Origin of the sequence: Pseudomonas sp. MWU16-30317, from assembly GCF_020515695.1 — a bacterium.
GTDB lineage: Bacteria > Pseudomonadota > Gammaproteobacteria > Pseudomonadales > Pseudomonadaceae > Aquipseudomonas.
On record NZ_JAIWJA010000002.1, the window covers coordinates 510235 to 563537 of the forward strand.

Annotated in this window: 58 protein-coding genes, 1 tRNA gene and 1 pseudogene (2 of these 60 only partly in view); 27 read left to right on the plus strand and 33 right to left on the minus strand. The window is 61.8% G+C overall.

From position 1 onward, the window contains the following. The 3 genes in view from LIX93_RS07075 to LIX93_RS07085 are tightly spaced (each overlapping or abutting the next) and all read left to right on the plus strand, a layout consistent with a single transcriptional unit that may run on beyond the window. Window positions 1-1232, plus strand: partial view of an ABC transporter ATP-binding protein gene (locus LIX93_RS07075; protein WP_226503297.1) — the 3' portion only. Its footprint begins 283 nt before the window's first position; the window shows 1232 of its 1515 coding nt (coding positions 284-1515); its start codon lies off the left edge, out of view; it ends in the stop codon at window positions 1230-1232. Next, window positions 1225-2376, plus strand: coding sequence for an ABC transporter permease (locus LIX93_RS07080; RefSeq protein WP_226503298.1), 1152 nt, complete (start codon window positions 1225-1227; stop codon window positions 2374-2376). The genes LIX93_RS07075 and LIX93_RS07080 overlap by 8 nt, the downstream gene beginning before the upstream one ends. Further along, complete coding sequence (locus LIX93_RS07085; RefSeq protein ID WP_226503299.1) at window positions 2376-3302, plus strand: ABC transporter permease; 927 nt, start codon at window positions 2376-2378, stop codon at window positions 3300-3302. The genes LIX93_RS07080 and LIX93_RS07085 overlap by 1 nt, the downstream gene beginning before the upstream one ends. 119 nt (window positions 3303-3421) lie before the next feature. Here LIX93_RS07085 and LIX93_RS07090 read toward each other — a convergent pair whose 3' ends face one another. Further along, entirely contained in the window at window positions 3422-3679 is a 258-nt protein-coding gene (locus LIX93_RS07090; RefSeq protein ID WP_226503300.1) for a DUF465 domain-containing protein, read from the minus strand. A gap of 162 nt (window positions 3680-3841) precedes the next feature. Between LIX93_RS07090 and LIX93_RS07095 the strand changes: the two genes are divergently transcribed. From LIX93_RS07095 to LIX93_RS07115, 5 genes are all read left to right on the plus strand, one after another. Continuing rightward, entirely contained in the window at window positions 3842-4207 is a 366-nt protein-coding gene (locus tag LIX93_RS07095) for a 5-carboxymethyl-2-hydroxymuconate Delta-isomerase (protein ID WP_226503301.1), read from the plus strand. Between the two features lie 143 nt (window positions 4208-4350). Continuing rightward, on the plus strand, window positions 4351-4971 hold the full coding sequence (locus LIX93_RS07100) for a hypothetical protein (RefSeq protein ID WP_226503302.1): 621 nt from the start codon (window positions 4351-4353) through the stop codon (window positions 4969-4971). A gap of 71 nt (window positions 4972-5042) precedes the next feature. After that, a complete protein-coding gene (gene rnd, locus LIX93_RS07105) occupies window positions 5043-6176 on the plus strand; it encodes a ribonuclease D (protein WP_226503303.1) in 1134 nt (377 codons plus the stop codon). Next, window positions 6173-6466 (plus strand): YcgL domain-containing protein, encoded by a 294-nt coding sequence (locus LIX93_RS07110; protein WP_226503304.1) that lies wholly within the window; start codon window positions 6173-6175, stop codon window positions 6464-6466. Before rnd ends, LIX93_RS07110 begins: the two co-directional genes overlap by 4 nt. A gap of 200 nt (window positions 6467-6666) precedes the next feature. Continuing rightward, window positions 6667-7599: a D-2-hydroxyacid dehydrogenase gene (locus tag LIX93_RS07115; protein ID WP_226503305.1), complete on the plus strand. Its 933-nt coding sequence runs from the start codon at window positions 6667-6669 to the stop codon at window positions 7597-7599. Window positions 7600-7719: 120 nt separating this feature from the next. Here LIX93_RS07115 and LIX93_RS07120 read toward each other — a convergent pair whose 3' ends face one another. Then, window positions 7720-8313: a nitroreductase family protein gene (locus tag LIX93_RS07120; protein ID WP_226503306.1), complete on the minus strand. Its 594-nt coding sequence runs from the start codon at window positions 8311-8313 to the stop codon at window positions 7720-7722. Between the two features lie 306 nt (window positions 8314-8619). Between LIX93_RS07120 and LIX93_RS07125 the strand changes: the two genes are divergently transcribed. Beyond that, a complete protein-coding gene (locus LIX93_RS07125) occupies window positions 8620-9069 on the plus strand; it encodes a YcgN family cysteine cluster protein (protein ID WP_226503307.1) in 450 nt (149 codons plus the stop codon). 81 nt (window positions 9070-9150) lie between these two features. On the opposite strand, the gene LIX93_RS07130 is transcribed toward LIX93_RS07125, so the two are convergent. The 3 genes from LIX93_RS07130 to LIX93_RS07140 form a co-directional block, all read right to left on the minus strand. Then, on the minus strand, window positions 9151-9522 hold the full coding sequence (locus tag LIX93_RS07130) for a DUF2892 domain-containing protein (RefSeq protein ID WP_226503308.1): 372 nt from the start codon (window positions 9520-9522) through the stop codon (window positions 9151-9153). 76 nt (window positions 9523-9598) lie between these two features. Then, complete coding sequence (locus LIX93_RS07135) at window positions 9599-10069, minus strand: RNA methyltransferase (protein ID WP_226503309.1); 471 nt, start codon at window positions 10067-10069, stop codon at window positions 9599-9601. Between the two features lie 89 nt (window positions 10070-10158). Beyond that, on the minus strand, window positions 10159-10524 hold the full coding sequence (locus LIX93_RS07140; protein ID WP_226503310.1) for a YajD family HNH nuclease: 366 nt from the start codon (window positions 10522-10524) through the stop codon (window positions 10159-10161). A gap of 263 nt (window positions 10525-10787) precedes the next feature. Here LIX93_RS07140 and LIX93_RS07145 point away from each other — a divergent pair, with 263 nt between their 5' ends. Continuing rightward, on the plus strand, window positions 10788-11381 hold the full coding sequence (locus tag LIX93_RS07145; RefSeq protein WP_226503311.1) for a DTW domain-containing protein: 594 nt from the start codon (window positions 10788-10790) through the stop codon (window positions 11379-11381). Between the two features lie 87 nt (window positions 11382-11468). Here the strand turns inward: LIX93_RS07145 and LIX93_RS07150 are convergent, their stop codons facing one another. From LIX93_RS07150 to LIX93_RS07175, 6 genes are all read right to left on the minus strand, one after another. Further along, window positions 11469-12122, minus strand: coding sequence for an HAD family hydrolase (locus tag LIX93_RS07150; protein WP_226503312.1), 654 nt, complete (start codon window positions 12120-12122; stop codon window positions 11469-11471). Between the two features lie 102 nt (window positions 12123-12224). Further along, the gene (locus LIX93_RS07155) at window positions 12225-13214 is read right to left on the minus strand and encodes an ABC transporter ATP-binding protein (RefSeq protein WP_226503313.1); all 990 of its coding nucleotides are present in this window, start codon (window positions 13212-13214) and stop codon (window positions 12225-12227) included. Continuing rightward, window positions 13211-14011, minus strand: a complete 801-nt coding sequence (locus LIX93_RS07160) for an ABC transporter permease (protein ID WP_226503314.1) — start codon at window positions 14009-14011, stop codon at window positions 13211-13213. The genes LIX93_RS07155 and LIX93_RS07160 overlap by 4 nt, the downstream gene beginning before the upstream one ends. Further along, window positions 13998-14837, minus strand: coding sequence for an ABC transporter permease subunit (locus LIX93_RS07165; RefSeq protein WP_226503315.1), 840 nt, complete (start codon window positions 14835-14837; stop codon window positions 13998-14000). Before LIX93_RS07165 ends, LIX93_RS07160 begins: the two co-directional genes overlap by 14 nt. After that, window positions 14834-15640, minus strand: coding sequence for an alkaline phosphatase family protein (locus LIX93_RS07170; RefSeq protein ID WP_226503316.1), 807 nt, complete (start codon window positions 15638-15640; stop codon window positions 14834-14836). Before LIX93_RS07170 ends, LIX93_RS07165 begins: the two co-directional genes overlap by 4 nt. Window positions 15641-15765: 125 nt before the next feature. Then, window positions 15766-16833 (minus strand): ABC transporter substrate-binding protein, encoded by a 1068-nt coding sequence (locus tag LIX93_RS07175; protein WP_226503317.1) that lies wholly within the window; start codon window positions 16831-16833, stop codon window positions 15766-15768. A 318-nt stretch (window positions 16834-17151) separates the two neighbouring features. Here LIX93_RS07175 and LIX93_RS07180 point away from each other — a divergent pair, with 318 nt between their 5' ends. Continuing rightward, a complete protein-coding gene (locus tag LIX93_RS07180; protein ID WP_226503318.1) occupies window positions 17152-17865 on the plus strand; it encodes a UTRA domain-containing protein in 714 nt (237 codons plus the stop codon). Window positions 17866-17993: 128 nt separating this feature from the next. Here the strand turns inward: LIX93_RS07180 and LIX93_RS07185 are convergent, their stop codons facing one another. The 6 genes from LIX93_RS07185 to minC all read right to left on the minus strand — a co-directional run bounded on the left by LIX93_RS07185 (window position 17994) and on the right by minC (window position 24422). Beyond that, window positions 17994-20168: a mechanosensitive ion channel domain-containing protein gene (locus LIX93_RS07185; RefSeq protein WP_226503319.1), complete on the minus strand. Its 2175-nt coding sequence runs from the start codon at window positions 20166-20168 to the stop codon at window positions 17994-17996. A gap of 128 nt (window positions 20169-20296) precedes the next feature. Continuing rightward, window positions 20297-21586, minus strand: coding sequence for a M18 family aminopeptidase (locus LIX93_RS07190; protein ID WP_226503320.1), 1290 nt, complete (start codon window positions 21584-21586; stop codon window positions 20297-20299). A 161-nt stretch (window positions 21587-21747) separates the two neighbouring features. After that, entirely contained in the window at window positions 21748-22383 is a 636-nt protein-coding gene (locus tag LIX93_RS07195; protein ID WP_226503321.1) for an RluA family pseudouridine synthase, read from the minus strand. A 101-nt stretch (window positions 22384-22484) separates the two neighbouring features. Then, window positions 22485-22739 (minus strand): cell division topological specificity factor MinE, encoded by a 255-nt coding sequence (gene minE / locus LIX93_RS07200; protein ID WP_226503322.1) that lies wholly within the window; start codon window positions 22737-22739, stop codon window positions 22485-22487. After that, entirely contained in the window at window positions 22736-23551 is an 816-nt protein-coding gene (gene minD, locus LIX93_RS07205) for a septum site-determining protein MinD (RefSeq protein WP_226503323.1), read from the minus strand. Before minD ends, minE begins: the two co-directional genes overlap by 4 nt. Before the next feature lie 148 nt (window positions 23552-23699). Next, window positions 23700-24422, minus strand: coding sequence for a septum site-determining protein MinC (minC, locus tag LIX93_RS07210; RefSeq protein ID WP_226503324.1), 723 nt, complete (start codon window positions 24420-24422; stop codon window positions 23700-23702). A gap of 123 nt (window positions 24423-24545) precedes the next feature. On the opposite strand from minC, the gene LIX93_RS07215 reads away from it, so the two are divergent. Beyond that, window positions 24546-25481 (plus strand): lipid A biosynthesis lauroyl acyltransferase, encoded by a 936-nt coding sequence (locus tag LIX93_RS07215; protein ID WP_226503325.1) that lies wholly within the window; start codon window positions 24546-24548, stop codon window positions 25479-25481. A gap of 158 nt (window positions 25482-25639) precedes the next feature. Here the strand turns inward: LIX93_RS07215 and LIX93_RS07220 are convergent, their stop codons facing one another. Together LIX93_RS07220 and LIX93_RS07225 are read right to left on the minus strand one after the other, a co-directional pair. Continuing rightward, the gene (locus LIX93_RS07220) at window positions 25640-26416 is read right to left on the minus strand and encodes a VacJ family lipoprotein (protein WP_226503326.1); all 777 of its coding nucleotides are present in this window, start codon (window positions 26414-26416) and stop codon (window positions 25640-25642) included. Further along, on the minus strand, window positions 26409-27707 hold the full coding sequence (locus LIX93_RS07225; RefSeq protein ID WP_226503327.1) for a serine/threonine protein kinase: 1299 nt from the start codon (window positions 27705-27707) through the stop codon (window positions 26409-26411). Before LIX93_RS07225 ends, LIX93_RS07220 begins: the two co-directional genes overlap by 8 nt. Before the next feature lie 241 nt (window positions 27708-27948). On the opposite strand from LIX93_RS07225, the gene LIX93_RS07230 reads away from it, so the two are divergent. Then, on the plus strand, window positions 27949-28305 hold the full coding sequence (locus tag LIX93_RS07230; RefSeq protein ID WP_226503328.1) for a hypothetical protein: 357 nt from the start codon (window positions 27949-27951) through the stop codon (window positions 28303-28305). A 110-nt stretch (window positions 28306-28415) separates the two neighbouring features. On the opposite strand, the gene LIX93_RS07235 is transcribed toward LIX93_RS07230, so the two are convergent. Together LIX93_RS07235 and LIX93_RS07240 are read right to left on the minus strand one after the other, a co-directional pair. Further along, window positions 28416-29987 carry a glycosyl hydrolase family 17 protein gene (locus LIX93_RS07235; RefSeq protein WP_226503329.1) on the minus strand — a complete coding sequence of 524 codons (1572 nt, stop codon included), beginning with the start codon at window positions 29985-29987 and terminating at the stop codon, window positions 28416-28418. Between the two features lie 31 nt (window positions 29988-30018). Next, on the minus strand, window positions 30019-30186 hold the full coding sequence (locus tag LIX93_RS07240; protein WP_226503330.1) for a hypothetical protein: 168 nt from the start codon (window positions 30184-30186) through the stop codon (window positions 30019-30021). Window positions 30187-30302: 116 nt separating this feature from the next. Here LIX93_RS07240 and LIX93_RS07245 point away from each other — a divergent pair, with 116 nt between their 5' ends. The 3 genes from LIX93_RS07245 to LIX93_RS07255 all read left to right on the plus strand — a co-directional run bounded on the left by LIX93_RS07245 (window position 30303) and on the right by LIX93_RS07255 (window position 33293). Further along, on the plus strand, window positions 30303-31160 hold the full coding sequence (locus LIX93_RS07245) for a glycine betaine ABC transporter substrate-binding protein (protein ID WP_226503331.1): 858 nt from the start codon (window positions 30303-30305) through the stop codon (window positions 31158-31160). 154 nt (window positions 31161-31314) lie between these two features. Further along, window positions 31315-31626: a DUF485 domain-containing protein gene (locus tag LIX93_RS07250; protein WP_226503332.1), complete on the plus strand. Its 312-nt coding sequence runs from the start codon at window positions 31315-31317 to the stop codon at window positions 31624-31626. Beyond that, window positions 31623-33293: a cation acetate symporter gene (locus tag LIX93_RS07255; protein WP_226503333.1), complete on the plus strand. Its 1671-nt coding sequence runs from the start codon at window positions 31623-31625 to the stop codon at window positions 33291-33293. Before LIX93_RS07250 ends, LIX93_RS07255 begins: the two co-directional genes overlap by 4 nt. A gap of 59 nt (window positions 33294-33352) precedes the next feature. Here LIX93_RS07255 and LIX93_RS07260 read toward each other — a convergent pair whose 3' ends face one another. Beyond that, on the minus strand, window positions 33353-33505 hold the full coding sequence (locus LIX93_RS07260; protein WP_226503334.1) for a DUF3309 family protein: 153 nt from the start codon (window positions 33503-33505) through the stop codon (window positions 33353-33355). A 280-nt stretch (window positions 33506-33785) separates the two neighbouring features. Here LIX93_RS07260 and LIX93_RS07265 point away from each other — a divergent pair, with 280 nt between their 5' ends. Next, entirely contained in the window at window positions 33786-34607 is an 822-nt protein-coding gene (locus tag LIX93_RS07265) for an SDR family oxidoreductase (RefSeq protein WP_226503690.1), read from the plus strand. On the opposite strand, the gene LIX93_RS07270 is transcribed toward LIX93_RS07265, so the two are convergent. Further along, window positions 34576-35265, minus strand: coding sequence for a crotonase/enoyl-CoA hydratase family protein (locus LIX93_RS07270; RefSeq protein WP_226503335.1), 690 nt, complete (start codon window positions 35263-35265; stop codon window positions 34576-34578). The genes LIX93_RS07265 and LIX93_RS07270 overlap by 32 nt on opposite strands. 234 nt (window positions 35266-35499) lie before the next feature. Between LIX93_RS07270 and LIX93_RS07275 the strand changes: the two genes are divergently transcribed. Beyond that, window positions 35500-35589: transfer RNA gene (locus LIX93_RS07275), tRNA-Ser, on the plus strand. A gap of 92 nt (window positions 35590-35681) precedes the next feature. Here LIX93_RS07275 and LIX93_RS07280 read toward each other — a convergent pair. Then, window positions 35682-36422, minus strand: coding sequence for a 3-oxoacyl-ACP reductase family protein (locus LIX93_RS07280; protein WP_226503336.1), 741 nt, complete (start codon window positions 36420-36422; stop codon window positions 35682-35684). 160 nt (window positions 36423-36582) lie between these two features. On the opposite strand from LIX93_RS07280, the gene LIX93_RS07285 reads away from it, so the two are divergent. Then, complete coding sequence (locus LIX93_RS07285; protein WP_226503337.1) at window positions 36583-37506, plus strand: LysR family transcriptional regulator; 924 nt, start codon at window positions 36583-36585, stop codon at window positions 37504-37506. Between the two features lie 5 nt (window positions 37507-37511). Here the strand turns inward: LIX93_RS07285 and LIX93_RS07290 are convergent, their stop codons facing one another. Together LIX93_RS07290 and LIX93_RS07295 are read right to left on the minus strand one after the other, a co-directional pair. Next, the gene (locus tag LIX93_RS07290) at window positions 37512-37994 is read right to left on the minus strand and encodes a GreA/GreB family elongation factor (protein WP_226503338.1); all 483 of its coding nucleotides are present in this window, start codon (window positions 37992-37994) and stop codon (window positions 37512-37514) included. Window positions 37995-37996: 2 nt separating this feature from the next. Then, on the minus strand, window positions 37997-38431 hold the full coding sequence (locus LIX93_RS07295) for a hypothetical protein (protein ID WP_226503339.1): 435 nt from the start codon (window positions 38429-38431) through the stop codon (window positions 37997-37999). A gap of 264 nt (window positions 38432-38695) precedes the next feature. Between LIX93_RS07295 and earP the strand changes: the two genes are divergently transcribed. Continuing rightward, window positions 38696-39829, plus strand: coding sequence for an elongation factor P maturation arginine rhamnosyltransferase EarP (gene earP / locus LIX93_RS07300; protein ID WP_226503340.1), 1134 nt, complete (start codon window positions 38696-38698; stop codon window positions 39827-39829). 47 nt (window positions 39830-39876) lie between these two features. Continuing rightward, window positions 39877-40446 carry an elongation factor P gene (locus LIX93_RS07305; protein WP_226503341.1) on the plus strand — a complete coding sequence of 190 codons (570 nt, stop codon included), beginning with the start codon at window positions 39877-39879 and terminating at the stop codon, window positions 40444-40446. A gap of 95 nt (window positions 40447-40541) precedes the next feature. Here the strand turns inward: LIX93_RS07305 and LIX93_RS07310 are convergent, their stop codons facing one another. From LIX93_RS07310 to LIX93_RS07320, 3 genes are all read right to left on the minus strand, one after another. After that, window positions 40542-40961 carry an organic hydroperoxide resistance protein gene (locus tag LIX93_RS07310; RefSeq protein ID WP_226503342.1) on the minus strand — a complete coding sequence of 140 codons (420 nt, stop codon included), beginning with the start codon at window positions 40959-40961 and terminating at the stop codon, window positions 40542-40544. 137 nt (window positions 40962-41098) lie between these two features. Next, window positions 41099-41572 (minus strand): MarR family transcriptional regulator, encoded by a 474-nt coding sequence (locus tag LIX93_RS07315; protein WP_226503343.1) that lies wholly within the window; start codon window positions 41570-41572, stop codon window positions 41099-41101. A 189-nt stretch (window positions 41573-41761) separates the two neighbouring features. Next, window positions 41762-42616 (minus strand): LysR substrate-binding domain-containing protein, encoded by an 855-nt coding sequence (locus LIX93_RS07320; RefSeq protein WP_226503344.1) that lies wholly within the window; start codon window positions 42614-42616, stop codon window positions 41762-41764. A gap of 93 nt (window positions 42617-42709) precedes the next feature. On the opposite strand from LIX93_RS07320, the gene LIX93_RS07325 reads away from it, so the two are divergent. The 3 genes and pseudogenes from LIX93_RS07325 (at window position 42710) to LIX93_RS07335 (ending at window position 45852) form a co-directional block, all read left to right on the plus strand. Further along, complete coding sequence (locus tag LIX93_RS07325; protein ID WP_311969146.1) at window positions 42710-42946, plus strand: DUF1127 domain-containing protein; 237 nt, start codon at window positions 42710-42712, stop codon at window positions 42944-42946. Window positions 42947-43073: 127 nt separating this feature from the next. Further along, window positions 43074-43775 (plus strand): spermidine synthase, encoded by a 702-nt coding sequence (locus LIX93_RS07330; RefSeq protein WP_226503691.1) that lies wholly within the window; start codon window positions 43074-43076, stop codon window positions 43773-43775. A gap of 378 nt (window positions 43776-44153) precedes the next feature. Then, a pseudogene (locus LIX93_RS07335) lies at window positions 44154-45852 on the plus strand (DEAD/DEAH box helicase). A 93-nt stretch (window positions 45853-45945) separates the two neighbouring features. Here the strand turns inward: LIX93_RS07335 and LIX93_RS07340 are convergent. The 3 genes from LIX93_RS07340 to LIX93_RS07350 all read right to left on the minus strand — a co-directional run bounded on the left by LIX93_RS07340 (window position 45946) and on the right by LIX93_RS07350 (window position 49185). Then, window positions 45946-46713 (minus strand): class III extradiol ring-cleavage dioxygenase, encoded by a 768-nt coding sequence (locus tag LIX93_RS07340; RefSeq protein WP_226503346.1) that lies wholly within the window; start codon window positions 46711-46713, stop codon window positions 45946-45948. 200 nt (window positions 46714-46913) lie between these two features. Continuing rightward, the gene (htpX, locus tag LIX93_RS07345) at window positions 46914-47801 is read right to left on the minus strand and encodes a protease HtpX (protein WP_226503347.1); all 888 of its coding nucleotides are present in this window, start codon (window positions 47799-47801) and stop codon (window positions 46914-46916) included. A 172-nt stretch (window positions 47802-47973) separates the two neighbouring features. Next, a complete protein-coding gene (locus LIX93_RS07350; protein ID WP_226503348.1) occupies window positions 47974-49185 on the minus strand; it encodes a pyridoxal phosphate-dependent aminotransferase in 1212 nt (403 codons plus the stop codon). A gap of 167 nt (window positions 49186-49352) precedes the next feature. Here LIX93_RS07350 and msrB point away from each other — a divergent pair, with 167 nt between their 5' ends. Both msrB and LIX93_RS07360 read left to right on the plus strand, forming a co-directional pair. After that, window positions 49353-49751: a peptide-methionine (R)-S-oxide reductase MsrB gene (gene msrB / locus LIX93_RS07355; RefSeq protein ID WP_226503349.1), complete on the plus strand. Its 399-nt coding sequence runs from the start codon at window positions 49353-49355 to the stop codon at window positions 49749-49751. After that, window positions 49751-50236, plus strand: a complete 486-nt coding sequence (locus LIX93_RS07360) for a glutathione peroxidase (RefSeq protein ID WP_226503350.1) — start codon at window positions 49751-49753, stop codon at window positions 50234-50236. The genes msrB and LIX93_RS07360 overlap by 1 nt, the downstream gene beginning before the upstream one ends. Window positions 50237-50248: 12 nt before the next feature. Here LIX93_RS07360 and LIX93_RS07365 read toward each other — a convergent pair whose 3' ends face one another. Further along, on the minus strand, window positions 50249-52564 hold the full coding sequence (locus LIX93_RS07365) for an ATP-binding protein (protein ID WP_226503351.1): 2316 nt from the start codon (window positions 52562-52564) through the stop codon (window positions 50249-50251). A 141-nt stretch (window positions 52565-52705) separates the two neighbouring features. On the opposite strand from LIX93_RS07365, the gene LIX93_RS07370 reads away from it, so the two are divergent. Continuing rightward, window positions 52706-53303: the 5' portion of an ATP-binding protein gene (locus tag LIX93_RS07370; protein WP_226503352.1), read on the plus strand. 290 nt of this gene lie beyond the right edge of the window; only the first 598 of its 888 coding nucleotides appear in the window; it begins with the start codon at window positions 52706-52708; its stop codon lies beyond the right edge, outside the window.

Genomic DNA, 53303 nt, shown 5'->3' on the forward strand with positions numbered 1-53303 from the left:
CCTTTACCGTGGCCCAGAACATCATCCTCGGCTTGCCGGCCGAGCCCGGCGCTGGCAGCTACAGCAAGCGCCTCAAACACCTCGAAGCGCAGATCACCGCCAAGGCGGCGGAGTTGGGCTTCGCCATCGACCCGCGGCAGATCGTCGAGACCTTGTCGGTCGCCGAGCAGCAGCGTGTGGAAATCCTCAAGGTGTTGATGGCCGGGGCGCGCATTCTGATTCTCGACGAGCCCACCGCCGTGCTCACCGATCAGGAGGCCGAACGCCTGCTGGCGACCGTGCAGTCGTTCGCTCGCCAAGGCGCGGCAGTGGTGTTGGTGACGCACAAGATGGCCGACGTCAAACGTTATGCCGACCGCGTTACGGTGATGCGCGGCGGTCGGACGGTGCAGACGCTCGCCCCGCAAGGTGTTTCGATCGAGCAACTGGTGCGCCTGACCGTCGGTGAGTCCGCGCCTACCGCCGAATATCAGGCCGCCAGCCCCGGCGAAGCGCGCCTGGTGGTGCGTGATCTGCGCTCCCCGGCCGGGCAGGGGCCCTTGCGCGGTATCGACATGACCCTGCACGCCGGGCAGATCTACGGCATCGCCGGGGTCGGCGGCAACGGCCAGAGCGAATTGGCCAATGCGTTGATGGGCCTGGCGCAGGCGACCGAGGGCGAAATCCTTTTGCAGGGCTTTGGTGACCTGCGCACCGCCAGCAGCGAGTCGCGCCGGGCTTTGGGCATCGCCTCGATTCCCGCCGACCGCTACGGTGCGGCACTGGCCGGCAGCCTGTCGGTGGCGGAAAACTTCGGCATCGGCCAGATCCACAGCGGGCGCTATGGGCCCTTTGCCTTTCTGCGCGGTAAACGGTTGCAGGAGGACGCTGCGGCCGCGATCGAAGCTTTCGACGTGCAGGGCGTACGCTCGCTCAAGCAAAAGGCCGCGCTGTTGTCGGGCGGCAATGCGCAAAAACTGGTGATCGCCCGCGAGTTCAGCCGCGAGCCGCAGTTGGTGCTGGTGCACAGCCCCAGCCGTGGCCTGGATGTGCGCGCCACGCAAGCGGTGCACGGGCGTTTGCGCGCCGCCCGCGATGCTGGCGCGGCGGTGTTGGTGATCAGCGAAGACCTCGATGAAGTGCTGGCCCTGGCCGACCGCATCGGGGTCATGAACGGCGGCCGTATCGTCGCGCAATTCGAACGCCCTGCCGATCGCCAGGCGATTGGTCGGGCCATGGTGAGTCATGACTGAGACAACGATGGCTGCTTCTCCCGATACGGGCGCCCCGGCCGCTGCAGGTGCGCGTCAGCCCTGGCTGGCGCGGCGCTACACCCTGGAAATTCGCCAGCAACTGGGCTGGGGCTGGCAGGCGCTGATCATCGCCCTGGCGCTGGTGGTCGGCCTGGCGATCTGTGCGGCGATCCTGATCGGCGCTGGCGTGCCGGCCGCGCAGTTGCTCGACGAGTTCGTGGTGCTCACGGTGCTCGATCCGCAGAACTTCAAGGCGGTGCTGTTTCAGGCGGCACCGATGATCATGGTCGGCCTCGCCGGCTGCATGGCGTTTCGCGCGCGCTTCTGGAACCTGGGCCTTGAAGGGCAGATGATCTGGGGCGGGATTGGCGCCACGGCGGTGTCGCTGTTCGACATCGGCCCGGACAGCCTGCGCCTGCCGCTGATGCTGGTGGTGGCGATGCTTTGCGGCATGCTCTGGACGCTAGCGCCGGTGCTGCTGAAGTTGCGCCTGAAGGTCAACGAGATCATCTCGACGCTGATGCTCAACTACATCGCCGCCAACTTCCTCCTGCACCTGCTGTACGGCAGCTGGAAGGACCCGCGCGACAACTTTCCGTATTCGCCGCCCTACCGGGCTTTCGAGCGCCTGCCGGATCTGTTCGATGGCTTCAATGCCGCCATCGTGCTGGCCTTGGTAGTCACGCTGCTGGCGCTTTGGTTCATCGGGATCTCGCGGGCCGGGCTGTACCTGCGCTTCGTCGACGCCAACCCGCGGGTGGCCGGCGCGGTCGGCGTGCCGGTGCGCAAGATGATCGTTGGCACGGTGTTGTTGTCCGGGGCGCTGGCGGGCATCGCCGGGTTCATGGTCACGGCCGGGCAGGAAGGGCGTCTGACTCAGGCGTTCTATCAGGGCTACGGTTTCTCCGGGATTTTGATTGCTTTTCTGGCGCGCAACAACCCGCTGGCGGCGACCCTCGTTGCACTGCTGGTGGCCATGCTGTTCGTCACCGGGCGCAGCCTGCAGGTGTTCTATCAGATTCCGTTTTCGATGGTGCAACTGATCCAGGCGATCCTGGTGATCTGCGTGGCCTCGTCGGACTTTTTCATTCGCCACCGCATGCGGCGTATCCAGGGCAGTGACGCCCCAAGCGGAGAACTGTGATGGACCTGATCGCCAACTGGCTGGGCAACTCGCCGGACTTCGCCGTGCCGTTCGCTTTGGCTGCGCTGGGTTTGATCATCACCGAGCGGGCCGGGGTGCTGGCGTTGGGTGCTGAAGGGCTGATGCTGGTCGGCGCGCTGGCCGGGATCGGTGCGCAGATGAAATTCGGCACGCCGATGATTTCGCTGCTGATGGCCATGCTCGCGGCCAGCGTGGTATCGCTGCTGTTCGCGTTGATGGTGATCGTGTTGCGCATCAACCAGGTGATCGCGGGGCTGGCGCTGGTGTTTTTCTGTCAGGGCCTGACCGGCTTGCTCGGCACCTTGCTGGAGTGGACCAACCACCCGGTCAGTGGCCTGGCGGCGGTGCATCTCTGGCCACTGTCGGAGCTGCCGCTGGTGGGCAAGTTGTTCGTGCAGAACCCGGTGGTGTACCTCACGGGGCTGATCTTTTTGGCAGTGGTGGCGTTTCTGGAGCGCACTCAGGGCGGGCTGCGCTTGCGGGCCGTGGGCGAGAATCCCCAGGCGGCCGACGCGGCGGGGATTTCGGTGTTCAATTACCGGTTGGCGGCGATTCTGGCGGGCGGCGCGCTGATCGGTTTGGCGGGGGGCTATATTTCGGTGCTGAGCACCAAGATGTGGATCGCCGACATGACCGGCGGCCGGGGCTGGATCGCGGTATCGCTGGTGATTTTCGCGCGCTGGTCGCCATGGCGGGCGCTGGCGGGCGCGATTCTGTTCGGCTGCATCGAGGCGTTGATTCCGCAGCTGGCCGCCACTGGCGTGCGCTTGCCGCAGTATTTCGTGCAGATGACGCCCTATGCGGTGACCTTGCTGGTGATGATCTGGGTGGCCATGGGCAAGCGCCAGTCGGGCAGTCAGCCAGGGGCGCTGGGCGAGCCGTTCATTCGCGAAGAACGGCGATGAAGCCGCGGGCCCTTTCGCGGTAAGCCCTGTTCCCACACGTGTACGGCCCTGGAGCTGTTTGCATTGTGGGAGCAAGGCTTGCCCGCGAAGAGGCCGGTAAATCCAACACACATCCGCCGCTAGAGGTTCTTCGCCGCCCCACGAGTACCTGGATTCTCCAGTCGCTGAACGATCCTGTCCTTGATCAGCAAGCGTTTTTCCTTGAGCTTCCTGACCGTGTCGTCCGCTGCAGCGTTGGCCTCGGCCTGCACCACCTCGGCATCGATGCTTTCGTATTCGTCGAGCAGACTATTGAGCAGGGCATCGGTCTGCCTGTGCTTGGCGACCTCTTCCTTGCTGAGTTTCAGGTCTTCGAACAGATTGTGCTTCACTGGCATCTCGTTTACCTCCACGGGATGGTTGAGGGGGATATCGCCACCTGAGAATAGTCACGATTGAGCGTTGGACCCCGTATTTCACTCGGATCGTTCCCTTGGGGTTGTGTATGCTGTGACCAACGTCACCCCAACCATCTCTCACCTTCGAATGCAGGGACCGCCATGCCGCATCTTCACCTCGAATACACCCGCAACCTGCCGCTGCCCGATGTCGACGCCTTGTTGCTGCGCCTCAATCACGCATTGATGGCCACCGGGCAGATCGCCAACGAAGCCGATATCAAGAGCCGCGCCCTGGAACTGCAGACTTTCAGAGTAGGGACTGCGCCGGGCGAGCGCGGCTTTTTGTACGCCAAGCTGGCGTTGCTGGCCGGGCGCTCGCCAGAGACCAAGAAGCACCTGTCCGATGCCCTGATCGCGGTGCTGAAAGAGGCGGCGGTTTGGCCCAAGGGGGTCGACATTCAGTTCGGGGTGGAGATCGTCGATATGCAGCGCGAGAGTTATGGCAAGGAGCGGCTGCAGTCCTGAAGGTGATGTGCACGTTTCAAGGGCGTCTTCGCGAGCAAGCGTCGCTCCCACAGTGCACGGTGCCTGCGCCGTACATTTGTGGGAGCTCGGCTTGCCCGCGAAGAGGCCAGTGGCATCGACAACCTATGCAAGAGGAATAGTCAGTGGATTTCGGCTGGCAGATTGGTCAATACGGTGGCATTACCGTGATGTTTCCCGCAGCCATCGTCGTGGCAGTATGGTTGTGGGTGGCCAGTTGCCGGCGCGTCGGCCTGGAATGGCTGCTGACCCTGGCCATCGCCTATACCTTGGTGGGCGTCAGCAAGATTGCCTTCAAGGGCTGGGGCATCGGTTTCGAGACCCTGGATATCGCTGTGCTCAGCGGCCACGCGATGAACACCTCGCTGGTGGTCATCGTCTCCCTCAGCCTGCTGGCGCGGCAGATCGATCCACGCTGGCGGTGGCCGGTCGCTGTTGGCGCTACGCTGTGGACCTGGTGGTTCGCGGTCAAATGCGTGGCACCGGTCATTCATCCGTTGTCTGAAGCGGTGGCCGGTGCGCTGGTCGGCTCGGTGGGGGCCTGGTTGTTCCTGCGCCGCCTCGAACAGTTCGAGGTGCGCCGACTGGCGACGCCGGCCCTGGCGGCCGGCTTGATGCTGATGATGATCGCCGCGTCGTTGCCCAAGTACACCGCCGAACACCTGCTCAACCACTTCGCCATTTCGCTGTCCGGCGCCGAGCGTCCGCACCTGACGCCGCCCTGGCGTGAACCGCCGGAGTCCTGATTGCCGAGTTAATGCCCCAGCAGGCTCTCGCATCGATATATACTGCGCGCCATTATTCAAGGGAGAGCCTTGTGTCTATCGACATTCACTGGATCCGCGACAACGACAGCCTCGCCCGGCATTGCGCCCTGTGGCAGAGCCTGCCATTCGTAGCCGTCGACACCGAATTCATGCGGGTCGACACGTTTTACCCGATCGCCGGTTTGATCCAGGTCGGCGACGGCCAGAGTGCTTATCTCATCGACCCGTTGACTGTCAGCCAGTGGCAGCCCCTGGCGCAACTGCTGGAAAACCCCGCGGTGATCAAGGTCCTGCACGCGTGCAGCGAAGACCTCGAAGTCCTGCTGCGCCTGACCGGCAGCCTGCCCGCACCCCTGTTCGATACCCAACTGGCCGCCGGCTACCTCAACCTGGGTTTTTCGATGGGCTATTCGCGCTTGGTGCAGGCGGTGCTCGACATCGAACTGCCCAAGGGCGAGACCCGCTCCGACTGGCTGCAGCGCCCGCTGTCCGACACCCAGGTCAGTTACGCCGCCGAAGACGCGGTGCACCTGGCCGAAGTCTTCCGCAGCCTGCGACCGCAACTGTCTGACGAAAAATACGCCTGGGTGCTGGAAGACGGAGCCGAACTGGTTGCGCAATTGCGCCGCGAAATCGACCCGCGCGAGGTGTACCGCGAGGGCAAGCTGGCCTGGAAACTGGCCCCGCAGCAACTGGCGGTCCTGCGCGAACTCTACACCTGGCGCGAGCGCGAGGCCCGTGCCCGCGACGTGCCGCGCAACCGTATTCTGCGTGAAAACTCCTTGTGGCCGCTGGCCAAGACCCAGCCCGACAACCTGTCGGCGCTGGGCAAGATCGAAGACATGCACCCGCGCAGCGTGCGTCATGACGGCGAGTTCATCCTGCGCCTGATCAAGGACGCCGCGCAGCTACCTCCCGAGCAATGGCCTGAACCCTTGCCCGAGCCGCTGCCCATCGAGGCCTCGGCCATCCTCAAGCGACTGCGTGCCATCGGCCAGGCAGAAGGCGAGCGCTTGAACATCGCCCCTGAACTGATGCTGCGCAAGAAAACCCTCGAAGCCCTGCTCAAGAGCGGCTACCCCGCGGGACCTTACCAACTGCCCGATTCGCTGCGCGGCTGGCGCCGTGAACGTATGGGCCAGGCGCTGCTCGACAGCCTGGCCAACGCTGGAGATCAGCCTTGAAACGCATCTGTTCCATCTATAAAAGCCCGCGCAAGAACGAAATGTACCTCTATGTCCTCAAGAGCGACGCTCTGGAGCGCATTCCCGAAGGGCTGCTGACGGTATTCGGCAAACCGGTGCACGCGTTCGACCTGGTGTTGAGCCCCGAGCGCGCTCTGGCCCGCGAGGACATCAACCTGGTGCTCGAACACCTCGACACCCAGGGCTATCACCTGCAGATGCCGCCGGCCGAAGACGAGTACATCGAGCACCTGCCCGAAGAGCTGCTACGCCGCAACGACCCGATGTGAGATCGGCGTTGTTCCCACCTCGTCGGGATGATGCGAATGGCCCCTTCGCGAGCGAGCTCTGCTCCCACAGGGTGGGAGCCGGGCTTGCCCGCGAAGGGGCCTGCATGGCTGGCAAGTTCTCAACAATTTCACTGTAAGCGGCATTGCGCGCGTGTATCCTGCGCGCGCTACCGTTCTGATTCTTCAAGGTTTTAAACATCATGCGCGTTCTGATCGCAGAACAGGAACATGCCCTCTACGCACGGCTGTTGCAAGAGGCTGCCCCGGACCTCGACGTCCTCACCAGCGGTGACTCTGCCGCGCTCTCGCGTCTCGCCAGTGATTGCCCGGTATGGCTGGGGCAACCCGACCTCATGGCTTCGCTGCTGCGTCAGGGCCATAAACCCGCCTGGCTGCAGAGCACCTGGGCGGGGATCACGCCGCTGCTGGCCCATGGCTTGCCGCGACAGTATCGTCTGACGCGCGCGGTCGGTATTTTCGGCCAGGTCATGGCTGAATATGTCCTCACCTATCTGCTGGGCCATGAGCGTGAAGTGCTGGCCCGCTTGGTCAGCCAGGTCGAGCGCAAGTGGGACGGGCGCCTCAATGCCAGCATCCAGGGCCGCAAGGTGCTGATCGTCGGAGTGGGCGACATCGGCGCCAGCGTTGCGCGGTTTTTGCAGCCGTTCGGCGTCGAGCTGTACGGCATCGCCAGTGGTGCCCGGGAGCAGGCGCCGTTCGTCGAGATCGCGCCATTGGCCGAGCTTCCGCGGATGGTGGCTCAGGCCGACTATGTGATCAATCTGCTGCCCAACACCGAGCAGACTCACGACCTGTACAACGCGGCGCTGTTCGCCCAGTTCAATCCGCAGGCGTTGTTCATCAATGTGGGTCGTGGCGTGTCCGTGGTTGATGCGGATCTGGTCGAAGCATTGAAGGTCGGCCATCTGGCCGGCGCGGTGATCGATGTCTGCCGCCAGGAGCCACTGCCGCAACAGCACCCGTTCTGGACTGCGTGGGGGTTGCTGCTGACCGGCCACAGCGCCGCCCCGACCTCGCCACGCGCGATGGTAGGGTTGTTCGTGGAGAATCTGCGCGCGTACCAGGCTGAGCAGCCGTTACGCGGGGAAGTGGACTTCGATCGCGGGTATTGAACCCGCGTGCTGGATCTCTGTGGGAGCGAGCTCTGCTCGAATCAGGCGCTGCGGTGTCTAGTCTGACGCCTTCCCGAGCGGGGCTGATCCCACAGGGATCGGTGCAAGCCAGGCCATTGTTTACAGGCTGAAATCGCCTTCCGCGGCCAGCTTGCTCAGCGGCAGACGCGGGCTTGGCGTTTCACGAGCTTGCAGGTATTCAGCCAGGGTCGACTTGTCGCCCAGCTTGCCGATGGCCACGGCGGCGTGCAGGTCGTAACCTTCTGGCACCTTCAGCTCTTCGCGGGTTTTGTCCTGGTCGAAACCGGCCATGGCGTGGGTGTGCCAGCCGCTGATGCTGGCCTGCAACGCCAGGTGGGCCCAAGCCGCGCCAGTGTCGAAGGTGTGCCACAGCGCTGGCGACTCTTCGGTGGCGCCGGGAGCGGTAAAGGTGGTCTTGGAAACGACGATCACCAGTGCCGAGGCGTGCTGCGCCCAGCCGCGGTTGAATTCGTTGAGCAGGCCCAGGAAGCGCTCCCAGTTCGGCGTATCACGACGCGCGTAGAGAAAACGCCAAGGCTGCGAGTTATAGGCCGATGGCGACCAGCGGGCGGCTTCGAAAAAACTCAGCAGGGTTTTCTCGTCGATGGCCTCGGGGGTGAAGGCGCGTGGCGACCAGCGGTTGATGAAGTGCTCGTGGATTTCGTGTTCGGCGATACGTGGCGTAGAGCTCATCTGGCGTTCCTGATAAAGGATGGAATGAATGAGTACGAAAATATCCGGTCCGCAAAATTACTGCGATAGCGCGTGGCTGACAAGTAACTATCGCTCCTGATCGTGCCGGTCGCAGGGCTCTTTTGCGGGCAAGCGTTGCCCCTACAGTGCAAGCCGAACCCGAGTGGTACATCTGCGGGTGCGAGGCCTGCCCGCGAAGGGGGCCAGTAACCTTGCACACAAGCGCCATCGGTCACTGGCACTTGACCTGCGCCCGCCGCACAATAGACTGGCCGGCGCTTCATACTCTTACTCGAGATCTGCATCATGGCCGCGAAAGTCGAACCCTTCTGGATCCGCAAGACCCTCTATCAGCTCGATACGGCTGAGTGGGAGTCATTGTGCGATGGCTGTGGCCTGTGCTGCCTGCAAAAACTCGAAGACGAGGACGACCACAGCGTCTTCTACACCAGCATCGCCTGCAAACTCCTCGACCTGAAAACCTGCCAGTGCACCAACTACCCGCAGCGCAAGGCTTTCGTGCCTGACTGCATCCAGCTGACGCCAGGCCAGGCCGACGAGTTCAAGTGGTTGCCGCCCACCTGTGGCTATCGTCTGGTCAGCGAGCGCAAGGACTTGCCACTCTGGCATCACCTGGTGTGCGGCGATCGCGAGCAAGTGCACAAGCAGCGGATCTCGCAGTCGGGGCGCATGCAGCCGGAAGGCAGCGTGCCTGAGGACGACTGGGAAGATTATCTGATCTTTCGGGCGGGATGAGGCGGATGGGATAAGCTGGGATAAGCGCTTGGCGGGTGAACCGAGGGGCGCCGCAGGGCCCCTCGTTGCAGCAAGACCCGATCAGGCCTTGGGCGATTTCAGCGAATCGTTGCCAGTAATGGTGGCCGACTCGGTCGCTGCCACGGCATTGTCCTTGAGTTTGGACAGCTGGGCGCCAGCGCGTTCGATCTGCGCACGAACGCCGTCCATGTCTTCACGGCTTTTCTCGATCACGCTTTTGATGCGGCTGTGGCCGGTGAAGCCCCGCGCCAGGGCGACGCCGCCGATGGCCAGCTGGACCAGGCCGAATACGCCGCCGCGGCGCACCCCTTTGACCACCGATGCCACACCCACAAGGATGGAGCCCGCGCGCTCCCAGCCCTGCACGTTATGCTCGGGCGCAGGTTGCAGGGGGGCGCTCTTGACCAGATTCAGGGTTTTACTGTCGCTCATGATCACTCTCCAGATCGAGGCCCCGGAAGGGGCGGATACTAAGCTGACTATCAAACCCGGCGGCTGTTCCATCGGCTTACTTGAATTTTGGCCCTGAACGCGTGTTGAGGCCCTTGGCCAGACGGTCGTATAGCACCACATTCACAGTAGCCGCGAGGTTCATGCAGCCGGTGGTGGGAATGTAGATGGTGTCTTCGCACCAGTCGCGCACGCTCTGGTCGAGGCTGCCGTCTTCAGGGCCGAAAATGTAGATGGCGCGATCCGGATGGGTGTACTCCGGCAGTGGCCGGGCGCCGTCCACGAGCTCGACGGCCACCGGTGTGCAGCCCAGCGGGATGATCTTTTGCAGATCGTCGATGCCGATCAGCGGGATATCGTAGTGCACCCGCTTGGTGTCGGTAACGAAATCCCGGGCGCGCTCGTAGCGTTGGCCGGTGTAGAACACCGAATTGACCCCATAGCAGCCGGCAGCGCGCATCACCGAGCCGACGTTTTCTGGTGATTTGGGGTTGAACAGACCAATGCAGCTGTAACGTTTGTTCGCCACGTGTCTGTGACCTTCTGCCAAAAAACGCGAAGTATAAGCGCTTGCTGCCGGGATGCCGAGCGCCAGCGGTTGGCGCGCGTGGGTGGACGCTAGTCTTTTTTCATCAGGTCGGCGAGGGCGGCGAAGGGGTTGTGGGTGACCTTGGCGGCTTTGGGCGACTGCAGCGAGCCGTCGGCGAAATACTGCTGATCGGTATAACGCGAGTGTTCATTGTCGTGACAGAACAGGCACAACAGCTCCCAGTTGCTACCATCCTGCGGGTTGTTGTCGTGGTTGTGATCGCGGTGGTGAACCGTCAGCTCACTCAGGCGCTTGCCAGCGAATTCCCGTGAGCAGCGGCCACACACGTGGGGGTACATTTTCAGCGCCTTGTCGCGGTAGCCCATCTCTTTGTCGCGTTTGGCGTCGGCGAGGATGCGGTCGAGCTTGGCAGTGTGGGGGGTGGACGAACTCATGGGTTCACCTCAAAGGGATAATGACGGTCAGGTGGGCATTCTAGCGCTTTTTGTGCAGAGGGAAGCGTGGGTCGAGTGGTTTGCAGATATGTCAGCGCGTCAACTTGATGGTGCCGCCACTGGCGCTTCCCCGGGCAAGCCTTGCTCCCACAGGTGCAAGGCTCAGGTCCGGTCAACGCTGTGGGCAAGGCTCGCCCGCGAAAGCGGTGGTGCAGCCGACAGAGCTATAATGCCCATCCGATTACTCGAAAGCACCGCAACCTATGTCCCGAGCCCGCTGCGAGCGCTGCCAGCGCCCGCAAAGCCATTGCCTGTGCGCATTGATCCCCAGCCTGCCTAGTCGCACGAAGGTGTTGATCCTGCAGCATCCGAGCGAAGTCGATCATGCCTTGAATACTGCGCGGCTGGCAGCCTTGGGCTTGCAGCAGGCGCAATTGGTCGTGGGCGAGGTGTTCGATGATCTGGCGGCCTGGTTGAATCAGCCCGGTTATCAGGCGCGGCTGCTGTTCCCCGGCGAAGAGGCCGAGGTAATCAGCCACAATGCCGACGACATTCAGCCTTGGCTGCTGGTGGTGCCGGATGGCACCTGGCGCAAGGCGCGCAAGCTGCTGCATCTCAATCCGCTGCTGGCGAGCTTGCCACGGGTGACGTTGGCCCCGGGTGCCACCTCGCGCTATCGGTTGCGCAAGGCACCTGCCCCTGGGGCGTTATCGACCTTGGAGGCGATCACCCAGGCGCTCGAAACCCTGGAGTCACCGCAGTCGTTCGCGCCGTTGCTGGCGCCGTTCGAACGCTTGATCGAAGGGCAGATCGAAGCCATGGGTGCCGAGACCTTTTCACGTAACCACGAGCGCTGAGGCAACGTGAGCGGCCTCCCGTGGGAGCGTCCGGCGTTGATGACCTTGAGCCTTTGCGAGCAGAACGCGCTCCCACAGAGAGTGTGATCAGCTCCAGCGATGGATCGGCCAGCCCGCCTGTTCGGCATGGGCCAGCAGCGCCGGGTCAGGGTTTATCACATGGGGATAGGCGACTTCCAGCAGCAGTGGCAGGTCGTTGCGCGAGTCGGAATAAAAACTCGCCCCCTCCAACGTTTCGCCTTCGTCGTGGAGCCACTGCTTGAGGCGCGTGACCTTGCCTTCGCGGTAGGTCAGCACGCCTTCAGTCTGGCCGCTGTACACGCCGTGAGTCACTTGCAGTTCGATGCCCAGCACGTCCTCGACACCGATACGTGCGGCGATCGGCCTGACCAGATGGGTGCCCGAGGCCGAAATGATCAGGATCCGGTCGCCCTTGGCCCGGTGCGCGGCGATGGTGCGCGTGCCTTCGCTGAAGATGATCGGCTCGATCACGTCCTCGACCCACGGCTCCACGAGATACTCGACCTCTTCAGGCGTTCGCCCGGCCATGGGCTCCAGGGTGAAGGCCATGAACTCTTCCATGGCCAGTTCGCCACGTGCGTAGGCGTCCATCAGTTCGTCGTTGCGTTGCATGAAGGGCTCGGGATCGACCCAGCCCAGGCGCCCCATCTGCGCGCTCCACAAGGTGGCGCAGTCGCCATGGATGAGGGTTTCGTCCAGGTCGAAAATCGCTAAGGCCATTGCCGCAATGCTCCTTTGTCTCAATTCAGTGAGCCGACACCACAGTGCCGAGTGAGTCCATGTTGCCGCGCACGCGCAGCGCGTCATGCGTCCGCAGGGCCGTCAGGCTACCGCACACAGCGCCTCCGGGGCGATAGTCAGGCTCACACGCTGGCCGTTGGGGTACAGGTCGCTGGCCGAGCGGTTCAGCACGTCAACCAGCAACTCCACGCCACGGGCCTCGACGCGGTAGCGGATGACGTTGCCCAGCAGGCTATGGCCGCAGATCTCGCCTTCCTGAGCGCCGTCGGCGCTCAAGGCGATGGCTTCCGGGCGGATCGCCAGGCGGGTGTGCACCGGGCGCTGCAGCAGGCGGCTGGCGGTGTCGGCATCGAGCAGATTGTAATTACCGATGAAACCCGCCGCGAACGCATCCGCTGGCGCGGTGTAGAGGCTCTGGGCATCACCGCTCTGGACGATGTTGCCTTTGTTCATCAAGAAAATCCGGTCGGACATCACCAGGGCTTCTTCCTGATCGTGGGTGACGAAAATAGTCGTCAGCCCCAGCTCTTGCTGGATGGCGCGGATCTGTTCGCGCAGGTGCTTGCGAATCCTCGCGTCCAGCGCTGACAGCGGCTCGTCGAGCAGCAGCAGGCTGGGACGGGTGACCAGCGATCGAGCCAGGGCAACGCGCTGGTTCTGACCACCAGAGAGCTGGTGGGGGTAGCGGTTGGCGAAGGTGTCGAGCTCGACCAGCTTGAGCACCTCAGCCACACGGCGCGTGCTTTCTTCACCCTTGACCTTCTTCATGCGCAGGCCGAAGGCGACGTTCTGCTGCACGGTCATGTTGGGGAACAGCGCGTAGCTCTGGAACACCATGCCGATATCGCGCTGCTGCGGGCTCAATGGCACCAGATCGCGGCCCTTCAGGAAGATCTTGCCGCTGTCGACAGCAGTCAGGCCGGCGATGCAGCGCAGCAGGGTGGACTTACCGCAGCCCGAGGGGCCCAGCAGGGTGATGAACTCGCCCTGCTCGATGGTGAAGTTGATGTCCTTGAATACCGGGGTATCGGTGAACTGCTTTTGCAGGTTCTCGACCTTGACGAAGCTCATCGGTCTTTGTCCTTGTTCAGAAGGGTGGCCACCCAGGTGAGCACCAGCACGAAGAAGAAATACGAGATCACCAGCGCGCTGTTGAAGTGCCCGCTGCTGTTGCGCATGTTGTTGAGGTACACCTGCAGGGTTTCGTATTGAGTACCCACCAGCAGGTTGGCGAACACGAATTCGCCGAACAGAAACGAGAACGACAGCAGCAGGGCGATCATCAGGCCCTTGCGCAAGTTGGGCAGCACCACGAACAGCGCTGCCTGCCAGGTGCTGGCGCCGAGCAGGTGGGCGGCGTCCATCAGGTCGCGCAGGTTGATGGCCTGCAGGTTGTTGGTGATCGCCCGGTACATGAACGGCAGCGCCACGGTGAAGTAGCAGCCGATCAGGATCCACGGCGTGCCGGTCATCGCCAGCGGGCCCGAGCCGTAGAGCTGCAGCAAGCCCACCGAGGACACCACCGGCGGCACCGCGAACGGCAGCAGGATCAGCACGTTCATCACGCCGTCGAGCTTGGGGAAGTGGTAATGCACCACGAACAGCAGCGGCAGGATCAGCACCGTGGCGAAGATCAGCGCGCCGACGCAGACGATCAGCGAATGGCCGAAGGCATTCAGGAAGCGCGGATCGGCCCACAGCTGGCGGTACCAGTCGAACGTCAGGCCGCTAGGCAGCAAGGTCGCCGACCAACTGGTGGCGATGGAATACAAAAAGGTCCCGGCCAACGGCAGCACCAGGATCAAGAACAGCAGCCACACCACCACCCGGTGATAGAGGCTGGAAGCGGGGGCTTCAGCGCGCGACATGGTAGCTCCTGCGCAATATCCATTGGTGGACCACGGTGACCAGGGTCATCATGCCGACGAGGATGATCGCCAAGGCGCTCGCCAGGTTCGGGTCCAGGGAAATATCGCCGGCCACCATGGCCGCGATACGAATTGGCAGCACGTTGAAATTGCCGGTGGTCAGCGCATACACCGTGGCGTAGGCGCCCAAGGCGTTGGCCAGCAGGATCACGAAGGTGCCGAGCAGCGCCGGGGTTAGCACCGGCAGGCCGATATGGCGCCAGTACTGCCAGTCGCTGGCGCCCAGCAGCGCGGCGGATTCACGCCAGTCTTCGCGCAACGCATCGAAGGCCGGGTACAGCAGCAACACACCCAGCGGAATCTGGAAGTAGGTGTAGGTGATGATCAGCCCGGTCTTGGAATACAGATTGAAATCGCTGATCAGCCCGCTCTGCTTGAGCAGCATCGTGATGGCGCCGTTGAACCCCAGCAGGATAATGAACGCGAACGCCAGGGGCACGCCGGCGAAGTTGCTGGTCATGTTGGCGAACGAATTGACGAAATTGCGCAGCCTCGAATCGACCCGGCCCAGGGAATAGCTGCCGATCAGCGCAATCAGCAGGCCGAACACGCTGGAGTACAGGCTGATCTCCAGGCTGAACTGCATGGCCTGGCGGTAGAAGCGCGAGGTGAAGGCCTTGGTGAAGTTGTCCAGGCTCCAGCCGCTGTCGATCTGCAGGCTGTGGACGCCCACCCAAACCAGAGGCGCGATCTGGAAAATGATGAAAAAGAGGGCGAAGGGCAGCAGGCACAACAGCGCCAGCCATTTACCGCGTAGGGCAGTCACTTGAGCAGCTCCCGGCAATAAGGTTTTTCGTGCGGCACACCCAGCAGCTGGCAGACGGTGCCGCACAGTTCGGTCTGCTGCGGTTGGGCGGCCGGATCCATGCTGAACGCGCTGCCGAGGACGAACAGTGGTACTTCACGCTCCTCGGGCAGCAGGCCGTTATGCGAGCGATCGTTGTTCATGCCGTGGTCAGCGGTGATCAACACCTGATAGCCGCTGTCCAGCCAGGTGCGCAGGTAGTCGGCCAGCAGGATGTCGGCGGTCCGCGCGCTGTTGCGGTACTGCGCGCTGTCGAGGCCGTGCTTATGGCCGGCGTCGTCGATGTTCATGGGGTGGATCAATAGCAAATCTGGATCGTGGCGCACGCGCAGGCTTTCGCCATCGGCAAACAGGTGCGAGTCCGGATAGTGGTCGGCGTAATAGAAGTGGCCATGCTGGATGGGCAGTTCGGGTGCTTCGGTATGGCGATCACGCGCAGCCACGAAGGGCGTGCGGTTGTACAGCTCGCTGACCCAGTGATAGGCCGCCGCCGCAGTGCGCAATCCGCCCGCGCGAGCATAATGAAAGACACGCTGCTCGACCGACAGGCGCGAGACATTGTTGTGCACGATGCCGCTGTCGATGGGCGGCACGCCGGTCAGGATGCATTCGTAAAGCGGTCGCGACAGTGCCGGCAATTCACATTGCAGTTTGTAGAGCGCCGCCTTGGCGCTGCCGACATAGGCCTGCAGATGGCCCATGGCATGCTCGGCCACGCTGTAGTTGAGGCCGTCGAGTACAACCAGAATGACTTTGTGCGGCATGGGGCTGTTCCCGAAAATCGCCCTTGGCAGGCGTTGATCCTGCGCAAGCCCAGGGCACTACCGGCGCGAGCTTCATGCCCGCACCACCAGGACAGAGCCCGCTCGCGCGGGCTCACAGCGGCAGCTTACTGCTGCATCTCGACGATCACTTGCTCGTTCCACTGCTGTGGCAGCGCCTTGGAGCTCTTCTCCCACGCCTCAGGGTTCTTGATCGGCTTGACGTTCTTGTACTGCTCGTTTGGCAGCAACTTGGCCTTCACGTCGTCCGGCAGGGTGATGTGCTCGGCGCGAATCGGCCGCGCATTGCCGCGCGCCAGGTTGATCTGGCCGGCATCGCTGAAGATGTACTCGCGGGCCAGCTTGGCGGCATTGGGGTGCTTGGCGTATTTGTTGATGAGGGTGGTGTAGCCGGAAATCACCGAGCCGTCAGACGGGATCAACACATCGAAGCGCTTGGGGTCGATCTTTTCGCGGTAGCTCAGGCCGTTGAAGTCCCAGACCACACCCACTTCGACCTCGCCTTTTTCCAGCGTCTGAATGGTCGGGTTGGCCAGCGACAGGCGGCCTTGCTTGGCGAGCTCGGTGAACAATTGCAGGCCAGGAGCCAGGTTGGTTTCGTCTCCGCCACGGGCCAGCGCCGCCGAGAGCACGCCGTTGGCGGCTTGGGCTGCCGTGCTGACGTCACCGATGGCGACCTTGTATTTGCCTTTGCTCAGGTCGGCCCAGCTGTGCGGCTCGTCGCCTTCCTTGACCAACTGCTTGTTGATAATGAAGGCGATGGTGCCGGTGTAAGCCAGCGCCCAGTGACCGTCCTTGTCCTTGGCCCAGTCAGGCACTTGCGCCCAGGTGCTCGGCTTGTACGGCTGGGTCACACCCTTGGCGGTGGCGATGGGGCCGAAAGCGGCACCGACGTCGCCAATATCGGCGCTAGCGTTGTCCTTCTCGGCATCGAACTTGGCCACTTCCTGAGCCGAGCTCATGTCGGTGTCGATGTGCTGGAGCCCGAACTTGCTGGCCAGGTCGTCCCAGGTGCCCTTCCAGTTGGCCCAGTTGTCGGGCATGCCGACACTGTTGACAGCGCCTTCGGCCTTGGCGGCGGCTTCGAGGGCTGCCACGTCGGAGTCAGCGGCCATGGCGAGGTTGGATAAAGCGATGGTCGAACCCAGCAGTGAGGCGAGGAACAGCTTTTTCATCCGAAACTCCTTGAAGGACGTCGTTTTGATACGACTGAGACGAAGCGTTTGGTCTAGGTCAGCAATACCCGAGCCAATGTAGGCGCTGGCCATGACATTTTTATGTCGGCCGACGTTTTTGACTGCGCGCGGCCCGCTCCTGGGACTAGCGTAGACCATGATTCACGCCTTGATTTACGTGGTCTGCGTCGAATGTGCAGTGCATGTGTGAGCAGACTTGTCATCTGCCGTTCACGGATTGCGCCTAGTCTTCGCAAACGTTGCCGTTTACAGTGATGGCTATATCGACGCACTGGACTAGACCAGAAAGGAGCAGCCATGAGCGCGAGTGCACCTCGAGCGGTCACCGCCATCTGCCAGGCCTTGCAAGAGCAGATTGAGCACGGCTTGCTCTCATCGGGCTGCAAGCTGCCAGCCGAACGCAAGCTCAGTGAAGTCTTCGACACCACGCGCATCACCCTGCGCGAGGCGCTGGTGCAGCTGGAGGCGCGCGGGATGATCTATCGCGAGGAGCGCCGCGGGTGGTTCATCTCGCCACCGCGGCTCGATTACGATCTGGTCGAGCGCAGCCACTTCCATGCGATGGTCCGGGCTCAGGGGCGCGAGCCCTCTACGCAGCTGTTGTCGGCCCAGCGCGTGCCGGCCCCGGCGATGGTCTGCGACTGCCTGGGCCTTTCGCCGCTATCGAGTGTGGTGCGCATCAGCCGGGCGCGACGCATCGACGGGCGCCTGGTGCTGTATGTCGAACATCATCTGGATGCGCAGTACTTTCCGGATATCCTCGAGCACGACCTGAGCCTGCCGCTGACCGAACTCTATGCCCGGCACTACGACATCGAATACGGCCGCGTGCGTTTCGAGATGGCGCCCACGGCGCTGTATGGCGAGGCTGCGGCCGCACTCAAGGTGTCAGAGGGTAGCCCGGGCTTGCGCATCCTGCGCGTCAACGAAGATCGCCAAGGGCGGGTGATCGATTGCGATGTCGAGTACTGGCGTCACGATGCGATTCGGGTGCAGGTCGAAGTGGGGTGAACTTTGAACCTGCGATGCATTTACCGGCCTCATCGCGAGCAAGCTTTGCTCCCACAGTGTCGGCTGCACCTGAGTGCTACACCTGTGGGCAAGGCTTGCCCGCGAACAGGCCAGTCGGATCGATACACCTATTGCGCCGGCTGATCGTTGTCCTTCAACGCCTCGCCACTCGCCGCCGTCACCACTTGCACACTCAAACGCGGGGTCGCCAGGTCCAGGCCGTCCGCATCCAGTTGGCGCTTGAGCGCCAGGTTGAACGCCCGTGACACTTCCCACTGCTTGATCGGCGCGGTCTTGAAGCGCGCGCGCAAGATCGCCGTGCCGGACTCGAAACTCTCGACGCCCTGAAACTCCAGCGGCGACCAGATATTGCGGCGCTGCAACGGATCGCTGCGCATCTTCTGCGCCACGTCGCGCATGATCTTGATTGCGTCGTCGATGCCCATGCTGTGCGGCACCGCCACGCGAAAGATCGCGTAGCCGAATTCGCGCGAGTAGTTCTTGATGCTTTTGATCTCGCTGAACGGGATGGTGTGCACGATGCCGTCGATGTCGCGCAGGCGCACGGTACGAATGGTCAGGCCTTCGACGGTCCCCAGGTGACCGCCGACGTCGACGTAATCATCGATGGCCAGCGAGTCTTCGATGATGATGAACAGCCCGGTGATCAGGTCCGCCACCAGCGATTGGGCACCGAAGCCGATCGCCAGACCGATGACGCCGGCGCCGGCCAGCAGCGGCGTGACGTTCATGCCCATGTTGGCCAGGGCGACGATGGCGGCAATGATGAAAATCGCCACGAACAGCACGTTGCGGATCAGCGGCATCATGGTCTGCGCGCGGGTGTTGGCCAGGCCCTTGCGCGAGCGGGTGAGGGCGACGTGGATGCCGGTGTCGGCCAGAATCCACACCAGCCAGGCGAGAATCAGGGTGCCGGCCAGGCCGAACAGACGCACGCTGATATCGTGGCCGTCGCCTTCGGAAAAGCGAATGATCGACAAGCCCCACACCCGCAGCCCGAGCTCGATGAACACCAGCCAGATCACCAGATGCGCGAGGGTGTAGCCAAAGCCTTTCAGGCGTTCGGAGTACAGCGCGTGGCGCTTGTGGCCTTTGGCCGGGCGCAAAGAGTGGCGGCGCACCAGGCCGTTGATGACCATGCACAGCACCAGCAGCACCGTGCAGATCAGCGCTTGGCGCAGCGCGGTGCTGGCGTCGCCGGCGGAGAAGAACGTGGCGAACAGCGACACTGCTACCAGCACCAATGCCGGCAGATACCAGTAGGTGCCGAGCACCTCGATGGTGTCGGTCAGCGCGCGGCGACTGATGCGTCGTGCCAGGCTCTGGTTGCAGATCAGGTGGGCGATGGGCCGGCGAAAACGCAGGATGAACAGCCCGCTGGACAGCGCCGCCATGACGTTGGCAAGGGTCGCCGCGCTGTGCGCCAGATGCACCCCCAGGGCGGTGACCAGGCGTGGATCGCTGAAGGCTTCGCCAAAAGCGGCGAAGCTGCCGATCAGCCACAGCGGACGGAAGGCGCGGTGGCGCAGGATGTCCAGCGCGCGATGCCGATGCGGGCCGTCGAGCAGAGAGAAGGCAATGACGCAGATCGCCGAGAAACAGGTGCCGACCACCAGTGCGTAGGCCAGGACCATGGCCAGGCTCTTGCCCAGCGAAGTGGGCAGGGCGTAGCCGACGAAGATGGTGATCAGCAGCGCCACCAGCCACGGCCCCAGCTTTCGCAAGGCGAAGCGCAGCAGGTCGACCGTGCGCGGATGGCGTGGCAGTTCGGCACTGAGCCCGAAGCGTTGGCGGATGCGCTGGCTCAGCCAGATCAGGCTGTAGGCCAGCAGGCTCCAGATGGCGATCACCACCACGAAACCGGCGATGATCGGCGGCCATTCGTTCAGTGGCAGGGCCAGGGCCCGCAGCTCTTCGCCGGCCAGGGTAATTTCGTCACCCCAGCGCGAGAATGGGCTTTCGTCGCCGGAAAACTGCTGTTCGATCTGATGCAGGGTCGTGCCGATCAGGCCCAGCACGCCTTCTTCGGCAGGCGGTTGGGCCTTGAGCGTGCTGTCGCGCAGCTTTTTCAGATCGGCAAGCAATTGCGTGCGTTGCTGATCGTTTTCCAAGCCCTTGATCACTTCGTCCAGGGACTGGGCCAGGGGTTCAGTGGCCTGGGGTTGGGTTTTCTGCGAGCTCCCCAGCAGGCTCGGCAGGCCAGCGGCCTGGGCAGGCGGCAGGCATAGCAGGCAGGACAGCAGGAGGAGGGATAGGGTCAGCAGGCGCCGGCATGCAGCCATGAAGGTGGTTAACCTGTGTGAGGGGTGGGCAGCGGGTATTTTGTGCTGTCTGTCGCGGCCTCTTCGCGGGCAAGCCTTGCTCCTACCGGGTGGGAGCAAGGCTTGCCCGCGAACGGCCCCCGTGAGCCTTATGGCAACTCGCGGCTGGCGTAAAACGCGCCAAGCACCTTGACCAGATGCGCCAGATCCTGGCTCCCGGCCAGTTCGCGGATCGAATGCATGGCGAAGGTCGGCAGGCCGATGTCCACGGTACGTACGCCCAGATGGCTGGCCGTGATCGGGCCGATGGTCGAACCACAGCCCATGTCGCTGCGCACCACGAAGCTCTGCACCGGCACTTCTTCGGCCATGCACAGGTGGCGGAAAAAGCCCGCCGTCTCGCTGTTGGTGGCATAGCGCTGGTTGCTGTTGACCTTGATCACCGGTCCGGCATTGAGTTTCGGGCCGTGGTTGCCATCATGCTTGTCGGCGTAATTGGGGTGTATGCCGTGGGCGTTATCGGCCGACACCAGCAACGAGCGCTGAATGGTGCGCACATAGTCGTCACCGTCGGGCAGCAGGCGACCCAGGGTTTGTTCGAGCATCGGGCCATCGGCGCCACAGGCCGAGGCGGAGCCGACTTCTTCGTGGTCGGTGCAGATCAGCACGCAGGTCTCTTCGCCTTCGGCATTGAGCAGCGCCTGCAGGCCGGCATAGCACGACAGCAGGTTATCCAGGCGGGCGCCGGCGATGAACTCGCCGTGCAGGCCAACGACTGCCGCGGATTGCATGTCGTAGAAGCTCAGCTCGTAGTCCAGCACCACATCGGCGTTGAGGCCGTGTTCGCGCGCCAATTGCTCGGTAAGGATGGCGCGGAAATCGACACGCTCGTCACCGGCCACCTGGGCGAGGATCGGCGGCAATTCGGTCTGCTTGTTGATCGCCCAGCCGTCATTGGCCTCGCGGTTGAGGTGGATGGCCAGGTTGGGAATGATCGCAATGGGTGTCTTGAAGTCGATCAGCTGGCTTTCGACCTTGCCGTCGCGGCGGAAGGTCACTCGGCCGGCCAGCGACAGGTCGCGGTCGAACCAGGGCGTCAGCAAGGCGCCGCCGTAGACTTCGACGCCGAGCTGGAAAAAGCCCTGACGTTGCAGTTCGGGCTGCGGCTTGACCCGCAGGCAGGGGCTGTCGGTGTGCGCGCCGACCAGGCGGATGCCGCTGATCAGAGGCGAGTTGCGGCCCAGGCGGATGGCGATGATCGAGGAATCGTTGCGGGTCACGTAGTAGCGCCCGCCGGGCACGGTCTGCCAGCTGTCACGCTCGTCGAGGTGGTGATAGCCGGCGGCTTCGAGGCGTTGCACCAGGCTGGCGGTGGCATGGAAAGGTGTCGGCGAGGCCTTGAGGAATTCGATCAGGCCTTGGTTCAAAATGTCGTGCATGGTTCGCTCCAGACAGCAATGGCGCGAGTTTAACGTATTGAGGCTGGAGTTGCTTTGTCTGTACCGGCCTCTTCGCGAGCAAGCTCTGCTCCCACAGGTGTACGGCTCAGGTGGGAGCAAGGCTTGCCCGCGAAGAGGCCCTGCCGGCCGACGCAGAACCCCTAGAACGGCGCGGGGCACTCGAAGCGCAAGCGCTCGCCGGTTACCGGATGAGTGAACCCCAGCATCGCCGCGTGCAGGCACAGGCGCGGGTAGGCTGTCAGCGCCTCGCCTTCGGCATAAAGCCCATCGCCCAGCAGCGGATGGCCGATCGACAGCATATGCACCCGCAACTGGTGCGAGCGGCCGGTAATCGGTGTCAGTTCTACCCGGCTGTGAGTGCCCAAGCGCTCGATCACACGCCAGAACGTCAGCGCATGCTTACCGAATTCATGGTCCACCACGTGGCGGGGCTTGGTCGGCGGGTCGTAACGCAGCGGCAGGTCGATGCTGCCGCTGTCCAGCTCGGGTTGGCCCCAGCACAGCGCGGCGTAGGCTTTTTCGGTTTCGCGGTCATGAAACTGGCGCGACAGCTCGCGGTGGCTGTCCGGGTTGCGCGCCAGCAGGATGATGCCCGAGGTTTCCCAGTCCAGCCGATGCACGATCAGCGCTTCGGGGTAGCCGTTTTCCTGCAGGCGGGTGATCAGGCAGTCCTTGTTGTCGTCGGCCCGACCCGGCACCGACAGCAACAGGGTCGGCTTGTTGACCACCAGAAACGCCGGGTCCTCGTGGATGATGCGGATGTTCGACAGCGGCATGCTTTTGATATCTCTACAGGGCGCTAAAACAGCAACGGCGACTCGCGAGTACTCGATCGGGATCGAGTCTCGGAGCCGCCGTGGCGCCTGGTCCGGGTCGCTTAGCGATCGGGCAGGGTGATGTTGAGTTCCAGGATCGAGCAGCTGCCTTGGCTTTCCAGGGCGACCTGCACTTGATCGTTTTCGATGTTCACGTATTTGCGGATCACTTCTACCAGTTCCTTTTGCAAGGCTGGCAGGTAGTCCGGCGTTGTCCGTTGGCCACGCTCGTGCGCCACGATGATCTGCAGACGCTCTTTCGCTACCGACGCGGTATTACCCTTTTTGCGGTCCCGAAAGAAGTCAAAAATATTCATTCACGACCTCCGAACAAGCGCTCGATCCAGCCCTTCTTTTTCACATCGAGGAATCGATGCTCGACTTCCTTGCCCAGCAGGCGATCCACGGCGTCGCTGTACGCCTGGCCTGCATCGCTTTGATCATCGAGAATCACCGGCACACCCGAGTTGGACGCCTTGAGTACCGCTTGCGATTCAGGGATCACGCCGAGCAGGCGAATGGCCAGGATGTCCTTGACGTCTTCGACACCGAGCATTTCGCCTTTGCTGACGCGATCCGGATTGTAGCGGGTCAGCAGCAGGTGTTCCTTGATGGGATCCTCGCCTTTTTCGGCGCGGCGAGACTTGCTGGCCAACAGACCCAGCATGCGGTCCGAGTCACGTACCGAGGACACTTCGGGGTTGGTCACGACGATGGCTTCGTCGGCGAAGTACATGGCCAGGCTCGCGCCTTTCTCGATACCGGCTGGCGAGTCGCAGATGACGAATTCGAAGTCGGCCTTGAGCTGATTCAGCACCTTCTCGACACCTTCGAGGGTCAGCGCGTCTTTGTCGCGCGTCTGGCTGGCGGCCAGGACATACAGGTTCTCGAGGCGTTTGTCTTTGATCAGGGCCTGGCTGAGGGTGGCTTCGTCATTGACCACGTTGACGAAGTCATACACCACACGGCGTTCGCAGCCCATGATCAGGTCGAGGTTACGCAGGCCGACGTCGAAGTCGACGATGACAGTCTTGTGGCCGCGCAGGGCCAGGCCAGTACCAATGGCGGCGCTGGAGGTGGTCTTACCCACACCACCTTTGCCGGATGTAACGACGAGAATCTTGGACAAGGTGTATCACCCCTAGAGAAAAAGGATTGCTAGTCCCGAAAACATGACTTGAAAAAGCACTTGGGCAGCGGCGCTGGACGGCATATCCGATCAAACCAGGCTGATGCCACTGCGCTTTTGATTATGCGTAAAAAGGCCGCAGTATCCGTTAAAGACGGGTGATGTTCAACACATCTCCGGTCAAGCTGACTTGAACCGGCGAACCCCACAGCGGATCGCGGCGCAGGTCCTCGGAGACCTTGTATTGCCCGGCGATCGACAGCAATTCGGCGCCAAGATGCTGGCAGAAAATCCGCGCCTTGGTATCGCCCTTGATCCCCGCCAGCGCGCGGCCGCGCATTGGGCCGTAGACATGGATATTGCCATCGGCGAGAAGTTCCGCCCCTGAGCTCACCGAGGACACGACCACCAGGTCGCCGCCCTGGGCATAGATCTGCTGACCGCCACGTACCGGTGTGGTGATGACCTTGGTCGGCATGATCACCGGCTCGGGCGGTTTTTTCGGCGCCGGCGGTTCGTCCAGCGGCCGCTCGCGGGCGCCGGATGGCGGCAGCACGGGCAGGTCGATGGCGATAGCGGCGGCGATGTCCTCGATGCGGCTGGCGCGGATGGCCAGGGTACGCAGGCCATGTTGGCGGCACACGCGCATCAGCCCGGGAAGGTCGATGGCCCCTTCGCCGGGCGGCAATTTGTCGAGTGCCAGCACCAGCGGCGTGTTACTGAAAAAATTGGGTGCCTGGGCTACTTTGGCCGCCAACTGGCGATCCAGTCCTTCGAGATTGTTCTGCGCCAACTCGAGCACCGTGATTGCCAGCATGCTGCCTTTCAACTGGAACACGGGTGTCGAGTCTTGGAATTCTGTTTGGCTCATGGTCGGCAAGTCGCGCCTTGTTACGAAAAAAGTGCCGAGACTTATAGCGAGAACGCCTTCATGCCGCAACCCGTGATGAACCGATGTAGAATGCGCGGCCCGCTCCCAGCTCCGGAATTGTTAATGGATCGCCCGCGTTTTCAGCGTTATTTTCTTCACCCGCGTTTTTGGCCGCTATGGCTGGGGCTTGGCCTGTTGTGGCTGGTGGTGCAGCTGCCGTACCGCACGTTGCTGCGCCTGGGCCGTTGCCTGGGGCGGATCATGCTGCTGGTGTCGGCCGAGCGGCGCAATGTGGCGGCGCGCAATCTGGAACTGTGCTTCCCGGAAATACCGTTGGTCGAAAGGCAACGGATGTTGAAAGAAAATCTGCAATCGACCGGCATCGCTTTCTTCGAAATGGCCATGGCCTGGTGGTGGCCAAAGGCCCGTCTGGCGCGCCTCGCCCACATTGAGGGGCTCGAACATCTGCGCGATGCCCAGGCGGACGGGCAGGGGGCGATTCTCATGGCCTGCCACTTCACCACCCTGGAGATCGGCGCGGCGCTGCTGGGCCAGCGCCACACCATCGATGGCATGTACCGCGAGCACAAGAATCCGCTGTTCGATTACATCCAGCGCCGTGGGCGCGAGCGCCACAACCTCGATGCCCTGGCGGTGGAGCGTGAGGATGTGCGGGGGATGATCAAGCTGCTGCGCAAGGGCCGAGCGATCTGGTACGCGCCGGATCAAGACTACGGCGCCAAGCAGAGCGTGTTTGCGCCGCTGTTCGGCATCGAGGCCGCGACGGTCACGGCCACCAGCAATTTTGCACGCTTGGGCAAGGCGCGGGTCATCCCCTTCACGCAACAGCGTCTGCGCGATGGCAGTGGCTACCGCCTGGTGATTCATCCGCCAATGGAGGGTATTCCGGGGGAAAGCGAACTGGCGGATTGTGTGCGGATCAACCAGTGGGTGGAAGAAGTGATACGCGAGTGCCCTCAGCAGTACCTGTGGGCTCATCGACGCTTCAAGTCGCGTCCGCCCGGGTCCGAGAAGCTGTACGACAAGCGCAAGCGCTGAATAGGCCTTCGCGGGCAAGCCTTGCTCCCACGGGGGTATAACTCAAGATCGGCGGACATTGTGGGCAACGATTGATCGCGAAGTGGCCATCAGCGCCGACGCAAAAAAAGGCCGGGCCTGTTCACACAGGTCCGGCCTTTTTAGTTGCAGCCGTTTGATCAGTCGGCGATCTGCAACTTGCGCGACTCGGTGTAGATGTAACGCACTTTTTCGTATTCGAACGGGGTATTCAGCGAACCGTACCGGAAGTTGGTCTGGTAGCGGCGGTCAACCGTGCGCAATACATAGAGCTCCGGGTGGTCACTGCTGACCTGCGAGACATTGAGGAAGTTGATCTGCGATTCAGCCGCGAAGTCGAAGATCAAGCCGGTGGTGTCACGCACGTTCGAGGGGCCGAACGCTGGCAGCACCAGGTAAGGACCGGCCGGTACGCCGTAGTAGCCCAGGGTCTGCCCGAAGTCTTCCGGCTGGCGTTTGAGGCCCACGGCGGTCGCTGGGTCCCACAGGCCGAAGATGCCTACGGTGGTGTTCAGCAGCACGCGGCCAGTGGTGTCCAGCGAGCGGCCACCCTTGAACTGCAACAGGCTGTTGAGCAGGTTGCCAACGTCGCCGACGTTGTTGAAGAAGTTGCTCACACCGGTGCGCAAGAACCGTGGCGTGATGTAGGTATAGCCATTGACCGCCGGCAGCAGTACCCACTCGTCGAGCTTGTAGTTGAAGTGGTACAGGCGACGGTTCATCGATTCCAGCGGGTCATACACGTTCAGTGCGGTCATGGTCGAACGCTCGAACTCGCGTTGGTCCAGACCGGGGTTGAACTTGAGCGCCTTGTTCGGTTCGGTAAAGCCGTCTGCATCGGTCGTGCGCGGTGCGTCGTCAGCGTGTGCCAGGCCTGCGCAAAGCAGCGTCGCGGCGAAGAGGAATTTTCTAGCCACGGAAGAACTCCAGAATAGCGTCGCTGTTGACGCGGTAGTTGATGTTGCCGCAATGGCCGCCGTACGGGAAAACCGTCAGGCGATCGCCAAAGGTAGTGCGCAGGAAGCCGAGGTCGCCAGGGCCGAGGATCACGTCGTCGGCATTGTGGAAAACGGCGAGTTTGTTGTTGTCGTGCAGGTAGTCCTTGAGGGCGTACAGGCTGACCTGGTTGACCAGTTGCAACACGCTGCCGCCGTCGGTGCGGGCACGCCACATGGGGATGACCTGATCGGTCAGGTAGCAGTTGAAGTCGCACTGCAAGGCTTTACGCATGTAGGGCGTCAGGCTGGTGCCTTCGGTGATCTTGGTCTTGGGCGGGGTAATCAGGCCGCGACGGTTGATCAGGTCGGAGGTAAAGGCGATATCGGCCGCCGAGAAGCGGAACGACGTGCCGATCAACATCGCCAGTTGCTCGTTGGAGAGGTGCTCCTTGGAGTTCTGGAAGTCGTAGATCAACGCATCGTTGAGGTCGATGTAGCCTTTGTCCTGGAAGTAACGGGTCAGTTTGGCCAGCATCAGTTCATAGAACGTGGTGCTGTTGTTGATGCCTTTGACCTGCGTCTGTACCAGCTTGTCGAGGTTGGAGATCGACGTGTACAGGTTGACCGGCGGATTGAGCAGCAGGACTTTCTTGAAGTTGAAGCTGCGGCGAGTCTCGTCGAGCTTGCTGACGAAGGCCGCATCCAGTGCGCCCAGGCTGTAGCCAGTGAGGTAGTAATCGGTCACGGCCAGCTTGGGGTGCTGGGCACGCACGGCCTGCATGACACGGTACAGGTCTTCGGCGTCTTCGCTGGTGACGCCGGGGGTGGCGAACCGCGAGGCGGCGCTCATGAAGTCATAGCTGGTGGGCGACGACAGTTGCACCACGTTGTAGCCGGCCTGGTAGAACAGCTTCTTGAGAAACTCGTTGAGGCTGCTGGTATACGGGGCACCGGTACCGGCGATCAGGAAGATCAACGGTGCAGGGTGGTCCTGCTTGGCCAGGCGGTAGCGCAGTTTTTTCACGGCCCAGAAGTTGTCGGGCAGGATCTGCTCGCGCTCAGGGCGCAGGTTGAGGGTGTAATCGTCCTGATCGATGTCGCTGTCGGCCGGCAGCTTGGGGCGCAGGTCAGGCGGCGTCGAGGCGATCGTTGCCTCGAACGGGTTGTGCAGCGGATAGCCATAGGTGGCAGGATCGACATCCTTCGCCAACGCAGACGCACTCATTATGAGACCGCCCAGCAAGGCAGCGAAGCGCAATGATCGGAGCATGAATTAATTCCCTGGAACGGCAGATGCTGATTTTGATGTACGCAGGCTCAGACCATCTGGCTAATGGCAAGTTGCCAAGCGTTGCAATATTTAGTGCAAGAAAAGGGGGGACGCGGGTACGACCCCCGCGCGCACGATACACCGAATAGGCAGGGCGCTGACAGCGTTCCAGCTGCTTTTGCTTGCAAGGCTGCTCAAGGTGATTATGCTGTGCGACGATTTTCTCAGCCTGGAGTAGTGCATGTCCCGTCGGATGCCCCTGTGGATTGGCCTGGCCCTGTTGTTGCTGTGGGTTCTGCTCAGCTATGGCGTGCGCTATGGGCTGATGGAGAGCACCCAGTGGGTGGCGGCCTGTGTCGACGATCCCGATCGTTGGCAGTGCCAGGCGCGCTCGCACCTTGGCCTGATCATCTATCTGGGCGCGATCGGCTGGTCTGCCCTTGGGTTCGCCGTGCTCGGCTTCGTGCTGCCTGGGCGGGTGGGCAAGTGGCTGGCGGGACTCGGCCTGGTGGTCGGCGCGCCAGGGCTGGTGCTGTATAGCGCCAGCCTGTCGGTATTCGCGGTGGTCATTGCGGGATTACGTTTGGTTCGGCGCTGATTTTTTCGCCATCGATGATGGCCCCTTCGCGGGCAAGCCTTGCTCCCACAGGCGTGCATCTGTAGGAGCAAGGCTTGCCCGCGAAGGGGCCCTATCTGATTCAGCGCGTTCTAGCGACTGACCTTCACACACCGCCACAAGCCCAGCGCCAGCAGTGCGCTGACCAGGGCAAAGCCCCACGCCTGAGGGTTCTGCAGGCCTTCACGGGCCAGTTGCGGAATGATCCCGGCAGCGATGATCAGCGTCAACAGCAGGGTTTCGTTGCGTCGGACCCGCACCGGTCGCCATAGATAGACCAGCGCCGGTATCACCAGCGCCGCCGTGGGGAAACTGCGATAGCGGGGCTCGAACACCATGGTCAGCATCATCACCGCACCGGCGAAACCGGCGGCCATGGCCCAGGCGCCAGCGCGGGCTTGCAGCCAGGCCAGCAGGCGGGCGCGAGCCCCGGTGGGGCAAGCCACCGCCAGGGCGCCATGCACCAGCACGATGAGGTTCAGCGTCACCATCACCGCCGCCCATGCCCATTCCCCGGCAAACCGCGCCGTCACCCGCATCAGTTCACCCCAGATACCCAGGCTGGCGACGCCAACGCCCACCAGCAGTGGTAGCAGCGCCGGTTTGAGCCCCGATAGACCGCCCTGGCTGGCGGCTTGTGGACGCCCCGCGATGACCAGCACCAGCAAACCCAGCAACGCGCCGACGCCCAGCCATTGCGGCCAGAACGGCAGATTGCTCACCGGGCCTTCGAGCACGCCCTTGTTCTGCCGGTCGGCATCGAACAGCCCCCAATAGCCGCCCACCGCACCTTCGCTGGCGCGCTTCCAGGGCTGATCGAAGGCTTCGATCAGGTTGTAGTGCCAGCCGCGCTGCTCGGCCATGGCGACGAAACTGCGAATGAAGCGGGCCTCGTTGACCCGGCTCGGCAGCGCGGTCTGGCGCTGACGGCCTTCACTGGGCCAGCCGGTCTCGCCGATGACGATATCGCGCGGTGCAAAGCGCTTGGCGAAGTCGTCATGAACGTTGGCGACGTGGGCCAGGGCGTCATCGATACCGCTGGGCTTGTCTTCCCAGTACGGCAGCAAGTGGATCGTCAGGAAGTCCACTGCCTTGCCGACCTCCGGGTATTGATCCCAGAACTCCCAGACATCGGCGTAGGTGACCGGCTGCTTGACCTCGGCCTTGACCTGCCGAATCAACGCCACCAACTGCGCGCCAGTGACTTCCTTGCGCAGCAGCGCCTCGTTGCCGACGATCACTGAGGTGACGACGTCAGGGTTGGCATTGGCCGAAGCGATGAGCGCTTTGATCTCCAGCTGGGTATCGACCGGATTGCGGTTGACCCAGGCGCCCATCATTACCTTGAGGCCGTGCTTGCGCGCCAGATCGGGGATGGCTTCGAGCCCGGTCATGGAATAGGTGCGTATGCACTGAAAACGCGTGGCCAGCAGGGCCAGGTCGGCATCCATGCGCGCCGGGCGTACCTTGAGCGGCTGGTCGAACGGCGATTGATCCTTGTCGAACGGCGTATAGGACGCGCATTGCAGCTTGTGGCTGGGGCTGGCGGCATCGGCCAGGGTGACCGGCTTGCCCAAGCTATACCAAAAGGCACAGAGGGCCGCGAAGGCGATAAGGCAGGCAAGCAGATAGGGCAGCAGGGCAGAGCGAGCAGTGGGGGACATGATGGCGCCAGGCAGAAACACTGGGCGCATGTTACCCGTATTTGCGGCTGCCTTGAGCGTTGCCATGCAAGGTTCGGGCGATTTTTTGTTTCTTCTTCCCTAATGGCCCGGTGATGTCGTTTTCCACCCCGTCAAGGTCGCTGGCAGAGCAGGATGGTTGTGTCCCGAAGCCGATGATCAGTGCGTCGGGCGGGCTCATCAAGATAGCGCCGATGTGCCGAGGGCCGGCGATGGGCGTAATGGAGGCGCCTTGCACCAACACACAACATTCTCAGCGCTCGATACTGTCGAGCCCAGCCTTTTCGGGGAAGCAACATGAAAATGCGACGTTTTTTGGGAGCGGGTGCCGCTCTGGTTCTGGCCATGGGCACCAGCCTCGCCAGCGCTGATACCAAGCCTACGTTAAGCATCGGCTATGTCGATGGCTGGTCCGACAGTGTAGCGACCACCTTTGTGGCTTCCGAAATCATCAAGGAGAAACTGGGCTACGACACCAAGTTGATGCCGGTCGCTGCCGGGATCATGTGGCAGGGCGTGGCCACCGGCAAGCTCGACCTGATGCTGTCGGCCTGGCTGCCTGTGACCCATGGCGAGTACTGGGCCAAGAACAAGGACAAGGTCGTCGACTACGGCCAGAACTTCAAGGACGCCAAGATCGGCCTGATCGTGCCCGAGTACGTCAAGGCCAAATCGGTAGCCGACCTCGCTACGGATGACAGCTTCAAGAAGAAGATCGTCGGTATCGACGCCGGTTCAGGCGTGATGATCAAGACCGATCAGGCCATCAAGGATTACGGTCTGGACGGCTACAAGCTGGTGGCCAGCTCCGGCGCTGCCATGACCGCTGAACTGGCGCGTGCCGAAGACAAGCACGAATCCATTGCCGTCACCGGTTGGGTACCGCACTGGATGTTCGCCAAGTGGAAACTGCGCTTCCTGGACGACCCGAAAGGCGTTTATGGTGCCGCAGAGACAGTCGACAGCGTCGGCAGCCTGGACCTGGAGAAGAAAGCCCCGGAAGTGGTCGCTTTCCTGAAGAAATTCCAGTGGGCTTCGGCTGACGAGATCGGCGCCGTGATGCTCGCTGTCCAGAACGGCGAGAAGCCCGATGCGGCCGCCAAGGCCTGGGTCACTGCCCACCCTGATCGCGTCGCGCAGTGGACGGCTAAATAAGCTTTGCTCCACGTCCCTGAAAGGCCACCCTTCGCGGTGGCCTTTTTCATTTCAGCGTCCATACTCGCTATACGACTAAAGTCGTCTGGAATGCGCCTATGGCCAGCATACAGTGGCAACGTTCCAACCAATCTGTGCTGCTAGGACAAAAATAATGAACGACAGCATTTACAGCAAGATACAAGACAGCCCGCGCTTCAAGGAGCTGGTCTCCAAACGCGAGCGGTTCGCCTGGATTCTTTCAGCGATCATGCTTGGCCTCTACGCCGCTTTCATCCTCCTGATCGCTTATGGCCCACAAGTCATGGGGACCAAGATCAGTGCAGGCTCGTCGATCACCTGGGGGATCCCCATCGGTGTCGGTTTGATCGTCAGCGCTTTCATCCTGACCGCCATTTATGTACGGCGCGCCAACGGTGAATTCGATGACCTCAACAACGAGATCCTCAAGGAGGCGCAACAATGATCCCTGCATCGACCCGTACATTGCTGGCCACATTGGCGCTGGGCGCCATTGCCCCGGTCGCCTCCGCCGCCGATGCCATTACCGGCGCGGTGCAGAAACAACCGCTCAACATTCCCGCGATCATCATGTTCGTGGTGTTCGTCGGTTTCACCCTGTGCATCACTTACTGGGCATCCAAACGCAACAAGTCGGCCGCCGACTATTATGCGGCGGGCGGCAAGATCACCGGTTTCCAGAACGGCCTGGCAATTGCCGGTGACTACATGTCGGCGGCGTCGTTTCTGGGGATTTCCGCACTGGTCTATACCTCGGGTTATGACGGCCTGATCTACTCGATCGGCTTTCTGGTGGGCTGGCCGATCATTCTGTTCCTGATCGCCGAGCGGCTGCGCAACCTGGGCAAGTACACCTTCGCCGACGTGGCCTCGTATCGTCTCAAGCAAAAAGAGATCCGCACTCTGTCGGCCTGTGGCTCGCTGGTGGTGGTGGCGTTCTACCTGATCGCGCAGATGGTCGGTGCCGGCAAGCTGATCCAGCTGTTGTTCGGTCTCGACTATCACGTGGCGGTGATCATGGTCGGTATCCTGATGTGCCTGTACGTGTTGTTCGGCGGCATGCTGGCCACGACCTGGGTGCAGATCATCAAGGCGGTGATGTTGCTGTCCGGTGCGTCGTTCATGGCGCTGATGGTGATGAAGCACGTCAACTTCGACTTCAATGCGCTGTTTTCCGAGGCCATCAAGGTTCACCCCAAAGGCGAGGCGATCATGAGCCCTGGCGGCTTGGTCAAGGATCCGATCTCGGCGTTTTCGCTGGGCCTGGCCTTGATGTTCGGTACTGCCGGCCTGCCGCATATCCTGATGCGCTTCTTCACCGTCAGCGACGCCAAGGAAGCCCGCAAGAGCGTGCTCTACGCCACCGGTTTCATTGGCTACTTCTACATCCTGACCTTCATCATCGGTTTCGGCGCGATCCTGCTGGTCAGCACCAATCCGGCATTCAAGGATGCTGCGGGCGCCTTGCTGGGCGGCAACAACATGGCGGCGATACACCTGGCTGACGCAGTGGGTGGCAGCCTGTTCCTCGGCTTTATCTCGGCGGTGGCCTTCGCTACCATCCTTGCGGTCGTCGCGGGCCTGACGCTGGCCGGTGCCTCGGCGGTGTCCCATGACCTCTACGCCAGCGTGATCAAGAAGGGCAAGGCCAACGACAAGGATGAAATCCGCGTCTCGAAGATCACCACCATCGCTCTCGCGGTGCTGGCGATCGGCCTGGGCATTCTGTTCGAGAGCCAGAACATCGCGTTCATGGTCGGCCTGGCGTTCTCCATCGCCGCCAGCTGCAACTTCCCTGTGCTGCTGCTCTCGATGTATTGGAAGAAGCTCACCACGCGGGGTGCCATGATCGGTGGCTGGATGGGTCTGATCAGCGCCGTGGGCCTGATGATCCTCGGGCCGACCATCTGGGTGTCGATCCTGGGTCACGCCAAGGCGATCTTCCCCTACGAGTACCCGGCGCTGTTCTCGATGATCATTGCCTTTGTCGGCATCTGGTTCTTCTCGATCACCGACAAATCCACTGCCGCTGACGAGGAGCGGGCCAAGTTCTACCCGCAGTTCGTCCGTTCGCAGACCGGTCTGGGCGCGAGTGGAGCGGTTTCTCACTAAGCACATCGCAGGTATGAAAAAGGCAGCCAGATGGCTGCCTTTTTCATTGTGCCTGAACCCTATATCTTCCCGAGCAATACCAGGATCAGCAGGATGATCAAGACGGTACCGATGATACCCGATGGCCCGTAGCCCCAACTTCTGGAGTGCGGGAACACAGGCAGACCGCCCACCAGCAGCAGGATGAGGATGACGATAAGTATGGTGCCCATGGCGACTTCCTTATTTGGACTGTAGTTATGTTCGTCGGTCGGGACATTCATGACCGCTTACCAACTCCGACTCTGGTCTGTGAAAAAAAGTCATTTTATTACTGCACGATATTATTGCAGACGTTCGTCACCCCCTCGCACTCGGTGAGGGTGGGTTCTGCCCGCGCAGCTGTCAGGCGCTTCGCCGCCTGACATGAGGGATATTCAGGCCGTTGATAGTGGATTCGCCACGGCATGCGGGCAGCTAGTCTCGACTCATCAGTCAATGAAGAAGAGGGCGCTGCCCATGCGCATGATGATCACTGGGGCCGGCTCCGGGCTGGGGCGCGAGATCGCCCTGCGCTGGGGCCGTGAGGGTTGGCAGCTGGCGCTGTGCGACCTGAACGAAGCGGGGTTGCAGGAAACCCTGGTTCAGGTCCGCGCCGTTGGCGGAGACGGGTTTGCTCAGTATTGCGATGTGCGCGACTACAGCCAGTTGGTGGCGCTGGCGCAGCGCTGCGAGCAGCAATTCGGCGGCATCGATGTGCTGGTCAACAATGCGGGCGTGGCGTCGGGCGGTTTTTTTGCCGAGCTGTCGCTCGAGGACTGGGACTGGCAGCTGTCGATCAACCTCATGGGCGTGGTCAAGGGTTGCAAGGCCTTCCTGCCGCTGCTGGAACGCAGCCACGGGCGCATCATCAATATCGCCTCCATGGCGGCCCTGATGCAGGGGCCGGGCATGAGCAACTACAACGTCGCCAAGGCCGGGGTGGTGGCGTTGTCGGAGAGCCTGCTGGTGGAGTTGCGCGATGCCCAGGTGGGCGTGCACGTGGTCTGCCCGTCGTTCTTCCAGACAGCGCTGCTGGATTCGTTCCGCGGGCCGACGCCGACGATGAAGGCGCAGGTGGCCAAGTTGCTGGAGAGTTCGCCGATCTCGGCGGCGGACATCGCGGATTACATGTATGCCGAGGTTGCCCGCGGTGCGTTCATGATCCTGCCCCACGAGCAAGGGCGCGCCGCGTGGCAGCTCAAGCAGCGCCAGCCCCAGGCGCTTTATGACGAGATGGCGACCATGGCGACGCGCATGCGCGCTAGAAGCCCAGTTGCTGGTCCAGCCGAATAGCCTCTTGCAGGCCGTCGAGCAGTTTCTTGCGGACCTTGAGCTTGGTGTTGCGGTGCGCCGTCATGTTGATTTTTTTCAGTTGGTGCGCCGCTTTCAGCGCTTCTTCCATCAGCGCCTCGGGCTTGACCACTTTGTCGAAGAATCCGGCATTCAGCGCCGCTGCCGGATCGAACATCTCGGCGTTGATGACGGCGCGCTGGAAGGCCGAGCGACGCAGACGATCGCGGGCCAGTTCGATGCCAGCGTGGTGCATGGTCATGCCGATCATCACTTCGTTGAGGCCGATCTGGAACGGCCCTTCGACACCGATGCGGTAATCGCCGGACAGCAGCAGGAAGGCGCCCTTGGCCACGGCATGGCCGGAGCAGGCGATGATCACCGGATAGGGGTGGGCCAGCAGGCGCCGCGCCAGTGTCGAGCCCGAGGTGACCAGATCCAGAGCCTGCTGCGGGCCGCTGGTCATTACCTTGAGGTCGTAACCGCCCGACAGAATGCCCGGCTGGCCGGTGACGATCACTACGGCTTTGTCCTGCTCGGCCTGATCGAGCGCCTGGTTAAAGGCGGCGATGACTTCAGGCGACAGCGCGTTGACCTTGCCGTTATGCAGGCTCAGGGTGGCAATGCCGTCTTCGAGACGGTAGTCGATCAGCTCGCTCATGACGCGATTCCTTGTTATGAAGTGCAGCAGACGTTACCCACGCAATGGCCTGGCGTAAAGCGCCGTGACTGACTGGGCGGTCACGCTCGTGCATTAGCCTGCGTGCGTCGGGAAATCCCGGCAGGAGGCCAATCGGTATTAACCACATGAAAATTCTGCAAAAAACCTTTGCCATCTGCGGGGCTTTCGAATACATTAGCGCGCCTCGACAGACCTAACGGTTTGCCGAGATACGGTGAAGTGTCCGAGTGGCTGAAGGAGCACGCCTGGAAAGTGTGTATACAAGAAATTGTATCAAGGGTTCGAATCCCTTCTTCACCGCCATATTCGATACGCCCAAAACCCCCGGTAAGCCTTGGCTACCGGGGGTTTTTGGTTTTTGGAGTCGGTTGGGGCAGGGCCGTTTCAACCCCGCCTCAGGCCCCGAAGCCCCCATCGATCGTCAAGCTCGCGCCAGTGATATACCCCGCCTGCGGGCCCGCCAGGTAGGCAACGAAGTCAGCGATTTCCTCAGCAGTACCGTAACGGTCCAACGCCATCAACCCCAGCATCCCCGGAGCCATCTCGCCATCCGCCGGGTTCATGTCGGTGTCCACTGGACCCGGTTGCACGTTGTTGACCGTAATGCCGCGCGGACCGAGGTCGCGCGCCATGCCTTTGACCAGCCCGATCAGGGCCGATTTGCTCATGGCATAGGTGGCGCCGCCAGCGAAGGGCATGCGGTCGGCGTTGGTGCTGCTGATGTTGATGATGCGCCCGCCGTTGCCCATGTGCTGCAAGGCCGCCTGGCTGGCGACGAAGACGCTGCGCACGTTGATGGCCAACGTCTTGTCGAACTCGGCGAGGGACAGGTCTTCGACCGAACCCAGAGCCAGGACGCCGGCGTTGTTGACCAGAATGTCCAGGCCACCAAAGGCTTCAGCGGTGGCGGCGACTGCGCGTTGCACGGCTTGGGCGTCGGCGCTGTCGGCCTGAATGGCCAGGGCCTTGCCGCCGCCGGCGATGAGCTCGTTCTGCAGCGCTTCGGCCTTGGCCGCCGAGCTGACGTAGGTGAAGGCCACGCTGGCGCCATCGGCTACCAGGCGTTTGACGATCGCGGCACCAATGCCGCGGGAGCCGCCTTGGATCAATGCAACCTTGCCGGTAAGACTGGACATGATGTGTCTCCTGAAGTGGGCAGGGCGTGGTGCCCTGGTGTGTGGATGAGTATCGGTGCTGGATTACCTCTCGTGTAGACCCTGATTGGCATGTTCTGTGTAAACTTGAAGTTTATAATCGGCGAGCAGCCCTAAGCTGCCTGGGACTGGGAGTCTAGTCGTGGAAAACTTCGGCAGCATTGAAAGCTTCATTCGCAGCGCCGAAGCCGGCAGCTTTGCCGAGGCCGCGCGGCGGCTGAGCCTCACGCCAGCGGCGGTCGGCAAGAACGTCGCCGGTCTGGAAGCGCGCCTTGGCGTGCGGCTGTTCCTGCGCAGTACCCGGCGCTTGACCCTGACCGAGGCCGGCCAACGTTTCCTGGCGGAAGTGAGTGGCAGTTTTGCCATTATCCAGAACGCCGTGGCCAACCTGGCGAGCGCCGAAGGGCAGCCGGTGGGCACCCTCAAGGTCAGCATGGGCCTGGTGTTCGGGCGTTTGTACATCGTGCCGCTGTTGGCGGCATTTCTGGCGCGCTACCCGGGCATCAGCGCCGATTGGCATTTCGATAACCGCCAGGTCGACTTGATCGGGCAGGGCTTCGATGCGGCCATCGGTGGCGGTTTCGAGTTGCCACCCGGCGTCGTGGCGCGCAAGTTGGCGCCGGCGCATCGCATTCTGGTTGCCGCCCCCAGGTATTTACAGCGCCATGGCGGCTTGACGCATCCCGATGACCTGCACGCCGCCGACGGTATCCTCATCCGTTCGCCGCAGACTGGCCGGGTGCGCAATTGGCCGCTGACTCACCGGACTCAGGAGCAATGCCCGCTGCGCCTGAACCCGCGCATGACCATGAGCGACTCCGAGGCGGCCTGCGCGGCGGCGGAGCAGGGGCTGGGCATCGCCTTGGTAAGCATGCCGTTCGCCTTGCCTTACTTTGAGCGCCATAGCCTGGTGAGGGTCTTGCCGGATTGGTACGTAGACGATGGCAACATCTCGCTGTACTACGCCGAGCACAAGCTGCTGCCCGGCAAGACCCGCGCCTTCGTCGACTTTGTGATCGAGCAGTTCAAGGCGCAGGGCTTGTATCAGCGCTTCAGCGCGGTGTAAGGCGCTCAGGAGATCCCGATGATTTCCGAATGCTGAAGACTGTTGCCGATGCGAACACTCACCTCATCACCCGCGAATTTGCCCAGTAACGCCATGCCCAACGGCGCGAGGGGCGTGATCACGGTCACGATTGCGCCATCGAGCCTCAGCGTGAGCCCGGCGGCGTCGGGGCCGAGGAAGACTTGTTGGCGCTCGCCGTGGGTGTTCTCCAGATCGATCAGCGCGCCGACCTGGATACCTACCGCAGCGTCGTAGTCGCGCAGTGTCAGGCCTTGATACTTCAGCAGCGCCTGGCGGATTTCTTCGGTGCGGCGCGCCTGCCCCGTGGCCAGGTAGGAGGCTTCGAGGCCCAAAGTATCGTATTTGTTTTCGGCGACGTTTTCCTCGTGCGTCGCGGTTTCGTAGGCGGTCTGCGCGGCGCGCTGAGCAATATCGAGGTTACGCGCCAGGGTCGCGGTGATCAGTTCGAGCAGTTGCGTTTTAGCCATGGTCAGTTGCAAAACATCAGTACGTTGCCGCGGCTCTTGTCGCTGGGCGCGGTTTGCGCCTGCTGCAACCAGAACTGGCACTTGGGGTTGGCGAAATTATCCGGGTTGCGCCGCGCCTGCTCCACCGCATCAGAAGTTTCCTGACGGCTGAGGTTCTCCTGATACTGCTCGAACATGTGGTTCTGAGTGGCCAGGGCGGGATCGCTGGGGATGGCTGGCAGGGCCGGAGCCTGGGGCTGGCGAATGCTCTGCGGGGTGGTGAGGTTGCTGATTGCGGCGGGCGCCTCGATCGGCGTGTACAGGGTCTTGTAGATCAGCCAGGCACTCAGGCCCAAGGCCATGAAGCCTAGCCAGATGCCCAGGGCGATGATCAGGACCAGGCGCAGGGGGCGTCTGGAGCGCACAGGCAACTCGCGGCTTTTGCTGAGAACAGGCATGACAGCCTCCTGGCGTTGGCGTGGATTGCAGGCTGGAACCGGCGTGCGGGGCTACGTCTGTGGACCCGCTGCCCGGCGTGCAGTTCGGTGAATACAGCATGAAACCTGTTGACGTAAAACATTGTTGCACGGGTGGCGGCTCGATTATCTGCTTTGCTGCTGTTGTCGACACGCAAAACTGCGGACAATGCGCGGTTTGGCTTACTGGGCCGATTTTCCGAGCCGATCGATCGTCTCAAGGGAACAGCATAATTGGTGTCTGACATGAAAGCTTCCTGGGATATCTTTTGCAGCGTCGTCGATAACTACGGAGACATCGGCGTGACCTGGCGCCTGGCCCGTCAGTTGGTGGCCGAACATGACCTGCAGGTGCGCCTCTGGGTGGATGATCTGGCCTCGTTCGTGCCCCTGTGTCCGACGGCCGATCCGCAGGCGGCGCAGCAATGGCAGGCGGGCGTCGACGTGCGTCAGTGGCCATCGGTGTGGCAGAGGGTCGAGATGCCTGACGTGGTGATCGAAGCCTTCGCCTGCAAGCTGCCGGTGGATTATGTCGATGCCATGGCCCGATCCACCCCGGTGCGCCTGTGGCTCAATCTGGATTACCTGAGTGCCGAAGAGTGGGTGGGCGGTTGCCACGGACTGCCGTCGCTGAAAACCGCTGGCTACCAGAAGTATTTTTTCTTCCCGGGGTTTCAAGCCGATACCGGCGGGTTGTTGCGCGAAGCGGGCTTGCTCGACCAGCGTCGCCAATGGCAGCAGGATCCGGCCAGGCGACAGGCCTTCCTGGCACAGTGGGGTGTGTACGTAGCCGCCGAGGCGCGATTGATGTCGTTGTTTGCCTACGAGCATCCCCAGATACCCGGATGGTTGCAGGCCCTGGCCGAGGATTCGCGGCCGACCCATCTGCTGGTACCCCGTGGGCGAGTGCTGGGTGACGTCGAGCGCTGGCTCGGCGACGGGCCATTGCTGCTTGACGAACCCCGCCAATGTGGGGCGCTGACCCTGCAGTTGATGCCGTTCGTCAGTCAGAATGACTACGATCGCTTGCTCTGGTGCTGCGACTTCAATGCTGTGCGCGGCGAAGATTCCTTTGTTCGCGCGCAGTGGGCGGGGCGACCACTGGTCTGGCATATCTACAAGCAGGAGGAGTATGCCCACTGGGAAAAGCTCGAAGCCTTTCTGGCCCTCTACACTCAAGGGCTTGGGCCCGCTGCCGAGGCCGCGACGCTGAGTTTCTGGCGGGCCTGGAACATGGAACAGGACATCGCCGAGAGCTGGCGGCAGATGCTGGCCAACTGGCCAGAGCTGACGACCCATGCTCAAGCCTGGAGCGATGAAAAGGCCCGCCAGGCGGATCTTGCCATGGCGCTGGTGCAGTTTCATCGAAATTGGCTATGATATGCGGCCTGGAATTTTGTAATCCCCACCCTATTCGGAAGTTTGTAATGAAAACTGGTAAAGAGCTGAAACCCGGCACCGTGATCCGTCTCGAAAACGATCCTTGGTTGGTGCAGAAAGCCGAATTCACCAAATCCGGTCGTAACAGCGCGATCATGAAGACCAAGCTGAAGAACCTGCTGACCGGCTACAAGACTGAAATCGTCTACAGCGCCGATGACAAGCTGGACGACGTGATCCTGGACCGCAAGGAAGCCACCCTGTCTTTCATCAGCGGTGACACCTACACGTTCATGGACACCACCGACTACACCATGTACGAGCTGAACGCCGAAGACATCGAATCGGTTCTGCCATTCGTTGAAGAAGGTATGACCGACGTCTGCGAAGCCGTATTCTTCGAAGACCGCCTGGTATCCGTCGAACTGCCGACCACCATCGTCCGTGTCGTCGACTACACCGAAGGCTCCGCTCGCGGCGACACTTCGGGCAAGGTCATGAAGCCTGCCAAGCTGGCCAACGGCACTGAGCTGAGCGTTGCCGACTTCATCGAAATCGGTGACCGCATCGAGATCGACACCCGCGAAGGCGGTTCGTACAAAGGTCGCGCCAAGTAATTGCGGACCCGTTGACTGATAACGCCCTGGCGAATCAGCGCACACAAAAAACCCGACGCGAGTCGGGTTTTTTTATGAGCGCTGAAAACCGAACGTCAGACGCTGACGTGCAGGCGTACATCGACATTGCCGCGGGTGGCGTTGGAGTACGGACACACTTTGTGGGCAGCGTCCACCAGGCTCTGCGCCTGGTCTTGAGTCAGGCCGGGCAGGCTGATGCGCAGATCGATGTCGAGGCCGAAACCGCCTTCGATCTGGCCGATGCCGACTTCAGCGGTGATTGCTGTATCGGCCGGCAGAGCGGCTTTGGTTTGACCGGCAACGAACTTCAGTGCGCCGATGAAGCAAGCCGAGTAGCCCGCCGCGAACAGCTGCTCAGGGTTGGTGGCCGCGCCGCCGGCACCGCCCAGTTCCTTGGGGGTGGCCAGTTTGACGTCAAGGATGCTGTCGCTGGAAACGGCACGGCCGTCGCGGCCACCGGTGGCGGTTACAGTAGCGGTATAGAGCGTTTTCATGGATTAGTCCTCAGTCGTGAGTGTCTGGTTCAGGGCGGGCTCGCCCTTGGGTACGAAATAAATGTATCGCGCTAATATTTAATGCGCAAGATAAAAAATCAAGATTGCCGACGAATGGTCGGCCTTCTCTTACTGGTTTATAGGCTGCCCTGCAGGTGACCACGTAGCCCCAGCAGCTGCTTTTGCAACGCTTGCAGTTGTTCGACCGTCATGCCACTGGCGCTGAGGATGCACTGCGGCACTTCCTGGGCGCGGGTCTGCAACGCGCGTCCCTGTTCAGTAAGCTTGACGATCACCACGCGCTCGTCGTCCTTGCTGCGGGTGCGGCTCAGCAGGCCTTCGGATTCCAGGCGCTTGAGCAACGGCGTCAGCGAACCCGGGTCGGTCAGCAGGCGGGTGCTGATTTCACCCACGGTGAGGCCTTCCTGTTCCCACAGCACCATCATGGCCAGGTATTGCGGGTAGGTGAGGCCCAGTGCCTGCAACAAGGGCTTGTAAACCTTGGTCATCAGCAACGAGGTTGAATACAGGGCGAAGCACAACTGGTTGTCGAGCAGCAGGTCCTCGCAAGGTGCCGAGGTCTCGGGTGCAGCAGGAGAGTTCGCGCTCATACGGATCCTTGTTTCAGTGGTACGCGCATATTTAGCGTTCTTGGTTTTAATGTTGCAGCTCATTGAAAGCGCCGCCATGGGTCTCGGGCGGTGATTGTAAATTTCGAACCGTAAAGTCTGTGAGAGTTCGTTCGAGTTTGCGCGCCATTATCCGGCGCGCTGAAAATGCTCACCCCAATGCCCTGATCGCTACAGCTTGAAGCCCTCGGCGATGTGATCGGCCAGGCATTCGGTCATGGGAGATTGAGTCGCCGGGTTGCGCAATAACATGATGTTGGCGGTGGGCAGCAGGGGCAGGCCTTCGCGTTCGCCGAGGATGCGCATGTCTGCGGGTATCAAGCTCTGTAGCTGCGCAGTCACTGCCAGGCCAGCGCTGACCACGGCCATGATCGCCGAAAGACTCGGGCTGGAGTAGGCGATCCGGTAGGGCTTGTCGCCGGCATCCAGGGCATTGCACGCCCACTCGCGGCAAAAACAGTCGGTGTTGAACATCGCCAGCGGCATCGGCTGCTGTTCGTGGGGGGCGAAGCCATTGGCCTCGGCCCAGACAAAGCGCTCATGGCGCAGTAACTGGCCGATCTCGCTCCCCGGCCTGCGGGTGACGATGGTCAGGTCCAGATCGTTGCGCTGGAGCAGCTGTGTCGAGGTTTCGCAATGGACTTCGACCTGAACCAACGGGTAGGCCTGAGCGAACCCCGATAGAATCCCGGGCAAAAAACGCATGGCGTAATCATCCGGCGTGCCGACGCGCACGGTGCCGACCATGTGCGGCTCGCGCAGGGTAGTAAACACCTCGCTGTGCAGCTTGAGAATGCGTCGAGCGTAGCCGAGGAGGATCTGGCCCTCGGCGGTCAAGCGTAGCTGGCGGCCATCGCGCTCGAACAACTGGCGCTGCAGAACGTCTTCTTCCAGCCGCTTCATCTGCATGCTGACGGCGGACTGGGTGCGATTGATTTTTTCTCCGGCCTTGGTGAAGCCGCCTTCATCGGCAATCGCCACAAAGGTGCGCAGCACTTCGGAGTCGATGCTCTGATACTGGGACATGGATCAATCTCCGAGATGTATTGCATAAAAAACATTCGTTGGATTGATCTTATCCGCAGCCGGACACTGATGCCATCCCAACTGGAGAGCGCAATGATGAAAGGTCAACGTGGATTCGTGCAGGTCGAGACCAGAGAGTGCGGCGATGTTCCGCGCCAATCCCGCTGGAAGGCGCTCTGCCAGCGCATGGCGCGTTGGTATCAGCTTGGCCAGCAGCGCCGCACCCTGGCGGCCCTCAGCGACAGCGCGCTGAAGGATCTTGGCCTGAGTCGCGCCGATATTCATGATGAGAGTGAGCGGCCGTTCTGGGATGATCCGCTGAAAAAATGACACAATCGTTTTTTTGATCGTGCCGAGCGAGCTGGTGGAAGACATCCCTGAGTCCGATAACATCCCTGAACAAGCCCCGCGCGAGCGCATCGAGCGGGTATTGGCCGAAGTCCATGATGCCTATGGCATGATCCGCGTGCTGGAAGTCGAGGATTATCGTTTCCTCGAATTCGGCGATGCCATCGAGCAAAGTTGCGTGTTCACCGCCGATCCCAGCTGGCTGGAATATGACTACACGCGCGCCATGCTGATTGGTGCGCTCTGTCATCAGGCGCCGGAAAGCGCGCTGTTCCTTGGCCTGGGCGCCGGCACCTTGACCCAGGCGTGCCTGAAGTTCCTGCCGCTCGAGGACGTCGAATGCATCGAACTGCGCCCCGATGTACCGCGGCTTGCCCTGGAATATCTGGGGCTCGACGATGATCCGCGGCTGTACCTGCGGGTCGGCGACGCCCTAGAGCTACTGCCGAGCGCGGAGCCGGCGGATTTGATCTTCGTCGACCTGTACACCGACCATGGCCCAGGCGTCGGGCATCTGGCCTGGCGGTTTCTGGAAGATTGCCAGAAGCACCTCAACCCCGGTGGCTGGCTGGTCATCAATCAGTGGGCGGGCGATGACGGCAAGCCGCTGGGCGCGGCGCTGCTGCGTGGCCTGTATCACCGGCATTACTGGGAGTGCCCGGTGACCGAGGGCAATGTGATCCTGATCATCCCGGCCGATCTGGAACAGCACCTGGATTTCGACGGGTTGCGGGCGAGGGCGACGGCCTTGGCGCCGCAGTTGGGGTATTCACTGGATCGACTGATCAATGCGGTGCGTCCGGCGAGCTGATCCCTGGCACTCTTCGCGGGCGTGACGATGGCCGCCGACGATCGGTCGGTGTTGCCGGCTTAAACGATTTAGCCCGCTAGCAGGCGGCTCAGGGCCTCGACGCCGCAGGGGATATTCCCACGCCGGCTGCGCCAAGGTTCGCGTGGCGCTGACGGCAATAAAAAACTCTCACGTAACAGCCGATTTCAGGTATAGTGCGCGCCGGTCTTTAACAGGGCCGCGTTCAGGTAGCGTAATACACCGACACACAGCTTTTGCTGTGTTCGCATTGCGAACATCTCCCTGACGATTCTTTCATTCAATCGTTTTCGCAAATCCCCGCCGACAAAGCTGCCAGGGTGACTCTCGAGTCTTACACGGCATGCGCAGCTTTGGAGCATGGGTCTTTGCGGATGCACTTAGAGGCAGACCCATGACCCAGGAAACCGGCGGCTTCGCCAGTCTCGGACTTCACCCCACTATTGTTGCAGCCGTCGTCGCGACTGGCTACGAAGAGCCTTCGGCTATTCAGCATCAATCGATCCCGATCATTCTCGCCGGTCATGACATGATCGGCCAGGCACAGACAGGTACCGGCAAGACTGCCGCCTTTGCTCTGCCTATTCTGAGCCTTATCGACCCGAGCAAGCGCGAGCCGCAAGCCCTGATCCTGGCGCCAACCCGCGAGTTGGCGCTGCAAGTAGCAACCGCATTCGAAACCTATGCCAAGCAGATGCCTGGCGTAACCGTGGTTGCAGTATATGGCGGCGCCCCGATGGGCCCGCAGTTGAAAGCTATCCGCAACGGCGCGCAAATCGTCGTCGCGACCCCGGGTCGTCTGTGTGACCACCTGCGTCGTGATGAAAAAGTCCTGGCCACGGTTAATCACCTGGTCCTCGACGAAGCCGACGAAATGCTCAAGCTGGGCTTCATGGATGACCTGGAAGTCATCTTCAAGGCCATGCCTGAAACTCGCCAGACCGTACTGTTCTCGGCAACTTTGCCGCAGTCGATCCGTGCGATCGCCGAGCGTCACCTGAAAGACCCGAAACACGTCAAGATCCAGACCAAGACGCAAACCGTTACCGCGATCGAGCAGGCTCACCTGTTGGTTCACGCTGACCAGAAGACCTCCGCTGTCCTGCGTTTGCTGGAAGTGGAAGAATTCGACGCGCTGATCGCCTTCGTGCGCACCAAGCAAGCCACCCTTGACCTCGCCAGTGCGCTGGAAGCGAAAGGCTACAAGGCGGCCGCGCTGAACGGTGACATCGCCCAGAATCAACGTGAGCGTGTAATCGAATCCCTCAAGGATGGCCGTCTGGACATCGTCGTCGCTACCGACGTCGCTGCCCGTGGTCTGGATGTACCGCGCATCACTCACGTGTTCAACGTCGACATGCCGTACGATCCAGAGTCCTACGTGCACCGTATCGGCCGTACTGGCCGTGCCGGTCGCGAAGGTCGCGCTCTGTTGCTGGTGACTCCACGTGAGCGCCGCATGCTGCAAGTGATCGAGCGTGTAACTGGTCAAAAGGTTGCCGAAGTTCGCCTGCCAGATGCTCAGGCCGTTCTCGATGCCCGCATCAAGAAACTGACCAACAGCCTGGCGCCGCTGGTTGCCGATGCTGAAGAGACTCACGGTGATCTGCTCGATCGTCTGACCGCTGATATCGGTTGCAGCCCGCGTGCCTTGGCCGCTGCGCTGCTGCGCAAGGCCACCAATGGCCAAGCGCTGACCCTGGGTGCAGTCGAGAAGGAGCAGCCACTGGTTCCGACCAGCGCTCCTCGCGAACGCACCTCGGGTGATCGTCCTGAGCGTGGTGATCGTGAGCGTCGCGCGCCTGTGCCTTTGGGCGAAGGCCGTGCACGTTGCCGTACCGCACTGGGTGCTCGCGACGGTATCGCCGCGAAGAACCTGCTGGGTGCCATCCTCAACGAAGGCGGCCTGGCCCGCGAAGCGATCGGCCGCATCCAGGTGCGCGATAGCTTCAGCCTGGTCGAGTTGCCGGAAGATGGCCTCGAGAAGCTGCTGAGCAAGCTCAAGGACACTCGTGTTGCCGGTAAGCAGTTGAAGCTGCGCCGTTATCGCGAAGACTGATTCCTGGTGAATCAGTGAGCTGAAACAAAAAATCCCCGATCAGTGATGATCGGGGATTTTTTTATGCCTGGACGTTTATCTGTGTAGCGTTGGTCAGTCGAAGCGGTAGATGTCCATGCCCAGCGCGCCCAAGGTGAACCCTTGATGGGCGATGCTGAAGCGCTCACCAGCACCATAGGCGAAGTAGAGGGGCAGCAGATGCTCGTCGCTCGGGTGATTTCGCACCGCGTGCGGGGCCCGCTGGCGATAATCCAGCAAGGCTTCGCGGTCCTCGGTATTGAGCTTGTCGACCATCCAGTCGCGAAATTCCAGCGCCCACGGTGTAGCCAGATCCGGGCCGGCCTGCCAGCTCAGCTCGCGCAGGTTGTGGGTAATGCTGCCAGAGCCGATCAGCAATACGTCCTGATCACGCAGCTGCGCGAGGATCTGCCCGACTCGCGCCTGCAGCGCAGGGCCTTCCCGGCTAGGCAGTGACACCTGAACCACTGGGATGTCGGCGTCGGGGTACATCAGCGACAGCGGCACCCAGGCGCCATGGTCGAAGGGGCGGGTAGGGTCCAGGCGCGCAGGCAGGCCGGCGTCGATGAGCAGCCGCGCGACTTCGGCGGCCAAGGCTGGCTGCCCTGGCGCCGGATACTGGACTGCAAACAGCGCGGGTGGAAAGCCACCGAAGTCATGCCAGGTCTCGGGGTGTTCGCCGCTGGCGACCAGCAGTTCGCGGCTTTCCCAATGCGCCGATACCAGCACGATCGCTTTCGGGCGCGGCAGCTCGGCGGCCAATCTTGCGAGGGCAGGGCCGCTGGCGCCCGGTTCGAGCGCCAGCATAGGTGAGCCGTGGGAAATGAACAGGCTGGGTAGCATGGCCGTGGTCCTGGAGTTGAGATAGGACTATCTTGGCGCAGGTGATTGATCAGAATCCAATATAAGTTTTGCGAGTGTCCTATCGGATTATCCGATTCAACCGCTTGTGTAACGAGGAGGTTTGCTCTCGATCCGGTATGTCAGCCACATCAATGTGGCTGACACGATTTTGGCGGCAGGCCCGCTCGCACCGGGATGTATCAACCGCGGCGGCGCAGCGCCTCAATGCGTTCTTCCAGTGGGGGATGGCTCATGAACAGCCCCGCCAGACCATGCTTGAGGCCACCGTTGATGCCAAAGGCGGTCAGGGTATCGGGCATGGTCACTGGCAACCCCTGCTCGGCGCGCAGCCGCTGCAGGGCGCCGATCATTGCGGCCGTGCCAGCGAGACGGGCACCGGCTTCGTCGGCGCGGAACTCGCGTTTGCGCGAGAACCACATAACGATGATGCTGGCCAGGACGCCCAATACCAGTTCGGCGAAGATCGTCGCGATGAAATAGGCCATGCCCCGGCCTTCTTCATTCTTGAAGATGACCTTGTCGACGAAGTTGCCGATGATGCGCGCGAAGAACATGACGAAGGTGTTGACCACCCCCTGCACCAGCGCCAGGGTGACCATGTCACCGTTGGCCACATGGCCGATCTCATGCGCCAGCACCGCCTTGACTTCGTCGGGCGAAAACCGCTCAAGCAAGCCCTGGCTGACCGCAACCAGTGCGTCGTTGCGGTTCCAGCCGGTGGCGAATGCATTGGCCTCGTAGGCCGGAAAGATGCCGACTTCGGGCATTTTGATCCCGGCTTCACGCGACAGTTGTTCGACGGTCTGCAGCAGCCATTGTTCATGGCGCGTGCGCGGTTGGCTGATGACCTGGGTGCCCGTGCTCATTTTCGCCATCCACTTGGAGATGAACAGCGAGAACAGCGAGCCGGCGAAGCCGAACACAGCGCAGAAGATCAGCAGCTGATGGAGGTTGAGGTCAACGCCGTTAGCCGCCATCACCCCGTTGAAGCCGAACAGGCTCAGGGTGATGTTGGCAATCAACACGACCGCCAGGTTGGTGGCCAGGAACAGCAGGATGCGCATCATGGTTGTTACGTTCCTCACGGATAAAATAGGTAGCGTGCTCGGGTATATAAGGCGGATACCCGAACGATTCAACCAGCCGACTATTTCAAACTGTGTCCCGGTGAATTTTCTTACACCTTTGGAGGACGTTTCCTACAAGCGTGGCGCCCGCTGCAGGCGCTGTTCCGGGGCCTTACTGGCGATACGACTTGAGGAAATTGCCGATGCGACCGATGGCTTGTTCCAAGTCGTCGACGCGCGGCAGTGTGACCACGCGGAAGTGATCCGGCCATGGCCAGTTGAAGGCCGTACCCTGCACCACCAGCAGTTTTTCCGAGAGCAGCAGGTCGAGTACGAACTTTTCATCATTGAAGATCGGGCACACCTTGGGGTCGATGCGCGGGAAGGCGTACAGCGCCCCCATGGGCTTCACGCAGCTGACACCGGGGATATCGTTGAGCAGCTCCCAGGTACGGTTGCGCTGCTCCAGCAGGCGACCGTTGGGCAGCACCAGATCGTTGATGCTCTGGTAGCCGCCCAGCGCCGTCTGGATGGCGTGCTGGCTGGGTACGTTGGCGCACAGGCGCATGTTGGCCAGGATGTCGATGCCTTCGATGTAGCTCTGGGCGTTGTGCTTGGGGCCGGAGATGGCGATCCAGCCGGAGCGGAAGCCCGCGACGCGGTAAGACTTGGACAGGCCGTTGAAAGTCAGGCAGAGCAGATCCGGGGCCAGCGAGGCGGTGCAGATGTGCACGGCGTCGTCGTAGAGGATCTTGTCGTAGATTTCATCGGAGAACACCACCAGATTGTGCTGGCGGGCGATTTCCAGCATCCCCAGCAGCACCTCTTTGGAGTACACGGCCCCGGTCGGGTTGTTGGGGTTGATGATGACCATGGCCTTGGTGTTCGGCGTGATCTTGGCCTTGATGTCATCCAGATCGGGCCACCAGTTGGCCTGCTCATCGCACAGGTAGTGCACGGCATTGCCGCCCGCCAGGCTCACCGAAGCGGTCCACAGCGGGTAGTCCGGCGCCGGGATCAGGACTTCGTCACCGTTGTTGAGCAGCGCCTGCAAGGACATCACGATCAGTTCCGAGACGCCGTTGCCCAGGTAGATGTCTTCGATGCCGACACCTTCGACCTGCTTCTGCTGGTAGTACTGCATCACCGCCTTACGCGCGCTGAACAGCCCCTTGGAGTCGCTGTAGCCCTGGGAGGTGGGCAGGTTGCGAATCACGTCCTGGAGGATTTCCTCGGGGGCTTCGAAGCCGAACGGCGCCGGGTTGCCGATGTTCAGCTTGAGGATGCGGTGGCCTTCTTCTTCCAGGCGCTTGGCGTGCTTGAGCACCGGGCCGCGAATGTCGTAGCAGACGTTGGCAAGCTTGTTCGATTTGCTGAACTGCATGATGTGATCCCGAAAAGAAAAGACCGCCGCGACGACGCCGAAAAATGAAAATTTGAATGCGTGAAACGCGGGTGACAGACTGACGTCCAATAGATGCGCAATCATACGTGCCACCCGATCCGTGGAAAAGACACAGATCCGGGTTTTTCGACTGCAGAGGTGTACCTGTGAGCAAGATTGAAAAGACTCTCGAAGAATGGAAAGCCATGCTCGACCCCGAGCAATACAACGTCTGTCGCCTCAGCGCGACCGAGCGTCCATTCACCGGCAAATACAATGATGACAAGACCGATGGCGTCTACCACTGCATCTGCTGCGACGCATCGCTGTTCGATTCCAAGACCAAGTTCGACTCAGGCTGCGGCTGGCCGAGCTTCTACGCGCCGATCGGCAACGAGGCCATGACCGAAATCCGCGACGTCAGCCACGGCATGATCCGCACCGAGGTCAAGTGCTCCACCTGCGACGCGCACCTGGGGCATGTATTCCCTGATGGCCCGCCGCCTACCGGCTTGCGCTACTGCATCAACTCGGTGTGCCTGAACCTGGTCCCGCGGGAGGCTTGATGAGCACGGATCTGTTGAAAGTACCGTGCATCACTCTGGACGGTCAGCACCTGACCCTGGAAGCCTGGCGCGGCAAGGCCATTCTGGTGGTCAACACCGCCAGCCAGTGCGGCTTCACCCCGCAATACAAGGGCCTGGAGCAGCTCTGGCAGACCTACCGCAGCAAAGGCCTGGTGGTGCTGGGCTTTCCCTGCAACCAGTTCGGCCACCAGGAACCGGGCGATACGCTCGATATCACGCAATTCTGTGAAAAAAACTTCGGCGTGAGTTTTCCGATGTTCCGCAAGATCGATGTCAACGGTGAACTGGCCCATCCGCTGTTCGTCAAGCTCAAGGCGCAGGCGCCCGGTTTGCTGGGCACCCAACGCATCAAATGGAATTTCACCAAGTTCCTGATCGCGCCGGATGGTCAGCGAGTCAAGCGCTTTGCGCCGACCACCAAGCCGGAAAAAATCGCCAGTGAGATCGAAGCGCTGTTGCGTTGATCGCCCACGGATTCAGGACGCGTCCGGCACCCACTGGTCGATCAGGGTCATCAGTTCTTCGCGCCTGAACGGCTTGGCCAGGTAGTCGCTCATGCCCGCCGCGCGGCAGCGGTCGCGCTCCTCGGGCATGGCGTTGGCGGTCAGGGCGACGATCGGCAGCCTGGGCCAGCGGCCACTCTGGCGTATTCGCCGACTGGCCTCGTAGCCGTCCATCACCGGCATGTTGCAATCCATCAGCACCAGGTCGAAGTGGTGCAGCTCCAGCGCCTCCAGCGCTTCGCCACCGTGCCCGGCGACCATCACCTCACAGCCCAGTTTGCTCAGCATGCCTTTGGCCACCAGCTGGTTCACCGGGTTGTCCTCCACCAGCAGGATATTGGCTCGGCGTTGCGGCCCGGGCAGACCTGCGCGCGTGCCCGGCTCGCTCACTTCATCGCCCAGCAAGGTGCGACGCAAGGTTTGATACAAGGCGTTGCGCGCCAGTGGCCGGGCTTGCTGCTGCAGCGGCGACAGCGCAGTGGCTTGCTCGGTGGGCAGGAAGTTGCCGTAAGCGGTCACCAGCAGGATTTGCGCGCGCAGGACAGGGCGCAGGCTGAACAGATGATCGAGGTTGTCGGTAATCACCAGGTCGGCGCTGACGTCCTTGAGGCTCTGATCGGGGTCCTGACGGGTGACCTTGACGCCCCACAGCGGCAGCAAGGTGTTCAGCAGCTCGGCCAGTCCGCTTCCGGCCGCGCTGATGACCAGAACGTTACCCGCAAGCGGCGCAGGCCGTGTTGCCGGGGTGTGGGTCGGCAGGGGCAGCTCGGCGCAGAACTGACTGCCGAAGCCGGATTCGGAGCTGATAGTGAGGCGCCCGTGCATGGCCTCGCACAAGTTGTTGGTGAGCGCCAGGCCCAGCCCGGTACCGCCGAATTGTCGGGTAATGCCGGCGCCAGCCTGAGTGAATGGCTGGAATATCTTGATCTGGGCTTCCTGGGGGATGCCGATGCCGGTATCGCGAACTTCCAGGCGCACACCGCTGGCCTGCGCGGTGAGGCACACGTCGACGCGGCCGAAACGGGTGAACTTCAGGGCGTTGGACAACAGATTGCTGACGATCTGCCGAACCCGCGTAGGGTCGCCCAGCACCAGGGCCGGGAAGTCCGGATGGATCAGGCACGTCAGTTCGACGCCAGGGGCGGCATTCTGGGACAACAGGTTGGCGGTGTCCTCTACCAGCGCGCCCAGGTCGAACGGGATGCGCTCAAGCTCCAGCTGCCCAGCGTCGAACTTGGACAAGTCGAGAATATCGTTGAGCAGCTCCACCAGCACCTTGCCCGAGTCGTGGGCGATGGACAGTTGCTGGCGCTGCTCCGCGTTCAAGGGGCTGTCCAGCGACAGCGCAATCATGCCCAGCAGGCCGTTGAGCGGGGTACGAATCTCATGGCTCATGTTGGCCAGGAAGGCCGCCCGCGCCTGGGCCATGTCCAACGCCGTGCGGCGGGCGCGCTCGAGCTCTTCGTTGGATTGGCTCAGGCGCACGTTGCTGGCCTTGAGTTCGGTAGTGCGCGCCGAAACGATATTTTCGAGCTCGGCGAGGTAGTCGGTGAGGCGCTGTTCGGCGTCGCGGCGCTGTTGGATCTCGGTGGTCATGCTCACGAACTGCTGATTGGCGACCTTGACCAGCACGCCAATTTCATCATTCTGGTGGCCCGGCGGGCACTCCAGCTTGCTCGGCCTGCCCGCATGGGGATTGCTCTCGCTCAAGGCCTGGATGACCTTGACCAGCGGCTTGGTGAGGATGAAGTAGAACAGCACCAACAAGATGGCGGTGAGGATCAGCGTGCGCACGAAGCCGCTGAGCAGGGTCACCTCGGAGCGCGTCAGGAAGCGGTTGCCGATGGCATTGGTGTCGACCTCGATCGACAGCGTTCCCAGCGGCTGATTCGGCATGCTGGCCAGAAACAACGGCTCTTCGAAGCGCAGGCCAGCGCCGAACAGATAATCGCTGATCATCCGGTAGTCAGTGGACTGGCGTGGGCGACTGACGTCGGCCAGGACATTGTTATCATTGTCGATCAGTCGTGCGTTGATCACTGATTCGGAGCGCAGCAGGCCGCGGGTCAGTTCTTCGGCAAGTTCAGCGTCTATGGTATAGGCAATGCGCGAGGCGGGATCGTGGCTGACCTCGAGAAACGAGCGCATCTGGCGGTTGATGGCCTGATTGACGCTGGCATAATCGATAGCGATTTGTGCAAAGCTGAGCAGTGTCCCCAGAATAAAGCCGACGACAACGGTCAGTCTGGCCTGCTTGTAAGACAAGCGCTGGGTGAACTTAATATCCATGGTGGATGAGCCGATTTCCATTCCGTTGCGTAAGGCGCGCTACGCCGTTACCGAGTTTATATCGGCTTCGGCGACTTTTTAATACCGCTGCGCGCGCGTGCCAACGGCTTTTTTATATGTTTTTTTTCATGAGGAAAATGTGTGGACGCTCGATTGATGGCTTTTCTGGAGCGCGCCGAAGGCGTGTTGGAGCGGTTGGAGCCACTGCTGCCCGCATTACGTGGGTCGATCGACTGGCAGCAATGCCTGGCGGCCCGTTGGCAGCGCGAGGGGCGCACTGGCTATCTGCTGCCGCTGGACGTTAGCTTGGACATGCGCTTGTCGGATTTGATCGGTGTCGATCGCCAGCGCGAGCAGTTAACGCGTAATACCGAGCAATTCATCGCCGGTATGCCCGCCAACCACGCATTGCTATGGGGCTCGCGCGGCACCGGCAAGTCCTCGTTGGTGCGCGCGCTGCTGGCGGAGCACGCCAAAAGTGGCCTGCGTCTGATCGAGATCGAGCGCGATCACCTGGCTGACCTCCCTCGGGTGGTCGAGCAGCTTGCAGGGCTGCCTCAGCGTTTCGTGCTGTTCTGTGACGACCTGTCGTTCGAGTCTGGGGAGGGTGATTACCGAGTGCTCAAGAGCGTGCTCGATGGCTCGCTGGAGCAGGCCCCGGATAACGTCTTGCTGTACGCCACATCCAACCGTCGCCATCTGGTGCCGGAGAAAGAAAGCGACAACGAAAACTGGAAGC

Excerpts from the sequence above, each read along its gene's own strand:
- earP (WP_226503340.1), top strand. The coding sequence starts at position 38,696 with ATGAAAGCTTCCTGGGATATCTTTTGCAGCGTCGTCGATAACTACGGA.
- LIX93_RS07115 (WP_226503305.1), top strand. The coding sequence starts at position 6,667 with ATGCGCGTTCTGATCGCAGAACAGGAACATGCCCTCTACGCACGGCTG.
- minE (WP_226503322.1), bottom strand. The coding sequence starts at position 22,739 with ATGAATATTTTTGACTTCTTTCGGGACCGCAAAAAGGGTAATACCGCG.
- LIX93_RS07080 (WP_226503298.1), top strand. The coding sequence starts at position 1,225 with ATGACTGAGACAACGATGGCTGCTTCTCCCGATACGGGCGCCCCGGCC.
- LIX93_RS07245 (WP_226503331.1), top strand. The coding sequence starts at position 30,303 with ATGAAAATGCGACGTTTTTTGGGAGCGGGTGCCGCTCTGGTTCTGGCC.
- LIX93_RS07250 (WP_226503332.1), top strand. The coding sequence starts at position 31,315 with ATGAACGACAGCATTTACAGCAAGATACAAGACAGCCCGCGCTTCAAG.
- htpX (WP_226503347.1), bottom strand. The coding sequence starts at position 47,801 with ATGATGCGCATCCTGCTGTTCCTGGCCACCAACCTGGCGGTCGTGTTG.
- LIX93_RS07235 (WP_226503329.1), bottom strand. The coding sequence starts at position 29,987 with ATGTCCCCCACTGCTCGCTCTGCCCTGCTGCCCTATCTGCTTGCCTGC.
- LIX93_RS07190 (WP_226503320.1), bottom strand. The coding sequence starts at position 21,586 with ATGCACGACATTTTGAACCAAGGCCTGATCGAATTCCTCAAGGCCTCG.
- LIX93_RS07155 (WP_226503313.1), bottom strand. The coding sequence starts at position 13,214 with ATGAGCTTCGTCAAGGTCGAGAACCTGCAAAAGCAGTTCACCGATACC.
- LIX93_RS07160 (WP_226503314.1), bottom strand. The coding sequence starts at position 14,011 with ATGTCGCGCGCTGAAGCCCCCGCTTCCAGCCTCTATCACCGGGTGGTG.
- LIX93_RS07325 (WP_311969146.1), top strand. The coding sequence starts at position 42,710 with ATGATGAAAGGTCAACGTGGATTCGTGCAGGTCGAGACCAGAGAGTGC.
- LIX93_RS07125 (WP_226503307.1), top strand. The coding sequence starts at position 8,620 with ATGGCCGCGAAAGTCGAACCCTTCTGGATCCGCAAGACCCTCTATCAG.
- LIX93_RS07260 (WP_226503334.1), bottom strand. The coding sequence starts at position 33,505 with ATGGGCACCATACTTATCGTCATCCTCATCCTGCTGCTGGTGGGCGGT.
- LIX93_RS07230 (WP_226503328.1), top strand. The coding sequence starts at position 27,949 with ATGTCCCGTCGGATGCCCCTGTGGATTGGCCTGGCCCTGTTGTTGCTG.
- minC (WP_226503324.1), bottom strand. The coding sequence starts at position 24,422 with ATGAGCCAAACAGAATTCCAAGACTCGACACCCGTGTTCCAGTTGAAA.
- LIX93_RS07175 (WP_226503317.1), bottom strand. The coding sequence starts at position 16,833 with ATGAAAAAGCTGTTCCTCGCCTCACTGCTGGGTTCGACCATCGCTTTA.
- LIX93_RS07310 (WP_226503342.1), bottom strand. The coding sequence starts at position 40,961 with ATGAAAACGCTCTATACCGCTACTGTAACCGCCACCGGTGGCCGCGAC.
- LIX93_RS07215 (WP_226503325.1), top strand. The coding sequence starts at position 24,546 with ATGGATCGCCCGCGTTTTCAGCGTTATTTTCTTCACCCGCGTTTTTGG.
- LIX93_RS07365 (WP_226503351.1), bottom strand. The coding sequence starts at position 52,564 with ATGGATATTAAGTTCACCCAGCGCTTGTCTTACAAGCAGGCCAGACTG.
- LIX93_RS07225 (WP_226503327.1), bottom strand. The coding sequence starts at position 27,707 with ATGCTCCGATCATTGCGCTTCGCTGCCTTGCTGGGCGGTCTCATAATG.
- LIX93_RS07330 (WP_226503691.1), top strand. The coding sequence starts at position 43,074 with ATGATCCGCGTGCTGGAAGTCGAGGATTATCGTTTCCTCGAATTCGGC.
- LIX93_RS07290 (WP_226503338.1), bottom strand. The coding sequence starts at position 37,994 with ATGGCTAAAACGCAACTGCTCGAACTGATCACCGCGACCCTGGCGCGT.
- LIX93_RS07185 (WP_226503319.1), bottom strand. The coding sequence starts at position 20,168 with ATGGCTGCATGCCGGCGCCTGCTGACCCTATCCCTCCTCCTGCTGTCC.
- LIX93_RS07320 (WP_226503344.1), bottom strand. The coding sequence starts at position 42,616 with ATGTCCCAGTATCAGAGCATCGACTCCGAAGTGCTGCGCACCTTTGTG.
- LIX93_RS07195 (WP_226503321.1), bottom strand. The coding sequence starts at position 22,383 with ATGCCGCTGTCGAACATCCGCATCATCCACGAGGACCCGGCGTTTCTG.
- LIX93_RS07360 (WP_226503350.1), top strand. The coding sequence starts at position 49,751 with ATGAGCACGGATCTGTTGAAAGTACCGTGCATCACTCTGGACGGTCAG.
- LIX93_RS07180 (WP_226503318.1), top strand. The coding sequence starts at position 17,152 with ATGAGCGCGAGTGCACCTCGAGCGGTCACCGCCATCTGCCAGGCCTTG.
- LIX93_RS07255 (WP_226503333.1), top strand. The coding sequence starts at position 31,623 with ATGATCCCTGCATCGACCCGTACATTGCTGGCCACATTGGCGCTGGGC.
- LIX93_RS07280 (WP_226503336.1), bottom strand. The coding sequence starts at position 36,422 with ATGTCCAGTCTTACCGGCAAGGTTGCATTGATCCAAGGCGGCTCCCGC.
- LIX93_RS07140 (WP_226503310.1), bottom strand. The coding sequence starts at position 10,524 with ATGAGTTCGTCCACCCCCCACACTGCCAAGCTCGACCGCATCCTCGCC.
- LIX93_RS07340 (WP_226503346.1), bottom strand. The coding sequence starts at position 46,713 with ATGCTACCCAGCCTGTTCATTTCCCACGGCTCACCTATGCTGGCGCTC.
- LIX93_RS07085 (WP_226503299.1), top strand. The coding sequence starts at position 2,376 with ATGGACCTGATCGCCAACTGGCTGGGCAACTCGCCGGACTTCGCCGTG.
- LIX93_RS07090 (WP_226503300.1), bottom strand. The coding sequence starts at position 3,679 with ATGCCAGTGAAGCACAATCTGTTCGAAGACCTGAAACTCAGCAAGGAA.
- LIX93_RS07150 (WP_226503312.1), bottom strand. The coding sequence starts at position 12,122 with ATGGCCTTAGCGATTTTCGACCTGGACGAAACCCTCATCCATGGCGAC.
- LIX93_RS07120 (WP_226503306.1), bottom strand. The coding sequence starts at position 8,313 with ATGAGCTCTACGCCACGTATCGCCGAACACGAAATCCACGAGCACTTC.
- LIX93_RS07170 (WP_226503316.1), bottom strand. The coding sequence starts at position 15,640 with ATGCCGCACAAAGTCATTCTGGTTGTACTCGACGGCCTCAACTACAGC.
- LIX93_RS07350 (WP_226503348.1), bottom strand. The coding sequence starts at position 49,185 with ATGCAGTTCAGCAAATCGAACAAGCTTGCCAACGTCTGCTACGACATT.
- LIX93_RS07095 (WP_226503301.1), top strand. The coding sequence starts at position 3,842 with ATGCCGCATCTTCACCTCGAATACACCCGCAACCTGCCGCTGCCCGAT.
- LIX93_RS07145 (WP_226503311.1), top strand. The coding sequence starts at position 10,788 with ATGTCCCGAGCCCGCTGCGAGCGCTGCCAGCGCCCGCAAAGCCATTGC.
- LIX93_RS07305 (WP_226503341.1), top strand. The coding sequence starts at position 39,877 with ATGAAAACTGGTAAAGAGCTGAAACCCGGCACCGTGATCCGTCTCGAA.
- LIX93_RS07270 (WP_226503335.1), bottom strand. The coding sequence starts at position 35,265 with ATGAGCGAGCTGATCGACTACCGTCTCGAAGACGGCATTGCCACCCTG.
- LIX93_RS07315 (WP_226503343.1), bottom strand. The coding sequence starts at position 41,572 with ATGAGCGCGAACTCTCCTGCTGCACCCGAGACCTCGGCACCTTGCGAG.
- LIX93_RS07295 (WP_226503339.1), bottom strand. The coding sequence starts at position 38,431 with ATGCCTGTTCTCAGCAAAAGCCGCGAGTTGCCTGTGCGCTCCAGACGC.
- LIX93_RS07130 (WP_226503308.1), bottom strand. The coding sequence starts at position 9,522 with ATGAGCGACAGTAAAACCCTGAATCTGGTCAAGAGCGCCCCCCTGCAA.
- LIX93_RS07240 (WP_226503330.1), bottom strand. The coding sequence starts at position 30,186 with ATGAGCCCGCCCGACGCACTGATCATCGGCTTCGGGACACAACCATCC.